Annotated in this window: 59 protein-coding genes and 4 tRNA genes (2 of these 63 running past the window's edge); 49 read left to right on the top strand and 14 right to left on the bottom strand. The window is 59.8% G+C overall.

Annotation, left to right across the window (positions count from 1 at the left end; translation table 11 throughout):
* The 3 genes from AC244_RS01575 to AC244_RS01585 form a co-directional block, all read left to right on the top strand.
* On the top strand, window positions 1-429 hold the 3' portion of the coding sequence (locus tag AC244_RS01575; RefSeq protein ID WP_053247086.1) for a GNAT family N-acetyltransferase. Its footprint begins 42 nt before the window's first position; 429 of the gene's 471 nt are visible here — the last part of the coding sequence; its start codon lies off the left edge, out of view; its stop codon occupies window positions 427-429.
* A 108-nt stretch (window positions 430-537) separates the two neighbouring features.
* Complete coding sequence (locus AC244_RS01580; RefSeq protein WP_053247087.1) at window positions 538-933, top strand: NADH:ubiquinone oxidoreductase subunit NDUFA12; 396 nt, start codon at window positions 538-540, stop codon at window positions 931-933.
* 127 nt (window positions 934-1,060) lie between these two features.
* A complete protein-coding gene (locus AC244_RS01585; protein ID WP_053247088.1) occupies window positions 1,061-1,513 on the top strand; it encodes a DUF2155 domain-containing protein in 453 nt (150 codons plus the stop codon).
* 45 nt (window positions 1,514-1,558) lie between these two features.
* Here AC244_RS01585 and AC244_RS01590 read toward each other — a convergent pair whose 3' ends face one another.
* From AC244_RS01590 to AC244_RS01615, 6 genes are all read right to left on the bottom strand, one after another.
* A complete protein-coding gene (locus AC244_RS01590; protein WP_152975810.1) occupies window positions 1,559-1,813 on the bottom strand; it encodes a hypothetical protein in 255 nt (84 codons plus the stop codon).
* A 93-nt stretch (window positions 1,814-1,906) separates the two neighbouring features.
* The gene (aat, locus tag AC244_RS01595) at window positions 1,907-2,521 is read right to left on the bottom strand and encodes a leucyl/phenylalanyl-tRNA--protein transferase (protein WP_053247090.1); all 615 of its coding nucleotides are present in this window, start codon (window positions 2,519-2,521) and stop codon (window positions 1,907-1,909) included.
* 9 nt (window positions 2,522-2,530) lie between these two features.
* The gene (gene accC, locus AC244_RS01600; protein ID WP_053247091.1) at window positions 2,531-3,874 is read right to left on the bottom strand and encodes an acetyl-CoA carboxylase biotin carboxylase subunit; all 1,344 of its coding nucleotides are present in this window, start codon (window positions 3,872-3,874) and stop codon (window positions 2,531-2,533) included.
* A gap of 12 nt (window positions 3,875-3,886) precedes the next feature.
* Window positions 3,887-4,351, bottom strand: coding sequence for an acetyl-CoA carboxylase biotin carboxyl carrier protein (gene accB / locus AC244_RS01605; RefSeq protein WP_053247092.1), 465 nt, complete (start codon window positions 4,349-4,351; stop codon window positions 3,887-3,889).
* 23 nt (window positions 4,352-4,374) lie between these two features.
* A complete protein-coding gene (gene aroQ / locus AC244_RS01610) occupies window positions 4,375-4,821 on the bottom strand; it encodes a type II 3-dehydroquinate dehydratase (RefSeq protein WP_053247093.1) in 447 nt (148 codons plus the stop codon).
* Between the two features lie 118 nt (window positions 4,822-4,939).
* Entirely contained in the window at window positions 4,940-5,707 is a 768-nt protein-coding gene (locus AC244_RS01615) for a DsbA family protein (RefSeq protein WP_053247094.1), read from the bottom strand.
* Between the two features lie 300 nt (window positions 5,708-6,007).
* On the opposite strand from AC244_RS01615, the gene AC244_RS01620 reads away from it, so the two are divergent.
* Window positions 6,008-7,120: a pyridoxal phosphate-dependent aminotransferase gene (locus tag AC244_RS01620; protein ID WP_053247636.1), complete on the top strand. Its 1,113-nt coding sequence runs from the start codon at window positions 6,008-6,010 to the stop codon at window positions 7,118-7,120.
* 163 nt (window positions 7,121-7,283) lie between these two features.
* On the opposite strand, the gene AC244_RS01625 is transcribed toward AC244_RS01620, so the two are convergent.
* Window positions 7,284-10,100 (bottom strand): Rne/Rng family ribonuclease, encoded by a 2,817-nt coding sequence (locus tag AC244_RS01625; protein ID WP_053247095.1) that lies wholly within the window; start codon window positions 10,098-10,100, stop codon window positions 7,284-7,286.
* Window positions 10,101-10,953: 853 nt separating this feature from the next.
* Here AC244_RS01625 and AC244_RS01630 point away from each other — a divergent pair.
* The 3 genes from AC244_RS01630 to prfB all read left to right on the top strand — a co-directional run bounded on the left by AC244_RS01630 (window position 10,954) and on the right by prfB (window position 16,141).
* Complete coding sequence (locus tag AC244_RS01630) at window positions 10,954-12,102, top strand: N-acetylmuramoyl-L-alanine amidase (protein ID WP_234716842.1); 1,149 nt, start codon at window positions 10,954-10,956, stop codon at window positions 12,100-12,102.
* Between the two features lie 356 nt (window positions 12,103-12,458).
* Window positions 12,459-14,912 (top strand): penicillin-binding protein 1A, encoded by a 2,454-nt coding sequence (locus AC244_RS01635; RefSeq protein ID WP_053247096.1) that lies wholly within the window; start codon window positions 12,459-12,461, stop codon window positions 14,910-14,912.
* A gap of 97 nt (window positions 14,913-15,009) precedes the next feature.
* A protein-coding gene (prfB, locus tag AC244_RS01640; RefSeq protein ID WP_152975814.1) for a peptide chain release factor 2 occupies window positions 15,010-16,141 on the top strand; the annotation gives its coding sequence in 2 pieces (ribosomal slippage) (window positions 15,010-15,078 and window positions 15,080-16,141; 1,131 coding nt in all).
* 95 nt (window positions 16,142-16,236) lie between these two features.
* On the opposite strand, the gene AC244_RS01645 is transcribed toward prfB, so the two are convergent.
* A complete protein-coding gene (locus AC244_RS01645) occupies window positions 16,237-16,746 on the bottom strand; it encodes a hypothetical protein (RefSeq protein ID WP_053247098.1) in 510 nt (169 codons plus the stop codon).
* A 113-nt stretch (window positions 16,747-16,859) separates the two neighbouring features.
* Window positions 16,860-17,633 carry an NAD kinase gene (locus tag AC244_RS01650; RefSeq protein WP_053247099.1) on the bottom strand — a complete coding sequence of 258 codons (774 nt, stop codon included), beginning with the start codon at window positions 17,631-17,633 and terminating at the stop codon, window positions 16,860-16,862.
* Window positions 17,634-17,792: 159 nt separating this feature from the next.
* Between AC244_RS01650 and AC244_RS01655 the strand changes: the two genes are divergently transcribed.
* A tRNA-Thr gene (locus AC244_RS01655) sits at window positions 17,793-17,868 on the top strand.
* Window positions 17,869-18,090: 222 nt separating this feature from the next.
* Here AC244_RS01655 and AC244_RS01660 read toward each other — a convergent pair.
* The 3 genes from AC244_RS01660 to AC244_RS01675 form a co-directional block, all read right to left on the bottom strand.
* On the bottom strand, window positions 18,091-18,825 hold the full coding sequence (locus AC244_RS01660; RefSeq protein ID WP_053247100.1) for a GcrA family cell cycle regulator: 735 nt from the start codon (window positions 18,823-18,825) through the stop codon (window positions 18,091-18,093).
* The gene (locus AC244_RS01665; RefSeq protein WP_053247101.1) at window positions 18,818-19,582 is read right to left on the bottom strand and encodes a hypothetical protein; all 765 of its coding nucleotides are present in this window, start codon (window positions 19,580-19,582) and stop codon (window positions 18,818-18,820) included. Before AC244_RS01665 ends, AC244_RS01660 begins: the two co-directional genes overlap by 8 nt.
* 710 nt (window positions 19,583-20,292) lie before the next feature.
* On the bottom strand, window positions 20,293-21,234 hold the full coding sequence (locus AC244_RS01675) for a LysR family transcriptional regulator (RefSeq protein ID WP_053247638.1): 942 nt from the start codon (window positions 21,232-21,234) through the stop codon (window positions 20,293-20,295).
* A 141-nt stretch (window positions 21,235-21,375) separates the two neighbouring features.
* On the opposite strand from AC244_RS01675, the gene AC244_RS01680 reads away from it, so the two are divergent.
* Together AC244_RS01680 and AC244_RS01685 are read left to right on the top strand one after the other, a co-directional pair.
* Window positions 21,376-21,996 carry an FMN-dependent NADH-azoreductase gene (locus AC244_RS01680; protein ID WP_053247639.1) on the top strand — a complete coding sequence of 207 codons (621 nt, stop codon included), beginning with the start codon at window positions 21,376-21,378 and terminating at the stop codon, window positions 21,994-21,996.
* A gap of 130 nt (window positions 21,997-22,126) precedes the next feature.
* A complete protein-coding gene (locus AC244_RS01685) occupies window positions 22,127-22,423 on the top strand; it encodes a hypothetical protein (protein WP_053247103.1) in 297 nt (98 codons plus the stop codon).
* 170 nt (window positions 22,424-22,593) lie between these two features.
* On the opposite strand, the gene AC244_RS01690 is transcribed toward AC244_RS01685, so the two are convergent.
* Entirely contained in the window at window positions 22,594-23,469 is an 876-nt protein-coding gene (locus tag AC244_RS01690; RefSeq protein ID WP_053247640.1) for a TrmH family RNA methyltransferase, read from the bottom strand.
* A gap of 218 nt (window positions 23,470-23,687) precedes the next feature.
* Between AC244_RS01690 and AC244_RS01695 the strand changes: the two genes are divergently transcribed.
* From AC244_RS01695 to rpoC, 12 genes are all read left to right on the top strand, one after another.
* Window positions 23,688-23,772 (top strand) — tRNA-Tyr (locus tag AC244_RS01695).
* A 23-nt stretch (window positions 23,773-23,795) separates the two neighbouring features.
* Window positions 23,796-23,869 (top strand) — tRNA-Gly (locus AC244_RS01700).
* Between the two features lie 272 nt (window positions 23,870-24,141).
* On the top strand, window positions 24,142-25,317 hold the full coding sequence (gene tuf / locus AC244_RS01705) for an elongation factor Tu (RefSeq protein WP_053247104.1): 1,176 nt from the start codon (window positions 24,142-24,144) through the stop codon (window positions 25,315-25,317).
* Window positions 25,318-25,800: 483 nt separating this feature from the next.
* Window positions 25,801-25,876, top strand: a tRNA-Trp gene (locus tag AC244_RS01710).
* 196 nt (window positions 25,877-26,072) lie between these two features.
* The gene (secE, locus tag AC244_RS01715; RefSeq protein WP_053247105.1) at window positions 26,073-26,273 is read left to right on the top strand and encodes a preprotein translocase subunit SecE; all 201 of its coding nucleotides are present in this window, start codon (window positions 26,073-26,075) and stop codon (window positions 26,271-26,273) included.
* 16 nt (window positions 26,274-26,289) lie between these two features.
* On the top strand, window positions 26,290-26,820 hold the full coding sequence (nusG, locus tag AC244_RS01720; protein ID WP_053247106.1) for a transcription termination/antitermination protein NusG: 531 nt from the start codon (window positions 26,290-26,292) through the stop codon (window positions 26,818-26,820).
* Between the two features lie 208 nt (window positions 26,821-27,028).
* Complete coding sequence (gene rplK / locus AC244_RS01725) at window positions 27,029-27,457, top strand: 50S ribosomal protein L11 (protein ID WP_053247107.1); 429 nt, start codon at window positions 27,029-27,031, stop codon at window positions 27,455-27,457.
* 4 nt (window positions 27,458-27,461) lie between these two features.
* A complete protein-coding gene (gene rplA / locus AC244_RS01730; protein WP_053247108.1) occupies window positions 27,462-28,160 on the top strand; it encodes a 50S ribosomal protein L1 in 699 nt (232 codons plus the stop codon).
* Between the two features lie 333 nt (window positions 28,161-28,493).
* Window positions 28,494-29,012: a 50S ribosomal protein L10 gene (rplJ, locus tag AC244_RS01735; protein WP_053247109.1), complete on the top strand. Its 519-nt coding sequence runs from the start codon at window positions 28,494-28,496 to the stop codon at window positions 29,010-29,012.
* A gap of 58 nt (window positions 29,013-29,070) precedes the next feature.
* The gene (gene rplL, locus AC244_RS01740; RefSeq protein ID WP_053247110.1) at window positions 29,071-29,448 is read left to right on the top strand and encodes a 50S ribosomal protein L7/L12; all 378 of its coding nucleotides are present in this window, start codon (window positions 29,071-29,073) and stop codon (window positions 29,446-29,448) included.
* Window positions 29,449-29,714: 266 nt separating this feature from the next.
* Complete coding sequence (gene rpoB, locus AC244_RS01745; RefSeq protein ID WP_053247111.1) at window positions 29,715-33,854, top strand: DNA-directed RNA polymerase subunit beta; 4,140 nt, start codon at window positions 29,715-29,717, stop codon at window positions 33,852-33,854.
* Between the two features lie 184 nt (window positions 33,855-34,038).
* The gene (gene rpoC / locus AC244_RS01750; RefSeq protein ID WP_053247112.1) at window positions 34,039-38,244 is read left to right on the top strand and encodes a DNA-directed RNA polymerase subunit beta'; all 4,206 of its coding nucleotides are present in this window, start codon (window positions 34,039-34,041) and stop codon (window positions 38,242-38,244) included.
* A 119-nt stretch (window positions 38,245-38,363) separates the two neighbouring features.
* Here the strand turns inward: rpoC and AC244_RS01755 are convergent, their stop codons facing one another.
* Window positions 38,364-38,660: a hypothetical protein gene (locus AC244_RS01755; RefSeq protein WP_053247113.1), complete on the bottom strand. Its 297-nt coding sequence runs from the start codon at window positions 38,658-38,660 to the stop codon at window positions 38,364-38,366.
* 560 nt (window positions 38,661-39,220) lie between these two features.
* Here AC244_RS01755 and rpsL point away from each other — a divergent pair.
* The 27 genes from rpsL to AC244_RS01890 all read left to right on the top strand — a co-directional run.
* A complete protein-coding gene (gene rpsL, locus AC244_RS01760) occupies window positions 39,221-39,592 on the top strand; it encodes a 30S ribosomal protein S12 (protein ID WP_003507760.1) in 372 nt (123 codons plus the stop codon).
* Window positions 39,593-39,671: 79 nt separating this feature from the next.
* Window positions 39,672-40,142: a 30S ribosomal protein S7 gene (gene rpsG / locus AC244_RS01765; protein ID WP_025426662.1), complete on the top strand. Its 471-nt coding sequence runs from the start codon at window positions 39,672-39,674 to the stop codon at window positions 40,140-40,142.
* Window positions 40,143-40,171: 29 nt separating this feature from the next.
* A complete protein-coding gene (gene fusA, locus AC244_RS01770; RefSeq protein ID WP_053247114.1) occupies window positions 40,172-42,271 on the top strand; it encodes an elongation factor G in 2,100 nt (699 codons plus the stop codon).
* 72 nt (window positions 42,272-42,343) lie between these two features.
* Entirely contained in the window at window positions 42,344-43,519 is a 1,176-nt protein-coding gene (gene tuf, locus AC244_RS01775; RefSeq protein ID WP_053247104.1) for an elongation factor Tu, read from the top strand.
* A 316-nt stretch (window positions 43,520-43,835) separates the two neighbouring features.
* Entirely contained in the window at window positions 43,836-44,144 is a 309-nt protein-coding gene (rpsJ, locus tag AC244_RS01780; RefSeq protein WP_003507767.1) for a 30S ribosomal protein S10, read from the top strand.
* 140 nt (window positions 44,145-44,284) lie between these two features.
* The gene (gene rplC, locus AC244_RS01785; protein WP_025426664.1) at window positions 44,285-44,971 is read left to right on the top strand and encodes a 50S ribosomal protein L3; all 687 of its coding nucleotides are present in this window, start codon (window positions 44,285-44,287) and stop codon (window positions 44,969-44,971) included.
* 12 nt (window positions 44,972-44,983) lie between these two features.
* Window positions 44,984-45,604: a 50S ribosomal protein L4 gene (gene rplD / locus AC244_RS01790; RefSeq protein WP_025426665.1), complete on the top strand. Its 621-nt coding sequence runs from the start codon at window positions 44,984-44,986 to the stop codon at window positions 45,602-45,604.
* Window positions 45,601-45,894, top strand: a complete 294-nt coding sequence (locus AC244_RS01795; RefSeq protein WP_025426666.1) for a 50S ribosomal protein L23 — start codon at window positions 45,601-45,603, stop codon at window positions 45,892-45,894. Before rplD ends, AC244_RS01795 begins: the two co-directional genes overlap by 4 nt.
* 43 nt (window positions 45,895-45,937) lie before the next feature.
* The gene (rplB, locus tag AC244_RS01800; protein WP_025426667.1) at window positions 45,938-46,777 is read left to right on the top strand and encodes a 50S ribosomal protein L2; all 840 of its coding nucleotides are present in this window, start codon (window positions 45,938-45,940) and stop codon (window positions 46,775-46,777) included.
* A 15-nt stretch (window positions 46,778-46,792) separates the two neighbouring features.
* Window positions 46,793-47,071, top strand: coding sequence for a 30S ribosomal protein S19 (gene rpsS / locus AC244_RS01805; protein WP_025426668.1), 279 nt, complete (start codon window positions 46,793-46,795; stop codon window positions 47,069-47,071).
* Window positions 47,072-47,073: 2 nt separating this feature from the next.
* A complete protein-coding gene (rplV, locus tag AC244_RS01810) occupies window positions 47,074-47,463 on the top strand; it encodes a 50S ribosomal protein L22 (RefSeq protein ID WP_025426669.1) in 390 nt (129 codons plus the stop codon).
* Window positions 47,463-48,176: a 30S ribosomal protein S3 gene (gene rpsC / locus AC244_RS01815; protein ID WP_053247115.1), complete on the top strand. Its 714-nt coding sequence runs from the start codon at window positions 47,463-47,465 to the stop codon at window positions 48,174-48,176. The genes rplV and rpsC overlap by 1 nt, the downstream gene beginning before the upstream one ends.
* Window positions 48,177-48,214: 38 nt before the next feature.
* The gene (gene rplP / locus AC244_RS01820) at window positions 48,215-48,628 is read left to right on the top strand and encodes a 50S ribosomal protein L16 (RefSeq protein ID WP_011975175.1); all 414 of its coding nucleotides are present in this window, start codon (window positions 48,215-48,217) and stop codon (window positions 48,626-48,628) included.
* Between the two features lie 12 nt (window positions 48,629-48,640).
* Entirely contained in the window at window positions 48,641-48,841 is a 201-nt protein-coding gene (gene rpmC, locus AC244_RS01825) for a 50S ribosomal protein L29 (RefSeq protein ID WP_025426672.1), read from the top strand.
* Between the two features lie 12 nt (window positions 48,842-48,853).
* On the top strand, window positions 48,854-49,090 hold the full coding sequence (gene rpsQ, locus AC244_RS01830) for a 30S ribosomal protein S17 (protein ID WP_025426673.1): 237 nt from the start codon (window positions 48,854-48,856) through the stop codon (window positions 49,088-49,090).
* Window positions 49,091-49,268: 178 nt separating this feature from the next.
* Window positions 49,269-49,637, top strand: a complete 369-nt coding sequence (rplN, locus tag AC244_RS01835) for a 50S ribosomal protein L14 (RefSeq protein ID WP_003536525.1) — start codon at window positions 49,269-49,271, stop codon at window positions 49,635-49,637.
* Between the two features lie 14 nt (window positions 49,638-49,651).
* Window positions 49,652-49,963 (top strand): 50S ribosomal protein L24, encoded by a 312-nt coding sequence (rplX, locus tag AC244_RS01840; protein ID WP_025426674.1) that lies wholly within the window; start codon window positions 49,652-49,654, stop codon window positions 49,961-49,963.
* Window positions 49,956-50,513, top strand: a complete 558-nt coding sequence (gene rplE, locus AC244_RS01845; RefSeq protein ID WP_025426675.1) for a 50S ribosomal protein L5 — start codon at window positions 49,956-49,958, stop codon at window positions 50,511-50,513. Before rplX ends, rplE begins: the two co-directional genes overlap by 8 nt.
* Window positions 50,514-50,547: 34 nt before the next feature.
* Entirely contained in the window at window positions 50,548-50,853 is a 306-nt protein-coding gene (gene rpsN / locus AC244_RS01850; protein WP_025426676.1) for a 30S ribosomal protein S14, read from the top strand.
* 12 nt (window positions 50,854-50,865) lie between these two features.
* Window positions 50,866-51,264 (top strand): 30S ribosomal protein S8, encoded by a 399-nt coding sequence (rpsH, locus tag AC244_RS01855; RefSeq protein ID WP_025426677.1) that lies wholly within the window; start codon window positions 50,866-50,868, stop codon window positions 51,262-51,264.
* Window positions 51,265-51,304: 40 nt separating this feature from the next.
* A complete protein-coding gene (gene rplF / locus AC244_RS01860) occupies window positions 51,305-51,838 on the top strand; it encodes a 50S ribosomal protein L6 (RefSeq protein WP_053247116.1) in 534 nt (177 codons plus the stop codon).
* Window positions 51,839-51,850: 12 nt separating this feature from the next.
* Complete coding sequence (rplR, locus tag AC244_RS01865; RefSeq protein WP_025426679.1) at window positions 51,851-52,213, top strand: 50S ribosomal protein L18; 363 nt, start codon at window positions 51,851-51,853, stop codon at window positions 52,211-52,213.
* A 128-nt stretch (window positions 52,214-52,341) separates the two neighbouring features.
* Window positions 52,342-52,911 carry a 30S ribosomal protein S5 gene (gene rpsE, locus AC244_RS01870; RefSeq protein WP_025426680.1) on the top strand — a complete coding sequence of 190 codons (570 nt, stop codon included), beginning with the start codon at window positions 52,342-52,344 and terminating at the stop codon, window positions 52,909-52,911.
* 12 nt (window positions 52,912-52,923) lie between these two features.
* Entirely contained in the window at window positions 52,924-53,127 is a 204-nt protein-coding gene (gene rpmD, locus AC244_RS01875; RefSeq protein ID WP_053247117.1) for a 50S ribosomal protein L30, read from the top strand.
* A 13-nt stretch (window positions 53,128-53,140) separates the two neighbouring features.
* On the top strand, window positions 53,141-53,611 hold the full coding sequence (gene rplO, locus AC244_RS01880; RefSeq protein ID WP_025426682.1) for a 50S ribosomal protein L15: 471 nt from the start codon (window positions 53,141-53,143) through the stop codon (window positions 53,609-53,611).
* Between the two features lie 233 nt (window positions 53,612-53,844).
* Window positions 53,845-55,185, top strand: a complete 1,341-nt coding sequence (gene secY, locus AC244_RS01885; RefSeq protein ID WP_053247118.1) for a preprotein translocase subunit SecY — start codon at window positions 53,845-53,847, stop codon at window positions 55,183-55,185.
* A protein-coding gene (locus AC244_RS01890; RefSeq protein WP_053247119.1) for an adenylate kinase crosses the window boundary here: on the top strand, window positions 55,182-55,747 show its 5' portion. Its footprint extends 13 nt past the window's final position; 566 of the gene's 579 nt are visible here — the first part of the coding sequence; its start codon is at window positions 55,182-55,184; its stop codon lies beyond the right edge, outside the window. The genes secY and AC244_RS01890 overlap by 4 nt, the downstream gene beginning before the upstream one ends.

The following is a 55,747-nucleotide window of genomic DNA, read 5'->3' on the forward strand; positions in this document are numbered from 1 at the left end:
GCGGATCTTCCTGCCATCATCTCGCTCTTTGCCGCTGACGAGGTTGGCGGACACGGAGATACGACCGAGCCTGAGGCTTTCGCTGACTATCTCGCCGCTTTCGCGCGGATCGAAGCATCGCCACTTCAGATGCTTTATGTTGCCCGCCTCGGTGAAGAAGTGGTCGGGACTTTCCAGACGGCATTATTGACGTCTCTTCCTGGGCGCGGCCAGCCGAGACTGGTGATCGAGGCGGTGCAAACCCGAGAAGACATGCGCGGCCGCGGCATTGGCGCGTGCATGATGCGCCACGCGATCGAGCGTGCGCGCGAGGAGGGGGCAGGAAAGGTGCAACTCTCCTCGAATGCGACGCGAACGGCTGCGCATCGCTTCTACGCGCGTCTCGGTTTTGTGCGCAGCCATTTCGGCTTTCACATGCGGTTGAAATGACCGTGCTCGCCTCGGAATCACTGGACAAGCCGGGAGTAGCGGGGCATAAGCGGGGACATAGTTTTGGTATCCGGCCGCCTTCCCAACGGTCGGTTGAGGACGGCATCCATGAAGCTCCTGCTGCAGATTTTCACCTGGTGGAACCAACAGACGATCGGAACGCGGTTTCATACCTGGCGTAACGGTCAACGTGTCGGCGAAGACGAGCTCGGCAACGTCTATTATCAGGGCGGCAAGGACTCCGAAGGCCGTACGCGCCGCTGGGTGATTTACAACGGTTATGCGGAAGCCTCTGCCATTCCGGCCGGCTGGCACGGCTGGATGCATCATCGCACCGACGTTTCGCCTGCAGACGAAAAATACGTCGCACGCGAGTGGCAGAAGCCGCATCGCCCGAACCCGACCGGTACGGCCAACGCCTACCGTCCGCAGGGTTCGATCGCAGGTGCTGGAGCACGTCCGCGTGTGACGGGCGACTACGACGCCTGGACGCCGGGTTCCTGAGACGCTTGTCGTCGGACAAGGCGCGCCGCCCGTGAAATGGTCCAGTGACCACGGGGCGGCCACATTTCATGTTTAGCGCCTGATATCCATCAACGGTGAATGCGAAGCGCGCGGGAGACAGGCGGGAATGGCGGGTTCTTATCTGCGGAAAACAATCGGCCAGATGTCGAGCCGGCTCTGTGTCGCCGCGCTTGCCGCGCTGCCGATGGTTTCCTCGACCGGTACGGCCGAGGCCGCGCGGATAAACAACGCCGTCGCCGTGTTTTCCGGCATCGACAAGATCACCGGCCGCATCACGACGTTTGACGTCTATATCGGCGAGACCGTCCAGTTCGGCGCCCTGCAGGTAACGCCGCGCGTCTGCTATAACAGGGACGACACCGAAGCTCAGAAGATCACGACCTTCGTCGAAGTCGACGAGATCACGCTCGACCGCAAGATCAGGCGGATCTTCACCGGCTGGATGTTCGCCGACAGTCCTGGTCTGAATGCCGTCGAACACCCCGTCTATGACGTCTGGCTGCAGTCCTGCAAGGCAACCTCCGAGTTGCCACCGCCAGACACCGCCTCCAAGAAATAGCGTTGTCTTGGCTGTCGCGCTCGAAAGCGGCAGCGATACCCTCAATCAAATTTTCCTGTCCTCGGCCTGTCTTTGAAACGCCCGCGACTCTCGCGCCCGTGCAGCGAGCGGCGAGTCATAACGGGGTGCGCCCGCTTCGTCTTGCTGGATGTCTGCACCGACCTTGCCGCGATCAAAACGGACCACCGAAAGCTTTTCCAACGAACGTGCGAAGCGGCTTCCCGTCAGGAAATGCATAAAAACAAAGAGATAGAGCGCTTGCGTGACTCTGTTTGCGAACGGAAGCGCTTTATTTGGCACGCGGCGCTGCACGCCGCCCGAAAGGTCTGAACCTGGATGAAAGGGTCCGCGAAATACAGGTCCCGGTGGGGATGGCCCATATCGGCCATGCGCTCAAAACGATAGATCGGGCGAGTTCATCGCGTTGGCGAGCATGATCTCGTACTCGGCTTTCGGCACATCGATCGCGCCGAAGGATTTGAGATGCTCGGTAGTGAACTGGGTGTCCAGCAGTTCAAAGCCTCTGGCACGGAGGCGCTCCACCAGATGCACGAGGCAGATCTTTGAAGCGTTCGTGCGTCGGGAAAACATGCTTTCGCCGAAGAATGCCGAGCCCAGAGAGACGCCGTAAAGGCCGCCGACCAGCACGTCGTCCTCCCAGGCTTCGACACTGTGTGCGTAGCCCATGGAGTGAAGGGTGGCGTAGAGGCTGCGGATCTTGGTGTTGATCCAGGTGGTCGGGCGATCAGGCGCCGGCGCGGCGCAGCCTTCCATGACGGCCCCAAAGGCAGTGTTGAAGCGGATGTCGAAGTGGCTCTTGCGGATTGTCTTTGCGAGACTGCGCGAGATGTGAAAGCCATCAAGCGGGATGACGCCGCGAATTTCCGGCTCGACCCAGAAAAGCTCCGGGTCATCTGCCGAATCGGCCATTGGAAACAGGCCTATGGAATAGGCGCGCAGCAGCATGTCCGGTGTTACGTCGGGTTGCTTGCTGCGCGTCCCTTTCAATGCACGGTCCTATTCGGACGTAGTGGCCAGATGGTGCTCCAGCCAATGGATGTCGTATTCGCCGTTCGCGATATCCTGATTGTTGATCAGGTCCTGGAATAGCGGCAGCGTCGTCTTGATGCCGTCGATGACGAACTCGTCAAGCACGCGACGAAGGCGCATCATGCATTCGACACGTGTGCGGCCATGCACGATAAGCTTGCCGATCAAGCTGTCGTAGTAAGGCGGGATCCGGTAGCCCTGATAGGCGCCCGAATCGACACGAACGCCGAGACCGCCTGGTGCGTGGAAATGCGTGATCGTGCCCGGCGAGGGGACGAAGGTACGCGGATCTTCGGCATTGATGCGGCACTCGATCGCGTGGCCGGAAAACACGATGTCTTCCTGCTTGACCGAAAGCCCGCCGCCCGATGCGACACGGATCTGTTCGTGCACAAGGTCAATGCCGGTGATTGCTTCGGTGATCGGATGCTCCACCTGAAGGCGGGTGTTCATTTCGATGAAATAGAACTCGCCGTTCTCGTAGAGGAACTCGATCGTGCCTGCGCCGCGGTACTTCAGCTTCTTCATGGCATCGGCGCAAACCTGGCCGATCTTCATGCGCTGTTCGACGTTAAGGGCAGGGGAATTTGCCTCTTCCCAGACCTTCTGGTGGCGTCGCTGCAAGGAGCAGTCGCGCTCGCCGAGATGGATGGCATTGCCTTCGCCGTCGCCGACGATCTGGATTTCGATGTGGCGCGGCCTGCCGAGAAACTTCTCCATATAGACCGCGTCATTACCGAAGGCCGCGAGCGCCTCGGAACGAGCGGTTGACACAGCCTCGTCGAGGTCAGCCTCGGTCCTTGCGACCTTCATGCCGCGACCGCCGCCGCCAGCAGTCGCCTTGATCAGAACCGGGAAACCAATCTGGCGCGCGACTTCGAGCGCATTTTCCGGCCTCACTTCGCCGTCCGAGCCCGGAACCACGGGGATGCCAAGCTCCTGCGCCGTCTTCTTGGCGGTGATCTTGTCGCCCATGATGCGGATATGTTCCGCCGTCGGGCCGATGAAGGTGATGTCGTGCGCATCGAGAATTTCGGCGAACTTGGCGTTTTCCGACAGGAAGCCGTAGCCCGGATGCACGGCATCAGCGCCAGTGATTTCGCAGGCGGCGACGATCTGGTGAATGTTCAGATAGCTATCGCGCGACGGCGGAGGACCGATGCAGACGCTTTCGTCGGCGAGGCGCACGTGCATGGCGTCGCTGTCGGCCGTGGAATGGACGGCCACCGTCGCAATGCCGAGCTCTTTACAGGCGCGCAGCACGCGAAGGGCGATTTCGCCGCGATTGGCAATGAGAATTTTCGAGATCATCGCAGCGCCGCCTTATTCGATTACGATCAGCGGCTCGCCATACTCGACGGGGGCTGCGTCCTGGACGAAGATTTCGGTCACCTTGCCCGAACGCGGGGCAGGGATCTGGTTCATGGTCTTCATCGCTTCGATGATCAGGACGGTCTGGCCTTCCTTGACCACGGTACCGACCTCGATGAACGGGCGGGCGCCTGGAGCCGGCGCAAGGTAGGCCGTGCCGACCATCGGGGCCGTGAGGGCGTTCTTGGAGTTGCGGCTGGTCTCGGCCGGAGCGGCAGCCGCAACGGGCTGCGCAGCGTGAACTGCCGGCTGGGCCTGGTAGGTCGGCATCGAGACGGCGACAGGCGTGCCGGCGCGCGATACGCGGATGCGAAGGTCTTCCTGCTCCACTTCGATCTCGGTGAGATCGGTGTCGTTCAGGATATTGGCGAGATCGCGGATCAGCGCTTGGTCGATACCGGGTTTCTTGTCAGCCATGGGATATGAGCCTCGTGTTCTTTTTATTTCGACGTTTCTGTCAGGTTCTTTAGCGCATGCAGCGCCAGAATGTAACTCTGCGCGCCGAAACCGCAGATGACGCCTTTGACCGCCGGGGCAATCATCGACTTGTGGCGGAATTCTTCACGCGCGTGGATGTTGGAAAGATGCAGTTCGACCACCGGGATGCCGATCGCGCGGATGGCATCGTGCAGCGCGATCGACGTATGGCCGTAGGCCGCTGGATTGATCGCGACACCTGCCGCCTTTTCACCGGCCTCATGCAGCCAGTCCACGAGCGTGCCTTCATGGTTGGATTGCCGGAAATCGACTTCCAGTCCCAATGCCTTGCCTTCCGTGGTGCACATCGCCTCGATGTCGGCGAGTGTCTGGCCGCCATAGATCCCCGGTTCGCGCTTGCCGAGCGCATTCAGGTTGGGGCCGTTCAGCACGAAAATTTTGGTGGGCATGCGGGATTCCGGTCCAGTGATAGAGGGTTACCTATAGACTGATGGTCCCGCGAGGAAAAGCCCTTTGGGTCCTCGCGGGATTTGTCCACAGTTGGGACAGATCGTCCAATGCGGGCGGTCAGCAGGCGGTCTTGCCGCAGCTGCGCATATTGGCCACCTTGGCGCTGATTTCCTCGGCGCCGACTGCGCCGAACACGGCCTCGTTGCCGATCACGTAGGACGGCGTGCCGGTGATGCCGAGGTCGTTGGCAAGGGTGTAGGCCTCGCGCACGGCCGCGTCATGCGGCTCTTTCTCCATCTTCTCACGCAGCTGCTTTTCGGTGACGCCGAGCTTGCCGGCAACGGCAATCGCCGTTTCCTCAGTTGCGCGGTCCTCGCCGCCGAGCAGGGCCCGGTGGAACTCGCCGTACTTCTCGGGCGCGACCAGCCGGAAGGCAGCACTGACCTTGTGGGCTGCCAGCGAATCCGGGCCGAGGATCGGCAGTTCCTTCAGCACGAAGCGGATGTTCTTGTCCTTCGACAGGATCTCGTCCATGTCCGTCAGCGCACGTTTGCAGTAACCACAGTTGTAGTCGTAGAACTCGACGACCGTGACGTCGCCGTCCGGATTGCCCAGCACCATGTCGTAGTCGGAGTTGAAGATCGCCTTCTTGTTTTCGGTGATCGCACCTTCCGCCGCTTCCTGCTGCTTGGCGCGCTGCTTGGTTGCAAGCGCCTCCTGGACGTCGAGCATGATTTCCGGATTTGCGAGCAGATATTCCTTGATGAAGGCGCCAAACTCTTCCTTCTGTTTCTGGTCGAGTGCGAGTGCGCTTTGCGGCAAGCTGACGCCTGCCATGAACGCGGCAATCGTTCCGGCGGCAATCATTTTCGTGCTGAAATTCATTTCTACCTCGTTGTCTCTGCCTGCCCTGTCTGTCGTCTATGTCGCGATACGGCGTCAATGCGCGCTTGTAAAAGACAACAGGAATCTCCAACACCGCAACACGCGGGCAGCATAGGGTGGGCCCCGGCGAAACGAAACGGCAAAATCGGCGGAAATACGGCGCTCGCGCACTTGTGAAGCTTTAAGCGATCGGGCAAAGGGGCGGCATGTCGTATCAACGCGGGTTGGTATAGGCCGCTTCTTGAGGATATTGCCTTGGTAGAATTGTCGAACCGCAGCGCCGTCGAACCGTTTCATGCCATGGATGTACTGGCAGAGGCGACGCGCCGACGTGACGCCGGCCACCCGGTGATTTCAATGGCGGTCGGGCAACCAGCGCACCCTGCGCCGAAAGCCGCCTTGGATGCGGCGCGCAAGGCGCTCGAGCATGGTCGGCTCGGCTACACCGATGCGCTTGGCACGTTGTCGCTGCGAACCGCGATCGCCCACCACTATCAGAAGCGGCATGGTATCGCGCTCGACCCACAACGCATTGCGGTAACCACCGGATCGTCAGCCGGCTTCAATCTTGCCTTCCTCGCGCTCTTCGATCCCGGCGATTGCGTGGCGATCGCCCGGCCCGGCTATCCCGCCTACCGTAACATTCTCGCAGCGCTCGGCCTGACGGTCGTCGAGGTGGAAGCCAATGCCGAGAGCGGCTTCACGCTGACGCCGGAAAATCTGGCGCGCGCAGCCGCGAAGGTAGGGCGGCCGCTGAAGGGGGTTCTTCTGGCAAGCCCGGCCAACCCGACGGGAACGGTCACGGGCAGGGCGGGTCTCAAGGCGCTGGCCGACTATTGTCGCGCCGAAAACATCGCCTTCATCTCCGACGAAATCTATCACGGGCTGACCTTCGCCGGCGAAGAGGCAAGCGCTCTGGAGCTGACCGACGACGTCGTCGTCATCAACTCCTTCTCCAAATATTATTGCATGACGGGTTGGCGGATCGGCTGGATGGTGCTGCCGGAAGCGCAGGTTCGCGGTTTTGAGCGCATCGCCCAGAGCCTCTACATCTCGCCGCCGGAATTGTCGCAGATTGCGGCGGAGGCGGCACTCGGTGCACAGATAGAACTCGACGGCTACAAGGCGGCCTACGCGGCCAATCGCGACATGCTGCTGAGGCGCCTGCCGGAGATCGGCTTGTCGATCGCGTCACCGATGGATGGTGCCTTCTACGCCTATGCGGATGTTAGCCGCTTTACCAACGACAGCATGGCGTTTGCCCGCCGGATGCTGGCCGAAATCAACGTGGCAGCAACGCCCGGCTTCGATTTCGATCCGCTTGAAGGGCATCGTACGATGCGGTTCTCCTATGCCGGATCGACAGCCGACATGAACGAAGCGATGGACCGGATCGCCCGTTGGATTGCCTGATCCTCAGTTGTTTCAGCGGCTTGCCGCCGTTGCCGGACTCTCTTTGAGAGGCCCCTGATTCAAACTTGCAGCCAAATAGGCGGTTGCAGTTGTCGCCAAACGGAAACGAAAAAGCCCGGACCAAGGTCCGGGCTTTTCTGTTCTTCCGAGGTTCAGATGTGGCTTAGAAGAAGCCGCGGCGCTGCCACCATCCGCCCTTCTTGGGCTTGGACTGGTCTTCTTCGGTGCCTTCGTTCTTGTTCGTGACCGTCGAGGTCAGCACCGGTTCTGACGCGATCGTCGAAAGGTCGCGGTTTGCCCGTGCAGGCTTGCCTTCTTCGAGATCAGCGGCCGCTTCTTCGGCAACCGCGGGAACGGGCTCAGCCGCCTCCGGCTGGGCTTCGACCGCAGTCTGCGCTGCCTCGTCGGCACTGACGACAGGCTCCTCGGCCTTAACGGCTTTCTTGCGTGTGCGCTTCGGCTTGGCGGCCTTTTCGACGACCGGTTCCACCTCTTCCGCGACGATCTCGGCTTCGGCAACCACGGCTACCGCTTCAACCTCGGCTTCCGCCGGTGCTTCGACGTCGCCTTGCTCGCCCGCTTCGTCGTCGCCGGATGCAGCAGCCTGCTCCTCGCCTTCGACTTCACCTTCGCCCAGTTCCGGGCGATTGCGGCGACCGCCACGCTTGCCGCGACGGCGACGCTTGCGCTTTTGTTCGCCGTCGGCGGTCAGCGCATCCGTATCGTTTTCGTCCTCGTCACCATCGGTTTCGGCGGCGTCGTCAGCATCGTCTGCAGAATCGCCTTCCTGTGCGGCAGCGCCTTCGGCCTGCTGGCTGCCCTTGCCGCGACGACGGCGGCGGCGCTTGCGCTTGCGGCCGTTCTGGTCATCGGCCTGGGCGGCGGCCTTCGGCTGCTCCTGGCGCTGTTCGACGACAACTTCTTCTGCCTCTTCCTCATCGAGATCCTCTTCGATCACGATGTCGTCGTCCTCTGGCTCCGGCTCGAAGTGCAGGATCTGTTCGATCTTGACGGGGTTTTCAACCGGCTCGCCGCGGTCGATCGCAAAGTGCTGTGCGCCGACATGGCCGTCAGCCTCGATGATGATCGAGACGCCGAAGCGCTGTTCGTAATCCATGATCGTGCCGCGCTTCTGGTTGAGCAGATAGAGCGCGATATCGGGGATCGTGCGAACGGTGATGTTGTGGGTGGTGTTCTTGAGCAGATGCTCTTCGATGCCGCGCAGCACATGCAACGCGACCGAAGACTGCGAGCGGACGTGACCCGTGCCGTTGCAATGAGGGCAGGTCTGCATCGTGCTTTCGAGAACCGAAGCGCGAATGCGCTGGCGCGACATTTCGAGCAGACCGAAATGCGAGATGCGGCCGACCTGGATGCGGGCGCGATCGTTCTTCAGGCAATCCTTCAGCCGCTTCTCGACCGAGCGGTTGTTCCGCTTTTCTTCCATGTCGATGAAGTCGATGACGACCAGGCCGGCAAGGTCGCGAAGGCGCAACTGGCGGGCGACTTCTTCTGCGGCTTCGAGGTTCGTCTGAAGTGCCGTGTCCTCGATCGAATGCTCGCGCGTCGAACGACCGGAATTGACGTCGATCGAAACCAGGGCTTCCGTCTGGTTGATGATGATGTAGCCGCCCGACTTCAGCGTTACCTGCGGCTGCAGCATGCGATCAAGCTGCGCTTCGATGCCGGAGCGCGAGAATATCGGGTGCACGTCGCGGTAAGGCTGAACCACCTTGGCGTGGCTCGGCATCAGCATCTTCATGAAGCCCTTGGCTTCCTTGTAGCCTTCCTCGCCGGAAACGACGATCTCGCTGATGTCCTTGTTGTAGAGGTCGCGGATCGAGCGCTTGATCAGGCTGCCTTCCTCGTAAACGAGGCAGGGGGCAGTCGAGTTGAGCGTCAGCGTGCGGACGTTCTCCCAAAGGCGCATCAGATACTCGAAGTCGCGCTTGATCTCGACCTTGGTGCGGTTGGCACCGGCCGTGCGCAGAATGACTCCCATGCCCTGCGGCACTTCGAGGCCACGCGCAATTTCCTTCAGACGCTTGCGGTCCTGCAGGTTGGTGATCTTGCGGGAAATGCCGCCGCCACGTGCCGTGTTCGGCATCAATACCGAGTAGCGACCGGCAAGCGACAGGTAGGTCGTCAGCGCTGCGCCCTTGTTGCCACGTTCTTCCTTGGCGACCTGAACGAGCAGGATCTGGCGGCGCTTGATGACTTCCTGGATGCGGTACTGCTTGCGCGGCTTGCGCACCTGGCGATCCGGAACCTCTTCCATAGCGTCTTCAGCGCCGACGGATTCGATGATTTCCTTCTCGCCGTCATGGCTGTCGTCATCGTCGTCGTCGTCATCGCGGCGACGACGGCTGTCGACATCCTCGGAGATCGAATCGGTGTCGACCATGGCGGCCATCTCGCCGCCATTGCCTTCTTCGCCTGCATCCGCCGCTTCGGTTGCTGCAGTTGCAGCGGCCTCTTCGGCGATTTTCGCCTTCGTGCGGCGCGGGCGCTTCGGCTTTGCCTTGGGCTTCTCGGCGGGCACGTCGGCCTCGACGGCTGCTTCGGCTACCGTCTCGGTGGTTTCCGCGACGGCTTCCGTTTCAGCGGCAATCTCCAGATCGACAGGCACGCTGAGCGCGCTCTGCGTCGGCGTTGCCGTTTCGACGTGTTCGACATCGTCGTCGCGGCGCGCTTCTTCGGCTTCCGCCTTCAACAGCGCCTGACGATCGGCGAGGGGGATCTGGTAATAGTCGGGGTGGATTTCGGCGAAGGCCAGGAACCCGTGGCGATTGCCGCCGTAGTCGACGAAGGCCGCCTGGAGCGAAGGCTCCACTCGCGTTACCTTTGCCAGGTAGATGTTGCCGCGGATCTGTTTCTTGTGTTCCGATTCGAAGTCGAACTCTTCTATGCGGTTCCCGCGAACGACAACGACGCGCGTCTCTTCAGAGTGAGACGCATCGATAAGCATTTTCTCTGCCATCTAAGTTGTGCTCCTCGGCGCGACAACGGAACGGGCGGCAGACGTTCTTCCATGGGAAGACTGCCACTCGCGTCAGAGGTTGCGCCGGATGTGAAAGGTCCTGTCTGGTGCAGGTGATGGTGCAGCAGCCAGATGGCAGCCGGAACGGTTACGTCCCGGGGCCTCTCTACTTCTGACCGATACCGCTGAGTCAACATCAATGACCAAACAAGAATGCCAATGTCAAAGGTCTCATAAAGACCCGATGAATGCGCCCGCTTGCGGGCTTGCCGGTGAAAAATCACCGCTAAGAACTCCGGCCACCGCCGGAAATTTACGATCCAGTGTACGGGGAGGAAATGCAGCGACGGCGGATGAACACCTTGCGGCCGCGGAAAGATGATACGGTTGCAACCGGCAATTCCGGCTCGATCACTCCCTGGCGCCAAGCTCTGGAAAGCTCCGGCTGCCCGGCCGACGATTCTATCCCGTCAACACTTTCTCCTTGTGATGCTTTTATGTTTTCTATGTCACATTGGCAAGGGAAAAGCCTGTGCCGCCACAATAATGATCGATTCGCTTGCCCCGGTAGAGTAGGTCGGGAGACGGCGAATCGGATGTCTTGGTCGCGTTGCTCAAGGAGCGCTGTCAAGCTTTGGTTAACCATAAGGGTTCATTGATCAAGGGATGTCGCGGTGTGCGCGGGCGGACGCCCGACGCATCTGCCGCTCGGATTTCGTGGATTGACGGAGAGACCGGCGTGAAGCCTTGGGCTATTCATATGCACGCTTCACTGTTGCCGGCACTGCTGCGCGGCGGCGCGCGTGTCGTGGCTTCAGTGTTCGTGGCAGGCGCTTTGCTTGGGACTGTGCCGATGGCATACGCGGCCGAGCCCGTGCCGTTGCTGGCGTTCGGCGCACGGGTTGCCGGTGACGATGCGCGCACTCGGGTGGTCGTCGAGTTCGACCGGAAGCCCGACTTCTCCATTCATTATGTGGCAAACCCGGTACGTGTCGTCGTCGATCTGCCGGAAACCGCCTTCGGCCTGAAGGCAGAGAGCCTCGAGCCGCGGGGATTGTTCGAGGCCATCCGTTATGGCGGTATGGGCGCCGGCAATTCTCGCCTCGTGTTGTCAGCAAAGGGGCCGATCGCCGTCACCCACGCTGAAGTTATCGAGGTGGAGGGTGGCAAGAGTTATCGTCTGGTCATCGATGCTGAGAAGGTCGACCAGACCCGCTTCGACGCACTTTTGGGCGACCAGCAGTGGACCGGCTCGGTCGTCGCCGCCAAGACGGATCGGCCGACAATCGTGCCTGCGGAAAAGAGCGGCGCCTTCGTGATCGCCATCGATGCGGGCCACGGCGGCATCGACACCGGCGCGATCGGCAGCGGCACGAAGACTGAGGAAAAACATGTCACGCTCGCCTTCGCGCAGGAGCTTGTGGCCACGCTCAACCGTGAAAGTGGCATCGAAGCCTTTCTGACGCGCGACAAAGATGTCTTCCTGTCGCTGCCGCAGCGGGTGCAGATCGCCCGCAACAAGGGCGCCAATCTGTTCATTTCGATTCATGCCGACACGCTCAGGCAGAAGGACATTCGCGGTGCGACGGTCTATACGATCTCCGACAAGGCGTCCGACCATCTGGCCGCCGACCTGGCGCAGCGTGAAAACCTCTCCGACGAGATCGCCGGCGTACCGCTCCAGAGCGAGCCGGCAGAAGTCGCCGATATCCTGATCGACCTGACGCGCCGCGAGACCCAGGCTTTCTCGGTCAACATGGCGCGCACCGTAGTGTCGTCCTTCGAGGGGCAGATCAATCTCATCAACAATCCGCACCGTCACGCGGGCTTCCGCGTACTGCAGGCGCCGGATGTTCCGTCGATCCTGCTCGAGCTCGGATTCATGTCGAATATGGACGACGAGAAGCTGTTGCTCGATCCGGAATGGCGCAAGAAAGTGTCCGGTCTGCTTGCTGTTGCCATCAAGCGCTACCGCGAACAGGCGGTCGCAAACGGCGGCTGAGGTCTGATCGCGACGATCTGTTTGACGGCGCAGCGAAGGAAGTGATTTGTGTCGCCCCGGTAACAGCGATATGCTTTTCAACAGGATGCGCACTCGATAATCGGAAACAAGCCCTATTTTACGCACAATCCGGGACCTAACCCGAATTGCGCCCGGATTTGTTGGGAAACAGTGTTGATGCCCGGTGCCCCTCGCCATATGAGGAACTGGGTGGGCGCGTGTAGCCGCGATGCCAGACGATTTCTGATGGAAGCGTTTGGCCGGGCCGACGGAATGCGGGCCGATGGGACGGGAAGCGTCTCGATCGGTCTTTGTGGCCTGGCGATTGACGATAATAAGGTACCGGTATCTGACTGATGATCAGACTGATTGGATATTTCTTCGGCATTGGTGCGTTCTTGCTGCTCGGTGTCGCCGCGGCCGTTGCCATCTATCTCGGCAGCGTCACCAAAGATTTGCCGGATTACGAGGTGTTGGCGAAGTATTCACCGCCGGTCACCACGCGCTTTCACGCCGGCAACGGCGCGTTGATGGCGGAATACGCCCGCGAGCGGCGCCTCTATCTGCCGATCCAGGCGATCCCGGACCGCGTCAAGGCGGCGTTCATTTCGGCTGAAGACAAGAACTTCTATCAGCACCCCGGCGTCGATATCACCGGGCTTGCTCGCGCCATCGCCGTCAACCTTCAGAATTTCGGATCAGGTCGCCGCCCCGTCGGCGCGTCGACGATCACCCAGCAGGTCGCCAAGAACTTCCTGCTCTCGTCGGACCAGACGATCGACCGTAAGGTCAAGGAAGCGATCCTCTCCTTCCGCATCGAGCAGGCCTATAGCAAGGATCGTATTCTCGAGCTCTATCTCAACGAGATCTTCTTCGGCCTCAATTCCTACGGCATTGCCGGCGCAGCGCTCACCTATTTCGACAAATCGGTGACGGAACTGACCGTTGCCGAGACCGCCTACCTGGCGGCTCTGCCAAAGGGCCCGGCCAACTATCATCCCTACCGCAAGGCCGATGCTGCGATCGAGCGGCGCAACTGGGTCATCGACCGCATGGTTGAGAACGGCTACGTCACCAAGGCGGATGGCGAAGACGCGAAGAAGCAGCCGCTCGGCGTCAATCCGCGCCGCGGTGGCGCGCATCTCTTCGCCTCCGATTTCTTCGCCGAGGAAGTGCGTCGGCAGATCATCCAGAAATACGGCGACAACGCCCTTTATGAGGGCGGCCTTTCGGTCCGCACCTCGCTCGATCCGCGCATGCAGATCGCGGCGCGCAAGGCACTGCAGGAAGGGTTGCTCAGCTATGACGAGCGCCGTGGTTTCCACGGTCCAGTCAAGTCGATCGAGATCGGCGGCGACTGGGGCGAGCCGCTCGGCAAGGTCGTTGCCTTGGCCGACGTGCCGGAATGGAAACTGGCCGTCGTGCTCTCGGCCGATGGCCAGGGTGTCGAGATCGGCATTCAGCCGGACAAGGAAGCGTCCGGCAAGATCATCGCGGAGCGCGTGACCGGCCATATCTCCGCAAAGAACATGCAGTGGGCCTATCGCTCGGCCGGCGGCGAGCGCAAGTCAGCCAAGTCGCCCGAGGGCGTCCTGGGCCCGGGCGACGTCGTCTATGTCGAGCCGCTGGCGGACAAGGGTGAATACCGCCTGCGTCAGCCGCCGAAGGTTCAGGGCGGCCTCGTCGCGATGGACCCGCAGACCGGCCGCGTGCTGGCCATGGTCGGCGGCTTCTCCTACGGTCAGTCGGAGTTCAACCGCGCGACCCAGGCAATGCGCCAGCCGGGTTCGTCGTTCAAGCCATTCGTCTACGCTGCCGCGCTCGACAACGGCTATACGCCCGCATCCGTTATCCTCGATGCGCCGATCGAAATTGTCGCCGGTGGCCAGGTCTGGCGCCCGGAAAACTATGGTGGCGGCTCGGCCGGCCCGTCGACGTTGCGCCTCGGCATCGAAAAATCGCGTAACCTGATGACGGTTCGCCTCGCAAACGACATGGGCATGAACATCGTTGCCGAATATGCCGAACGCTTCGGCATATACGACAAGATGCCGCCGCTGCTGGCGATGTCGCTGGGTTCGGGCGAAACGACGGTTCTGCGCATGGTTTCGGCCTATTCGGTTCTTGCCAATGGCGGCAAGCAGATCAAACCTTCGCTGATCGACCGGATTCAGGATCGCTACGGCAAGACGATCTTCCGTCACGAGGACCGCACTTGCGACAACTGCAACGCAGCTGACTGGGGTAACCAGGAAGAGCCTGTCCTGACCGACAATCGCGAGCAGGTTCTCGATCCGATGACCTCCTACCAGATCACCTCGATGATGGAGGGGGTAGTTCTCAGGGGCACGGCGGCCGGCAAGATCACGCTCGATCGCCCGGTTGCCGGCAAGACCGGTACTACCAATGATGAGAAGGACGCCTGGTTCGTGGGTTACACGCCTGATCTCGTTGCCGGCCTCTACCTCGGCTTCGACAACCCGGCCCCGCTCGGCCGCGGCGCGACCGGCGGCAGCCTTGCTGTGCCGATCTTCAACAATTTTATGCAGGAAGCCATCAAGGGCACACGCCCAGGCAAGTTCGTGGTGCCGGAAGGCATGAACATGATCGCGGTCAACCGCAAGACCGGCATGGCCGCCTATGAAGGCGAGCCGGACACGATCATCGAAGCCTTCAAGCCCGGCACTGGCCCGGCCGACACCTTCTCGGTCATCGGTGGCCTCGACCAGTACGTGCCGCCGGAGGAAATCTTGAAGAATTCTCCGCAGGCTAACCAGGCCGTCACCTCCGGTTCCAACGGTCTGTTCTAGACCTATCCTCCGTCTCGCAATGCCCGCCGCCTTTACATCAGCGGCGGGCATCGCTATTTGACGCTCACGTTAAATCGGGTTCACAAGAAGCAGGATCATGCGCAGCGAAATCGAGAACATTGTCGACGAAATCAAGCAGGCCATAAGCCTGCTGAGGAGGCATCTTTGACTGGGATCAGGCGGTAAGACGACTGGACTGGTTAAACAACAAGGCGGAAGATCCGTCGCTGTGGAATGATGCTGCAGAGGCACAGAAGCTGATGCGCGAGCGCCAGCAGCTCGACGATGGCATCAACGGCCTGCGCCGTTTCGAGCAGCAGCTCAGCGACAACATCGAACTGATCGAGCTCGGCGAAGAAGAGGGCGACGCGGCCATCGTTGCCGACGCCGAACAGGCGCTGCGCGAACTGCGCAACGAAGCGGCCAAGAAGCAGGTCGAGGCGATGCTGTCCGGCGAAGCCGATCAGAACGACACCTATCTCGAAGTGCATTCCGGTGCCGGCGGCACCGAGAGCCAGGACTGGGCGAACATGCTGTTGCGCATGTATACCCGCTGGTCCGAGCGCCAGGGATACAAGGTCGAACTGATGGAAATTCAGGACGGCGAAGAGGCGGGCATCAAATCGGCCACGTTGCTGGTCAAGGGCCACAATGCCTATGGCTGGCTGAAGACGGAATCCGGCGTTCACCGCCTGGTGCGCATCTCGCCCTATGACAGCAACGCGCGTCGCCACACCTCGTTCTCTTCGATCTGGGTCTATCCTGTTGTCGATGACTCGATCCAGATCGACATCAACGAGAGCGACTGCCGCATCGACACCTATCGCTCGTCGGGCGCCGGCGGCCAGCACGTCAACACCACCGACTCCGCCGTGCGCATCACGCACATGCCGTCGGGGATCGTCGTCCAGTGCCAGCAGGAACGCTCGCAGCACAAGAACCGGGCCAAGGCCTGGGACATGCTGCGCGCCCGTCTCTACGAGTCAGAGTTGAAGAAGCGCGAAGACGCGGCTAACGCCGAGGCGGCCTCCAAGACCGATATCGGCTGGGGCCACCAGATCCGTTCCTACGTGCTGCAGCCCTACCAGTTGGTCAAGGACCTGCGCACCGGTGTCGAAAGCACGGCACCGGGCGACGTACTGGACGGCGAGCTGAACGAGTTCATGGAGGCAGCCCTTGCTCACCGCGTCAGCGGCGGCGCGGATGCCGCCGTGGATGACTTGAACTAGCCCCGCATTGCTGGCGGCGCCTTGCCCGCCGGCATCAGATTGCGAGTACGAAATGAAATGGCCGGATGTCTTCATCCGGCCTTTCTTTTTGAGGCTTAGTTCGATGCCCGCTCGACCTTGATGTCGCCGAGGTCGTCGATGAGCACGGTCCACGACTCCGGCTCGCGGGCGGCAGGATCGGTCTTCAGATAGACGGTTGCAAACATGCCGGGCTGTGCGGTCACACCTGTAGACGTTTCCGGCCGTATATCCGTGACATAGGCCCGCAGCGACGAGAACTCCTCGAGTTCCGCGGAAGAGACGACCTCCGGCCCGGCGGGTGTCGCCTCGATCTGCTGCAGATGGATCTGCGCGGTGCCGTCCGGTTGCCGTAGCGCGATCAGCTTGTAGTAGCCGCGTCGGGCGCCTTCGGCACTCCTCGGTTCGGCGGGTGTTTCTCCCTGCGTCTGATTAGGGTCCAGTGCCGAAAGCGGATCGCCGCTTTCTTCCCAGTAGCCCGTGCTGGTGACGAAGGTCACTTCCGGCGAAACCACAGTCGCGTCCTCGGCATGGGCGTTCGCGCCGGCCATGGCGAGAAGAAGCGCAAGGAGGAGAGGCTTGTGCATCGCTTTTGATTTCCTGTTCGAACCGCGACGCGGTGCTTGCTGCAAAATTGATCCTTCGCCGGGCGTCCGGCGGTCGCGGAAATCATACCATATCGCGCGGTGAGACCGTCGGCTCAATTGGAAAATTGCTCGGCCAGGATGCGGTCGGACCAGGAATGATCGGGATCCGAGAGAATGCGGGCGGTCATGTTTTCCGATTCGGCGATGCGCACCTTCGCTACCGACTTGACCTCCTGATGGTCGGCCACGGCGTTGACCGGGCGCTTGTCGGCCTCGAGGATCTCGATCTCGACGGTGACATGGTTCGGCAGTAGGGCGCCGCGCCACCGCCGCGGACGGAACGGGCTGACGGGCGTCAGCGCCAGTAGAGGGGCCTCCAGCGGCAGGATCGGCCCATGGGCTGAGAGATTATAGGCGGTGGAGCCTGCGGGCGTGGCCAGCAGCAGCCCGTCGCAGGTCAACTCCTCGAGCCGGGTCTTGCCGTCGATGACGACACGCAGCTTGGCCGCCTGGTAGGATTGACGGAACAGATAGACCTCGTTGATGGCGAGCGCCGTGAATGTCGCACCTTCACTGTCGGTGGTCTGCATCTCCAGGGGGTGAAAGGCGTTCTCGACGGCATTGCAGATGCGCGTTGTGAGGTTTTCGGTGCTGTAGCGGTTCATCAGGAACCCCACCGATCCCCGGTTCATGCCGTAGACGAGCTTGCCCGAGTTCATCGTCTGGTGCAGCGTCTGCAACATGAAGCCGTCGCCGCCGAGCGCGACGATGACGTCGGCCTTGTCGGCATCATGATCGCCGTAGATCGCCTGCAGATCAGCTGCCGCCTTTTGCGCCTCTTCGGCGGGCGAAGCCAGGAACGCGAGAGAAGTGAACGTGCGGGCCATGAATTTTCAGTCCGTTCAACATGTTGAGCACCGCCGCGGTGGCCGAGCCTAGGCTTCGTTTCTGGCACGGCGTGGCCCTAAACGCATCTGAAAAATTGGGAGAATTCGCAATTTTGCTTTACACGCTGTGAGATTATGATAACTCCCACCGCTGAAAGTGCCCTTATAGCTCAGTTGGTAGAGCATCTGATTTGTAATCAGAGGGTCGGGAGTTCGAGTCTCTCTGGGGGCACCATTAAGTTTCGCTGAAAAGCATTGAAAAGCCTCAGTTTTCTGGAAAGCCCAGACTGAGGCTTTTAAGCCATCAGGTTGTGGCTTGGGGGCACCCTGGGGGCACCTACGCTTTTTCCCGAGATTCGCAAAATATCCACAGATTCCAAGACTCGGGGTCTAAAGCGCAGACCTCACGATCTGTCCCCGGCGGAACGACGTCGACATCTGCTCGTGGAGTCAAGCTTTAGCCAAAATGGATTTTTCCAACCGTTAACGTCCCGTTGAGATTGAAGCTGCCGGATTGAAAACCTCCCTCATCAAAACCATAGTCTTCGAAGCTCTCGAAAAGATCGCCTTGTTTTAAGGGGTTTTCGCGCAGAGGAAGTTTTATACGCTTTGCCTTGCTGAGCACAGCATTGCGGGAAAATCCAAGAATGCGGCCGATCTCAGTGCCGGAATAGTAGAACTCCCACAGCATGCCCAGAACACGAACGGCTTCCTCAGTCCATCTGCCGTGGGTCTTCTTATTGTGGGGCCAGACGACGGGAATGCGACGCTTTTCGATTGCGTCACGGATAGGCTGCATCCCGAAGGCGTCGAACACTGCGTGTTGGTTCCGAGACATTATCGCGAGCTGATAAAACATGAACGGATACGGCACGAATTGCGCGGCGTTCTCTCGAAAATACTCGAGCACTCGCCGGTGATCGCTGATCATCGTCCCGCCGCCCGGGAGCAGCATTCCAACTTGGACCGGGTCGCCGACGCCGAAAACGGAGTTCGAAAGAACATCGATGAAATGGCCGCCAACCGACCCACCGATGAACTCGAAGCCATCGATCTGGTTATAATATTTGAAGTCCTGAATGAAGTATCGCTGGCCGTCTTCGTGCCTGAAGACAGGAGTGCACAGACCAGGCGCGTCATCTGTAGCACACACGACGCCAACAACTGCGTATCTACCTTCCTCTTCAGACATTGTATCCCTCGTTTCGGAGGAAGTCTTTGGCCGCTGAGGCGACCACGCCAAACGATTGCTTGGGGTTCCACACGTTGATCTCGTATGCCCTCACTCTAATTCCCTGCTTGTCTATGAAGTCTCTGAAGAAAGGGGACTCGAGATATTGGATTGGAACGATCATCGCCTTGAGCAGTCCATTCGCGAATGGCACCGTCTTACCCGCTTGGACCTCGATCGTCACGCGACGTTCGTCAGCTCCGCTGCCCACATGCGAGCGCGTCATCTCCATGAAGGCTGTGCTTTCAAAGTCCAGCGTATCGATTTCCCGTTCATTCGGTCGAGAGTTGAGGTAGTTCGCATTGTTGTCGAAAAACTTCAGAACGATATCCGCGATCCTGCGCGTATCCGGCTCGATCTCGAAATCCGCTAGCGCCATTTTGTCGTCCATGAAAGCCTTGAGGAAATCATGGTGCATGGCTCCACTGTCGAACGGATAGATACGTTTGATGTCCTCGATGAGTTCGAGATCGAAGATGAAACAAACCGGGTATAGGCTCAGCTGGGTCGTCGCCAGATCAGTGAGTCCGTACTTGTAGGCGGCCCGGCCATAGAAGAGATAAGTGACTTGCTCATTGAACACCTCGCAGACGTCGTCAGTAACGAGTTCGCCCCGGCGCATGTGCTTGCGAGCAAAGAATCCATCGCACGTGTGGAAAAGTGGCAGAAACTGGAAGGTCTCGTTGGCGCGGGGCACCTGCTCAGAAAAGGTACTCATCGACTTTCCTTGGTTGTTCTCCGCTTGAACTTCTACCTGCAGCGTTTCGTTAGTCAATTGCGGCGACGCACTGACTGGAGGCCTATGTCACCGGCTTCGTCGAAAGGAGCGATTACTCGACGAACGTCCGCAATGCCGCCACTCCGATGCCCCAACGCGGGCGTCAACAAAGGGTATAGCCGTCATGCAGTTGCAAAGGACGGCACCGACCAGGCTCTCTTGATCTCGGCGTGTATCCACCACAGCATTGAAGGAACGATGGCGAACACAGGCGACGACAGGCTTGAGCGATAACCAGGAAGAATTTGACGCACTCCGCAAAGGAGCAGCGTATCCTTTCGTGAATGAACACGGCAAGGATGCCGAAGGCCTGCGTCGTGTTTGCGAAGACTTCATGCGCCGTTGGCGCGAGACCCGCGGCCCGCATGGAAAAGATGATCGCGGTCTTATCAACGACGTCGTGCGCTGGACGATGAACCGGTACAATCGGCCGCGCTATAGGCCGAAGCGAAGCCGTGAGGAACGCGCAGCGACCTTCTTGATCGCCCCGGAGGCGTTGGGTTTCGCGTGCAAGCCGGCCCGGCTTTGAGGTAGGTCGAATTTGCGGTCGAAACCGGCCGAACGGTTGCCGTATCCGGGCCGCGGTTTGGACTGATCGGCCTTACTCGGCTGCGCGACGCAGCGCCTGTCCACGGCGGCCCTGTGCGCGCTCAGATCTCGAACGACCCTGCCGCCTTCGGGACAATCTCGCGGCATTTCTGCAGGGCGTTCAGGAGATTGTCGGCGAGATAATCGATCAGGGCGCGCGTCGCCGGCAGCATGCCGTGGCGCGAGGGGAAGACGAGATGGACGACGACGTCGCCGGAAGTCCATTCCGGCAGCACAGGCGCAAGCACGCCGGCGCGGAAGGCGCGTTCGCAGATGTGGTCGGGCAGCAACGCCACGCCCATGCCCTCAATGGCCGCACGCTCGAGGATGAGGAAATCGCTGCAGCCGATGATCGGCCGGTGCGAAATTTCCGTGGTATTTCCTTCGCCATCGACCAGGCGCCAGACATCGGTGGCGTGCTGCTCGTTCATCGACAGCGTCGGCATCTCGCTCAGATTGTCGATCGTGATGTCGTCGAAGCGCGCGAGCAGGGTGGGGCTTGCCGCCAGCCTCTGACGCACCTCTCCGAATCTGCGGATAATCAGCTGATTGTCAGTGTCGAGTTGATCGCGGGCGCGCAACGCCACGTCGATCCGCTCCTCGATCAGATCGATCCGCCGGTTGGTGGTGGTAATCAGCAGACGGACGCCGGGGTAGCGACGATGGAAGGCGGGCAGGATGTCGGCGAGCATCGGCGTAAAGCCGAGCGGGCAGGCGAGCCTGACCGTGCCCGTCGGCTCGGCCTTGACGGCGGCGATCTCGGCTTCCGCCATGGCGACGCCATCGAGCAAGCTCTGGCAATGTTCGTAGAACACCTGCCCGATCTCGGTGACGCGCAGTTTGCGGGTCGAGCGCTCCAGCAGCCGGACGCCGAGCTGCTCTTCGAGGCGCGCCACGTGTTTGCTGAGCTTGGATTTAGGGATGTTCAGATCGCGCGCGGCGGCGCTAAAGCCGTTGTTACGCACCACGGCCGCGAAGAGGGCGAGGTCGTTCAGGTCCTGCATCTGTCTTTCGTCTCCCATCGCCGGATCGCCGGTCTCACTGTTTCCATTTGGAAACAGTATGTCAAATAACCGCTGACTTATCGTGCGATTGTTTTCCAATCATATGTGATGCACCGCAACGCCAACACAAAGGTGCTTCACATGAACGTCCTTCACATCGACTCCGGTATTCTGGGTGATCACTCCGTTTCCCGTCGCCTGACGGCGGCGATCACCGCCCAGATCAAGGCTGACCGCCTGGATGCCAACGTCACCTATCGCGATCTCGCCACCAGCCAGATCCCGCATCTGACCGGCGCCCAGATCATGGCACCCGCCGATCTCGCAGGTGTTGATGCCAAGCTGGCTGCCGAAGTCAAGATCGGCCGCGAGATGCTCGAAGAATTCTTGGCTGCCGACACGGTCGTCGTCGGCGCGCCGATGTACAACTTCTCCATCCCGAGCCAGCTCAAGGCCTGGATCGATCGCTTGGCTGTCGCCGGCAAGACCTTCCGTTATACCGAATCCGGCCCGGAAGGCCTCGCCAAGGGCAAGAAGGTCATCGTCGCCTCGACCCGCGGCGGCCACTATTCCGCCGGCCCGGCCTCGGCGATGGATCACCAGGAAGCTTACCTGAAGACGGTCTTCGGCTTCTTCGGCATCACCGATGTTGAATTCGTCCGCGCCGAAGGCCTGAACCTCAGCGCCGACTCCAAGCAGTTCGCGATCGCCGAAGCCGAAAAGACCATTGCTGAAGGCACCGTCCTTCGCCTGGCAAGCTAAAACAAGAGTTCAGCGGATCACGTCAGTGGTCCGGTGAAGGGGCGTTGGCCCCCATTGCGGACGGTGCCGGTTGCACATGCAGCCGGCATTGTCCGTTTTCGTGTGAGCGGATCTGTATTATGATGTGCTCATGAGAGACCGGCGGAGAAGGCCCTTGGCTGTCATCGCTGCGGTGGTCGCATTGGTGGCCGCCGATGTCGGGTATGCGTCGCCCCCTGACCCGCGCTGCACCTGCCGCAACCGGGACGGCTCCAAATACGAGCTCGGCCAGATCGCCTGCCTTCGCGTCGGCGGCATCTCTTATCTCGCCCGCTGCGAGATGAACCTCAACGTCACCACATGGAAGAAACTTCGCGACGGCTGCCCGACAGCGAACAACCAGACCCTATGGCTTCGCGTGGATAAAGATATAGCGATGCGTTTCTGACGACAGCGGCGGCTTGCACGACAATCGGCTGCGAGGCGAGGATCGCGTCGTGCAGCATCGGTGCAGAGACCCGTAAATCGGTCGAACACACCCAATCAACCGTTACGACAGATGCCCCAATCTCTCCGGTTGCAAGCAGCCGGAGAGATGGCGGGCTTAACGACCGGGACTTACTTGTTCAGGAACTGGCGCGCCGCATACATGGCGATCGCGGCCGCATTCGAAACATTGAGCGATTTGATCGCGCCGGGCATGTCGAGGCGGGCGAGGGCCTTGACGGTCGATCGTGTCTTCTGCCGGAGGCCCTTGCCCTCGGATCCGAGCACCAGGGCGACCTTGTCGCCCGCGAAGGTGCCTTCAAGCGGGGCCGGGCCTTCCGAATCGAGCCCGATGGTGTGGAAACCAAGCCGATGCAGCTCCTCGATCGTGTCGGCGAGGTTGGTGATCTGGATATAGGGGATCATTTCCAGAGCGCCGGAGGCCGATTTCGCAAGAACGCCCGATTCGGTCGGACTATGGCGGATCGTGGTGATCAACGCACCCGCATCAAATGCCACGGCCGACCGCATGATCGCGCCGACATTATGCGGGTCAGTGACCTGATCGAGCACGAGAATCAGCCGGCATTCGCTGAGTGCTTCAAGCTTGCGCAGTGGCAGCGGCTTTGTTTCGAGCATCACGCCCTGGTGGATCGCGTCTGGACCGAGAATCTTGTCGAGATCCTGCGGCGCCACGGTCTCGACCGGAAAGGGGAGTTCCGAGAGTTCGCCGAGCTCGAGCCGGGCGGCGGCATTCTGGGTCACGCACAGGCGAACGATCTGGCGCGTCGGGTTGTCGAGGGCGGCCCGAACGGTGTGCAGGCCGTAGAGGAGCACCTGCTCGGGTGCGAGCGCCGGCGGCTTCCAGTCGCCTGGCTGCTTGCGCCAACGCTCCTGCTTTGGCGTCGGGATTTCCCCGCGTTCGCGCTTGGCGTCGCGATGCGCGCGTCTGAGAGTGGCGTAGTGGGTGTTCTTGGCGCTCTTGTCGCCCGCGTTATCTTTGCTCATGCCCGCCTTATAGAGCGCTTCGCTTGGCCTGGGAACGGAATTCGATGGCAGTGGACAAAGCGGGCCTGTGGAGAATTTCACAAATTTTCCGTTTTGGCGTGTTGACAGGAGCAAGGCGGGCGGTCATATACCCGGCGCAGATCGAGAGGCGGCAACGACAAATCGCTGGATGTCTCACGATCTCAAATGCTTGGTCGACTTGATCCCGACAGAATAATGGAGGGATGCCCGAGTGGTTAAAGGGGACGGACTGTAAATCCGTTGGCTTCGCCTACGTTGGTTCAAATCCAACTCCCTCCACCATTCTGCTTCTGGATCGAAGGCCCGCGGGTATAGCTCAATGGTAGAGCAGCAGCCTTCCAAGCTGAATACGCGGGTTCGATTCCCGCTACCCGCTCCAGCAGCGCTGACCTTCTTTTCCTATTTAATGTTAAGCTTCAATTGCTCTTCGTAAGCCGTTGTTTGTTCTTTCGTCGCTCGACGAAATGATTCGGGAATCCGCCCAACTTGCATCTCCGATGCGCCGTTCTTATATGACGGTAGGAAAAGGCGGCCGTGGCTGGTCCGGGCGCACGCAATTAAGTCTTGCGCAAATCCCTTGAAACCCTTAAACGGCTCCACAAACCGGCCCCGCCGGCTGATCAATCATACTTGACCACAGGAAACGTACCCATGGCAAAGAGCAAATTTGAGCGCAACAAGCCGCACGTTAACATTGGCACGATTGGCCACGTTGACCATGGCAAGACGTCGCTGACGGCAGCGATCACGAAGTACTTCGGCGAGTACAAGGCGTACGACCAGATCGACGCTGCTCCGGAAGAAAAGGCCCGTGGCATCACGATTTCGACGGCTCACGTTGAGTATGAGACGCCGGCCCGTCACTACGCCCACGTTGACTGCCCCGGCCACGCCGACTACGTCAAGAACATGATCACCGGTGCAGCGCAGATGGACGGCGCGATCCTGGTTTGCTCGGCTGCTGACGGCCCGATGCCGCAGACCCGCGAGCACATCCTGCTTGCTCGCCAGGTTGGCGTTCCGGCGATCGTCGTGTTCCTCAACAAGGTCGACCAGGTTGACGACGCCGAGCTTCTCGAGCTCGTCGAGCTTGAAGTTCGCGAACTGCTGTCGTCCTACGAATTCCCGGGCGACGACATTCCGATCATCAAGGGTTCGGCACTTGCTGCTCTTGAAGATTCGGACAAGAAGATCGGCGAAGACGCGATCCGCGAGCTGATGGCTGCCGTTGACGCCTACATCCCGACGCCTGAGCGTCCGATCGACCAGCCGTTCCTGATGCCGATCGAAGACGTGTTCTCGATCTCGGGCCGTGGTACGGTTGTGACCGGTCGCGTTGAGCGCGGCATCGTCAAGGTTGGCGAAGAAGTCGAAATCGTCGGCATCCGCGACACGTCGAAGACGACGGTTACCGGCGTTGAAATGTTCCGCAAGCTGCTCGACCAGGGCCAGGCCGGCGACAACATCGGCGCGCTGATCCGTGGTGTCAACCGTGACGGCGTTGAGCGTGGCCAGATCCTGTGCAAGCCGGGTTCGGTCAAGCCGCACAAGAAGTTCATGGCAGAAGCCTACATCCTGACGAAGGAAGAAGGCGGCCGTCATACGCCGTTCTTCACGAACTACCGTCCGCAGTTCTACTTCCGCACGACGGACGTGACGGGCATCGTGACGCTTCCGGAAGGCACGGAAATGGTTATGCCTGGCGACAACGTCACCGTTGCCGTTGAGCTGATCGTTCCGATCGCGATGGAAGAAAAGCTGCGCTTCGCGATCCGCGAAGGCGGCCGTACCGTCGGCGCCGGCATCGTCGCTTCGATCGTCGAGTAATCCCGGGGTTACTTTAATCCCAGGATTGCATCGGTTCAAAAGGCCCCGCTGGAAACAGCGGGGTTTTTTCGTTGAGGGTGAACCTGTTGCCAGGTTTGGGGCAGCAGGGAGGCCCGACCCCGGTGCCGTTGCGAGTCCAGTATGACGCAAGGCATGACGCGGCCCGCCGCGGGGGCGTGGTGGCGGGCGCCTGCCGCCCAGCTTGGCGAGGCAAAGCCAAGCCGGCGGCTCGACGCGTGTGGCCCTTTGCGTGCATCTCCGTGCGGTCGCAACACTGCCGAGACCATGCAAGAGCCTGGTGCGCATCGCGCGCGACGGACCATGCGACGCAGAGTGAAAAGGCGCGTCGCGCGCTGTCGCATCTTTTGCCACAAGAATTTGAATCTTTTCCGTCAAAGACGCTTGTCATCGCCCGGCAAACTGAATAATAAGCCGCTGACTTGATGCACTGACCGGTTCGAGAATGACCGGCCGGCGCGATCTAGGGGTATAGCTCAGTTGGTAGAGCGGCGGTCTCCAAAACCGCAGGTCGGGGGTTCGAGCCCCTCTGCCCCTGCCATTGCTTCCGACCTTTGCAAGCGGCTCAAAGCCGAGTAGGGTAGGGGGAGGTCGGATAAGCCGGCCGTCGAAATTCACAGAAAAGACCGATTACCTCTTGTGATTTGTAGAATCGGTCTTTATGTAGGGTCCAAACAGACACGCGGTGCGTGGGGCTGAATCATCGGCTTTACGCGCCGTAATGGCGTGAGCATTACATGGCATCCAAAACGAATCCGTTTACGTTTCTGCAGCAGGTTCGCTCAGAGGCGTCGAAAGTAACTTGGCCGTCCAGGCGCGAGACGATGATCTCGACGCTGATGGTTTTTGTCATGGTCTTTTTTGCCGCTGCCTTCTTCTTCGCTGCGGACCAGTTGATGGGTTGGCTGATCGGCCTAGTCCTCAACGCTGGCGTTTGATTGGGTGGAGGGTAGCATGGCTGCACGCTGGTATATTGTTCACGCCTATTCGAATTTCGAAAAGAAGGTGGCTGAATCGATCGAGGAGAAGGCCAAGCAAAAAGGCCTTGAGCACCTGTTCGAAAAGATCCTCGTTCCGACCGAAAAGGTCGTCGAAGTTCGTCGTGGCCGCAAGGTTGATGCTGAACGCAAGTTCTTCCCGGGTTATGTCCTGGTGCGCGCCAACCTGACGGATGAGGCCTATCACCTCATCAAGAATACGCCGAAGGTCACCGGTTTCCTCGGGACCGACAGCAAGCCGGTTCCGATTCCGGACCATGAGGCCGATCGTATCCTCGGTCAGGTCCAGGATGGCGTCGAGCGTCCGAAGCCGTCCGTCTCCTTTGAGATCGGCGAGCAGGTTCGCGTCTCGGATGGTCCGTTCGCCTCGTTCAACGGCATCGTTCAGGATGTCGACGAGGAGCGGTCGCGCCTGAAGGTCGAAGTTTCAATCTTCGGCCGTGCGACCCCGGTCGAACTGGAATACGGCCAGGTCGAGAAGGTCTGAGAAGATCAACAAAGATTGGGCAAGTCGTTTAGGCCTGCCCGGGCGGAGAAATCCGCATGCGCGTGGAAGGACGTCGGCCTTAGCCGGGTCGAAGGGTCCGCACCACGCAACCGCAGCCGCCGATCCCTGATCGGCAGAATGCCGGGAAACCGGCGCAACAGTTCCTCCTTTCGATCCGTCGAAATGAGGCAATGAGAGGCAGAGAGAAATGGCTAAGAAAGTTGCAGGCCAGCTCAAGCTGCAGGTGAAGGCAGGGTCGGCCAATCCGTCCCCGCCGATCGGTCCTGCACTCGGTCAGCGTGGCATTAACATCATGGAATTCTGCAAGGCGTTCAATGCCGCCACGCAGGAAATGGAAAAGGGTATGCCGATCCCGGTCGTCATCACCTATTACCAGGACAAGTCGTTCACCTTCGTCATGAAGCAGCCGCCGGTCAGCTACTTCCTGAAGAAGGAATCGAAGATCACGTCCGGTTCGAAGACCCCAGGTAAGGCCAAGGCTGGCTCGATCACCAAGGCTCAGATCCGCACGATCGCAGAGGCCAAGATGAAGGACCTCAACGCGGCCGATATCGAAGGCGCAATGGCAATGGTCGAGGGCTCTGCCCGCTCCATGGGCCTGGAAGTGGCGGGCTAAGACCATGGCGAAGATTGCAAAGCGTGTACAGAAGTCCCGCGAGGGCATCGACCCGACGAAGATCTACGGCCTCACCGAAGCCGTTTCGCTGGTCAAGGAACGTGCAACTGCCAAGTTCGACGAGACTGTTGAAGTCGCGATGAACCTCGGCGTTGACCCGCGCCACGCCGACCAGATGGTTCGCGGCGTCGTCAACCTGCCGAACGGCACGGGCCGCTCGGTTCGCGTTGCCGTGTTCGCACGTGGCGCCAAGGCCGATGAAGCCAAGGCCGCCGGCGCAGACATCGTCGGCGCTGAAGAACTGGTCGAAATCGTTCAGGGCGGCAAGATCGACTTCGATCGTTGCATCGCGACCCCGGACATGATGCCGCTCGTCGGCCGCCTCGGTAAGGTTCTCGGCCCGCGCGGCATGATGCCGAACCCGAAGGTCGGAACGGTCACCATGGACGTTGCCGGTGCCGTCAAGGCATCCAAGGGCGGCGCAGTCGAGTTCCGCGTCGAGAAGGCTGGTATCATCCACGCCGGCATCGGCAAGGCTTCGTTCGACGCCAAGGCTCTGGAAGAAAACATCCGCGCCTTCGCTGACGCGGTCGTCAAGGCCAAGCCGGCCGGCGCCAAGGGCAACTACGTCAAGCGCGTAGCGATTTCGTCGACCATGGGCCCGGGCCTGAAGATCGACCCGGCAACGCTCAGCGTCGCCTAACGAATTTCGGGCTTCGGCCCGAGAAAGAATTTCCGGCCCTTCGGGGCCGGAAATCCGGATCTCGATCCGGAACTCCTGTCCGAGATTGCGGGTGGTTTTACCTTAATCACTTCGGCCTGCATGAGACGGGTAAGATCTGAATTTCGCAATGACGCCGGAGGCGTCGAAATTCGGTTCGAGCCTCGCTTGCCTTGTGTCAGACCCGGCTTTCCGGGAACGCCAAGGGACAGGATCCTCAAGCGTTACTTGGGATCTTCTTCGATGATCCCTGGTGACAAAGGCAAACCCGGCAGGGGCTGCAGTTCATGCAACCCTGTCAACTGGAGACAGACAGTGGAAAGAGCGGAAAAACGCGAATTCGTCACGGAGCTGAACGAAGTCTTCAAGGCTTCCGGTTCGGTTGTCGTGGCCCACTATGCTGGTGTCACAGTTGCGCAGATGAACGACTTCCGTTCGAAGATGCGCGCTGCTGGCGGCACCGTCAAAGTCGCGAAAAACCGCCTGGCCAAGATCGCTCTTCAGGGCACCGAGTCGGAAGGGATGACAGATCTCTTCAAGGGTCAGACGCTGATCGCATTCAGCCAAGACCCGATCACGGCTCCTAAGGTCGTCATGGATTTCGCCAAGACCAACGACAAGCTCGTTGTTCTCGGTGGTTCCATGGGAACAACCACGCTCACCGCCGATGCAGTCAAGTCGCTTGCGACCCTGCCTTCGCTGGACGAGCTGCGCGCAAAGCTGCTGGGCCTTCTCAATGCCCCGGCAACTCGCGTCGCTACGGTTGTTGCAGCACCGGCAAGCCAGCTTGCCCGCGTGTTCGCCGCCTATGCCAAGAAGGACGAAGCCGCCTAAGGCGGATTTTCGCTGTTGTATTTAAAACCAGTTCGAACCGAACAAAAGGAAAAGTAAAATGGCTGATCTCGCAAAGATCGTTGAAGACCTCTCCTCGCTGACCGTCCTGGAAGCTGCTGAGCTTTCCAAGCTGCTCGAAGAGAAGTGGGGCGTTTCTGCAGCTGCTCCGGTAGCTGTTGCTGCTGCTGGCGGCGCCGGCGCTGCTGCTCCGGTCGAAGAAGAAAAGACCGAGTTTGACGTTATCCTCGTTGACGCTGGCGCCAACAAGATCAACGTCATCAAGGAAGTCCGCGCTATCACCGGTCTCGGCCTCAAGGAAGCCAAGGACCTGGTCGAAGGCGCTCCGAAGGCGGTCAAGGAAGCAGTTTCCAAGGCTGAAGCTGCTGACCTCAAGAAGAAGCTCGAAGAAGCTGGCGCCAAGGTTGACGTCAAGTAATTCGGCATTTTGCAAGGGGAGGTGGCCATTTCGGCCGCCTCTCTTTGACCGTTTTTAGAACATATTACCCAAAAGCCTGTCGCAAAACGGCTTTTGGGTAATGGGTTCTTCAAGAGGATGGTCTCGACCGGAATTCAGCACAGCAATCCGCGCTGGGCGTTTTCCGCAAGTTAGACGAGATTGAACTACTCATTGATTGACGGGGTCGACTGGCCATCGGTTCCCGTCCGTTGCAGGCCCGGATGCAAGATTGACAAGGAGCGACGATGGCTCAGACCCTTTCGTTTAACGGTCGCAGGCGCGTACGCAAGTTTTTTGGTAAAATTCCAGAAGTCGCGGAGATGCCGAACCTCATCGAGGTTCAGAAGGCATCCTACGACCAGTTTCTTATGGTTGAAGAGCCCAAGGGCGGACGCCCTGATGAGGGCCTTCAAGCCGTTTTCAAGTCGGTTTTCCCGATCAAGGATTTCTCCGGCGCTTCGATGCTCGAGTTCGTATCCTACGAATTCGAACAGCCGAAGTTCGACGTCGAAGAATGCCGTCAGCGCGATCTGACCTACGCGGCGCCTCTCAAGGTGACGCTCCGCCTGATCGTGTTCGATATTGACGAGGATACCGGCGCGAAGTCGATCAAGGACATCAAGGAACAGAACGTCTACATGGGCGACATGCCGCTCATGACCGACAACGGTACCTTCATCGTCAACGGCACCGAGCGCGTTATCGTTTCGCAGATGCACCGCTCTCCGGGCGTGTTCTTCGACCATGACAAGGGCAAGAGCCATTCTTCCGGCAAGCTGCTCTTCGCTGCCCGCGTGATCCCGTATCGCGGTTCCTGGCTCGACATCGAGTTCGACGCCAAGGACATCGTGCACGCCCGTATCGACCGCCGCCGCAAGATCCCCGTGTCTTCGCTGCTGATGGCGCTCGGCATGGACGGCGAGGAAATCCTCGACACCTTCTACACGAAGTCGCTTTACCAGCGCGACGGCGAAGGCTGGCGCGTGCCGTTCCAGCCGGATGCGTTGAAGGGCCAGAAGGCGATCACCGAGATGGTCGACGCCGACACCGGCGAAGTGGTTGTCGAAGCTGGCAAGAAGCTGACGCCGCGCCTGCTCCGCCAGTTGCAGGACAAGGGCCTGAAGGCCCTCAAGGCGACCGACGACGATCTCTATGGCAACTACCTTGCCGAAGACATCGTCAACTTCGCAACCGGTGAAATCTACCTGGAAGCAGGCGACGAGATCGACGAGAAGACGCTTCCCGTCATTCTGTCGGCCGGCTTCGACGAAATCCCGGTTCTCGACATCGACCATATCAATGTCGGCGCCTACATCCGCAACACGCTGACCGTAGACAAGAACGAGAACCGTCAGGACGCTCTGTTCGATATCTACCGCGTGATGCGTCCAGGCGAACCGCCGACCATGGATTCTGCGGAAGCCATGTTCAACACGCTGTTCTTCGATGCCGAGCGTTACGACCTCTCGGCCGTTGGCCGCGTGAAGATGAACATGCGCCTCGACCTTGAAGTGGCGGATACCGTCCGTATCCTGCGCAAGGAAGACATCCTGGCTGTCGTCAAGATGCTGGTCGAGCTGCGTGACGGCAAGGGCGAAATCGACGACATCGACAACCTCGGCAACCGCCGTGTTCGTTCGGTCGGCGAGCTGATGGAAAATCAGTACCGCCTCGGCCTGCTGCGCATGGAGCGCGCGATCAAGGAACGCATGTCGTCGATCGAAATCGACACCGTCATGCCGCAGGACCTGATCAACGCCAAGCCGGCTGCCGCAGCCGTCCGCGAATTCTTCGGCTCCTCGCAGCTGTCGCAGTTCATGGACCAGGTGAACCCGCTTTCGGAAATCACCCACAAGCGTCGTCTTTCGGCACTTGGCCCGGGTGGTCTGACCCGCGAGCGCGCAGGCTTCGAAGTCCGCGACGTTCACCCGACGCACTACGGCCGTATCTGCCCGATTGAAACGCCGGAAGGCCCGAACATCGGTCTGATCAACTCGCTTGCGACCTTCGCCCGCGTCAACAAGTACGGCTTCATCGAAAGCCCGTACCGCAAGATCGTTGACGGCAAGGTGACGAACGACGTCGTCTATCTCTCCGCGATGGAAGAAGCGAAGTACCACGTCGCCCAGGCAAACTCGGTTCTCGAGAGCGATGGTTCGTTCTCGGAAGAATTCGTCGTTTGCCGCCATGCCGGCGAAGTTATGCTGGCACCGCGCGACAACATCAACCTGATGGACGTTTCGCCGAAGCAGCTCGTTTCGGTCGCCGCGGCGCTCATCCCGTTCCTTGAGAACGATGACGCCAACCGCGCACTGATGGGCTCGAACATGCAGCGTCAGGCCGTGCCTCTGCTGCGCGCCGAAGCTCCGTTCGTCGGTACCGGCATGGAACCGGTCGTTGCCCGCGACTCCGGTGCTGCTATTGCAGCCCGCCGTGGCGGTGTCGTCGACCAGGTCGATGCGACCCGTATCGTTATCCGCGCCACCGAAGACCTCGATCCGTCGAAGTCGGGCGTCGATATCTACCGTCTGCAGAAGTTCCAGCGTTCGAACCAGAACACCTGCGTCAACCAGCGCCCGCTGGTCACCGTCGGTGACGTCCTGAACAAGGGTGACATCATCGCTGACGGTCCGTCGACCGATCTCGGCGATCTGGCGCTCGGCCGCAACGCGCTCGTCGCGTTCATGCCGTGGAACGGCTACAACTACGAAGACTCGATCCTCTTGTCCGAGCGCATCGTGCGCGACGACGTGTTCACCTCCATCCACATCGAAGAATTCGAAGTGATGGCGCGTGACACTAAGCTCGGCCCGGAAGAAATTACCCGCGACATTCCGAACGTTTCGGAAGAAGCGCTGCGTAATCTCGACGAAGCCGGCATCGTCTACATCGGTGCTGAGGTTCAGCCGGGCGATATCCTGGTCGGCAAGATCACGCCGAAGGGCGAAAGCCCGATGACGCCGGAAGAAAAGCTTCTGCGCGCCATCTTCGGTGAAAAGGCTTCCGACGTCCGCGACACGTCGATGCGCATGCCTCCGGGCACGTTCGGCACCGTCGTCGAAGTTCGCGTCTTCAATCGCCACGGCGTTGAGAAGGACGAGCGCGCGATGGCGATCGAGCGCGAGGAAATCGAACGCCTGGCCAAGGACCGCGACGACGAACAGGCGATCCTCGATCGCAACGTCTACGCACGTCTCGTCGACATGCTGCGCGGCCACACCGCGGTTGCAGGTCCGAAGGGCTTCAAGAAGGGCACTGAGCTGTCCAACCTCGTCGTCAGCGAATATCCCCGCTCGCAGTGGTGGATGTTTGCCATCGAAGACGAAAAGGCTCAGGGCGAGATCGAAGCACTTCGCGCCCAGTACGACGAATCCAAGTCGCGCCTTGAGCAGCGCTTCATGGACAAGGTCGAAAAGGTCCAGCGCGGCGATGAAATGCCTCCGGGCGTCATGAAGATGGTCAAGGTCTTCGTCGCTGTTAAGCGCAAGATCCAGCCGGGCGACAAGATGGCCGGCCGTCACGGCAACAAGGGTGTCGTATCGCGCATCGTGCCGATCGAAGACATGCCGTTCCTGGAAGATGGTACGCACGTCGACGTCGTTCTGAACCCGCTCGGCGTGCCTTCGCGCATGAACGTCGGCCAGATCCTCGAAACCCATCTTGGCTGGGCTTGCGCCGGCATGGGCAAGAAGATCGGCGCGATGCTCGATGCCTACAAGGCAGGTGCCGATATCCAGCCGCTGCGCGACACCATCGACAGCGTCATCGGGTCGGGCCCGAAGGGTGAGCCGATCAAGCAGTACGACGATGCGTCGATCGTACGGCTTGCCGAGCAGACCCGTCGCGGCGTTTCGATCGCAACGCCGGTCTTCGACGGTGCTGTCGAAGCCGACGTCAACGAGATGCTGGAGCAGGCGGGCCTGAAGGTAACCGGTCAGTCGACGCTTTATGATGGCCGTACCGGCGATCAGTTCGACCGCCAGGTGACCGTCGGCTACATCTACATGCTGAAGCTGAACCACCTTGTCGACGACAAGATCCACGCCCGTTCGATCGGTCCTTACTCGCTCGTTACCCAGCAGCCGCTGGGCGGCAAGGCGCAGTTCGGCGGTCAGCGCTTCGGGGAAATGGAAGTCTGGGCTCTCGAAGCCTACGGCGCCGCCTACACCCTGCAGGAAATGCTGACGGTGAAGTCGGACGACGTGGCCGGTCGTACGAAGGTCTACGAAGCGATCGTCCGTGGCGACGACACCTTCGAAGCGGGTATTCCGGAGAGCTTCAACGTTCTCGTCAAGGAAATGCGCTCGCTGGGCCTCTCGGTCGAACTCGAGAACACCAAGGTCGACGAACTCGGTGCAGCACAGCTGCCTGACGCAGCCGAATAAGAAACATCAAGGTGCGTGCCGCATCGCGGCGCGCACCGCTTCCTCCGCAAGGCTTCATTGGCAAGCGAGAGGAACGGGGCCGCATCAAATGCGGTTTTAGCTGTTTATGGGGCAGGGGCCGGCGCCCGGGATTTGTCGGCACCCTCGCCAAGCTCAGGGCGTTAAGCCCGTAAAGGAGACAGGCATGAACCAAGAGGTCATGAATCTTTTCAATCCGCAGGTGCCTGCACAGACTTTCGATTCCATCCGGATTTCGATCGCCTCGCCGGAGAAGATTCTTTCCTGGTCTTACGGTGAGATCAAGAAGCCGGAGACGATCAACTACCGCACGTTCAAGCCGGAACGCGATGGTCTTTTCTGCGCCCGTATCTTCGGTCCGATCAAGGATTACGAATGCCTGTGCGGCAAGTACAAGCGCATGAAGTACAAGGGCATCATCTGCGAAAAGTGCGGCGTCGAAGTGACGCTGTCGCGCGTTCGCCGTGAGCGCATGGGCCACATCGAGCTCGCTGCTCCCGTTGCCCATATCTGGTTCCTGAAGTCGCTGCCGAGCCGCATTTCGACGCTGCTCGACATGACGCTGAAGGATGTCGAACGCGTTCTGTACTTCGAAAACTACATCGTCACCGAGCCTGGCCTGACGTCGCTGAAGGAAAATCAGCTCCTCAGCGAAGAAGACTACATGCTCGCCGTCGATGAGTTCGGCGAAGATCAGTTCACCGCGATGATCGGTGCTGAAGCGATCTATGAAATGCTCGCTTCGATGAACCTCGAAAAGATCGCCGGCGATCTGCGTTCGGAACTGGCCGAGACCACCTCGGATCTGAAGCAGAAGAAGCTGATGAAGCGGCTGAAGATCGTCGAGAACTTCATGGACTCCGGCAACCGTCCGGAATGGATGATCATGAAGGTTGTTCCGGTGATCCCGCCGGACCTGCGCCCGCTCGTGCCGCTCGACGGTGGCCGTTTCGCGACGTCGGATCTGAACGATCTCTATCGCCGCGTGATCAACCGTAACAACCGTCTGAAGCGTCTGATCGAGCTGCGTGCACCGGGCATCATCATCCGCAACGAAAAGCGCATGCTGCAGGAGTCTGTAGACGCGCTGTTCGATAACGGCCGTCGCGGCCGCGTCATCACCGGCGCCAACAAGCGTCCGCTGAAGTCGCTGTCCGACATGCTCAAGGGCAAGCAGGGTCGCTTCCGCCAGAACCTGCTCGGCAAGCGCGTCGACTATTCCGGCCGCTCGGTCATCGTGACCGGTCCAGAACTGAAGCTGCACCAGTGCGGTCTTCCGAAGAAGATGGCGCTCGAGTTGTTCAAGCCGTTCATCTACGCCCGCCTCGACGCCAAGGGTTACTCCTCGACTGTCAAGCAGGCCAAGAAGCTCGTCGAAAAGGAAAAGCCGGAAGTATGGGATATCCTCGACGAGGTTATCCGCGAGCATCCGGTTCTCTTGAACCGCGCACCGACGCTGCACCGCCTGGGCATCCAGGCCTTCGAACCGACCCTGGTCGAAGGCAAGGCAATCCAGCTGCACCCGCTCGTCTGCACGGCCTTCAACGCCGACTTCGACGGTGACCAGATGGCCGTTCACGTGCCGCTGTCGCTCGAAGCACAGCTCGAAGCACGCGTGCTGATGATGTCGACGAACAACATCCTGCACCCGGCCAACGGCGCGCCGATCATCGTTCCGTCGCAGGACATGGTTCTGGGTCTCTACTATCTGTCGATCCTGAACCAGAACGAGCCGGGCGAAGGCATGGCGTTCTCGGACATGGGCGAGCTGCATCACGCGCTCGAAACCAAGGCCGTTACGCTGCACGCCAAGATCCGCGGCCGCTTCAAAACCGTCGACGCCGAGGGCAACCCGGTTTCGAAGATCTACGAAACCACGCCTGGCCGCATGATCATCGGCGAACTGCTGCCGCGCAACGTCAACGTGCCGTTCGAAACCTGCAACCAGGAAATGACCAAGAAGAACATCTCCAAGATGATCGACACGGTCTACCGTCATTGCGGTCAGAAAGACACGGTCATCTTCTGCGACCGCATCATGCAGCTCGGCTTTGCCCATGCCTGCCGCGCCGGCATTTCGTTCGGCAAGGACGACATGGTCATTCCGGACACCAAGGTGAAGATTGTCGGCGACACTGAAGCGCTCGTGAAGGAATACGAGCAGCAGTACAACGACGGCCTCATCACCCAGGGCGAAAAGTACAACAAGGTTGTCGACGCCTGGGGTAAGGCTACCGAAAAGGTCGCCGACGAAATGATGGCCCGCATTAAGGCGGTTGAGTTCGACGACAACGGCCGTCAGAAGCCGATGAACTCGATCTACATGATGTCGCACTCCGGCGCCCGTGGTTCACCGAACCAGATGCGTCAGCTGGGCGGCATGCGCGGCCTGATGGCCAAGCCGTCGGGTGAAATCATCGAGACGCCGATCATCTCGAACTTCAAGGAAGGTCTGACCGTTAACGAGTACTTCAACTCGACCCACGGTGCCCGCAAGGGTCTGGCCGACACCGCCTTGAAGACCGCGAACTCGGGTTACCTCACCCGTCGTCTCGTCGACGTGGCGCAGGATTGCATCGTCAACTCCGTCGATTGCGGCACCGAAAACGGCCTCACCATGACGGCGATCGTCGATGCCGGTCAGGTTGTGGCTTCGCTTGGCGCTCGTATTCTTGGCCGTACGGCTCTGGACGACATCGATCACCCGGTCACGGGCGTTCGTATCGTCGATGCCGGCCGGATGATCCTTGAACCCGACGTCATCGAAATCGAGAAGGCTGGTATCCAGTCGATCCGCATCCGTTCGGCGCTGACCTGCGAAATCCAGACGGGCGTTTGTGGCGTCTGCTACGGCCGCGACCTGGCACGTGGTACGCCGGTCAACATGGGCGAAGCGGTTGGCGTTATCGCTGCACAGTCGATCGGTGAACCGGGCACCCAGCTCACCATGCGTACCTTCCACTTGGGCGGTACGGCGACCGTGGTCGACCAGTCGTTCCTGGAAGCGTCCTACGAAGGCACGGTTCAGATCAAGAACCGCAACATGCTGCGCAACTCTGACGGCATTCTTGTCGCCATGGGTCGTAACATGGCCGTCCAGATCCTCGACGAACGTGGTGTCGAGCGCTCCTCGCAGCGTGTCGCTTACGGCTCGAAGATCTTCGTCGACGATGGTGACAAGGTGAAGCGCGGTCAGCGTCTCGCCGAGTGGGACCCCTACACCCGTCCGATGATGACGGAAGTGGAAGGTACCGTTCACTTCGAAGACGTCGTCGACGGCATCTCCGTGCTCGAAGCGACCGACGAGTCCACCGGCATCACCAAGCGTCAGGTTATCGATTGGCGTTCGACGCCACGCGGTACGGACCTGAAGCCGGCGATCGTCATCAAGGACAAGAACGGCGCCGTCATGAAGCTGTCGCGTGGTGGTGACGCCCGCTTCATGCTTTCGGTTGACGCCATTCTTTCGGTCGAACCGGGCACGAAGGTTTCCCAGGGTGACGTGCTTGCACGTTCGCCGCTGGAAAGCGCCAAGACCAAGGACATCACCGGTGGTCTGCCGCGCGTTGCCGAACTGTTCGAAGCACGTCGTCCGAAGGATCACGCCATCATCGCTGAGATCGATGGTACGATCCGCTTCGGTCGCGACTACAAGAACAAGCGTCGCGTTCTGATCGAGCCTGCTGAAGACGGTGTCGAGCCGGTCGAATACCTGATCCCGAAGGGCAAGCCCTTCCATCTTCAGGATGGCGACTACATCGAAAAGGGCGACTACATCCTCGACGGCAACCCGGCGCCGCACGACATCCTGGCGATCAAGGGCGTGGAAGCACTCGCTTCCTACCTGGTCAACGAAATCCAGGAAGTCTACCGACTGCAGGGCGTTGTGATCAACGACAAGCACATCGAAGTCATCGTTCGTCAGATGCTGCAGAAGGTGGAAATCACCGATGCCGGCGACTCGACCTACATCGTCGGTGACAATGTCGATCGCATCGAACTCGAAGACGTCAACGACGGCCTGATCGAACAGGGCAAGAAGCCGGCATACGGCGATCCGGTCCTGCTCGGCATCACCAAGGCCTCGCTGCAGACACCGTCATTCATCTCGGCGGCGTCGTTCCAGGAAACCACCAAGGTCCTGACCGAAGCGGCGATCGCCGGCAAGGTCGACGGCCTGCAGGGTCTGAAGGAAAACGTCATCGTCGGCCGTCTGATCCCGGCTGGTACCGGCGGAACGATGACGCAGATCCGCCGCATCGCGACGGCGCGCGACGAGATGATTCTCGAAGAGCGTCGCAAGGGTACGGGCGCAGATGTTGCAACCCCGATGCTCGCCGATCTCGCGAAGGAAAACGCAGCGGCCGAATAATGGGAGGAGGGCGGTTCTCGCCCTCGTTTCCTCAAATCAAAAAAGCCGCCCGGAGCGATCCGGGCGGCTTTTTTCATTATGGGAGGCTGCAAGGGTCTGACGTTGGGGCGTCGACGGCCTCAGTTGAAACGAATGATCGCAACTTCGCCCTCAAGGGCGCCCTGGTAGGCCGAGGCATGCGGCTCCTCGTTCGGCACGTCGGTCAGTGTGCCGATCTGATCGAGGTCGGCCTCGAGGAAGCCTTCCTCGGCGAGCGCGTTCAGCGCCTCGCGCACGGCGGTATCGTCGTCGGGTGCGCGCAACATCACGTGAATGTCGACGCCTTCGTCGTCTCCGTCGGTCTCATAGGCCTTGCCGATGATGATGAAGACCATCGGTTCGTCCGGTGCATTGTCGTTGTCAGGCGTGACGCTCATTGAATATCCTTTCGAGTGCGTGACTGACTTTAGCGCCCTTTTCGGTGCAGGGCGAAAGAAATAGCTCAGAGGCCACAGGCTTGGTTGGCGGGTAGAATCGCTACGGTGGAAAACCGTCACAAAGTGGTTGCTGATTCCTTAACCCTGTTGGAAGCTGCTTGTGTTCAGGCGCAATCCCGGTCGCCATGACCCGCCGCGATACGCGCAACCCCTTGTTTTCCGGGCATGGCGAGCCGGCCGACCGGAGATTATTTGTTAATTGCCCTTGACTGTCGGCCTTGAAATCAGTACACCCCGCCGCATCGGAGCCCATGTGAGGCTGGCTGGTTCGGAACGTCGCGTTCTGGAGTTCGCCTCAAACAAGGTTCAAAACGCACGCTGACTACAAAAAATGCTGCACGCATGACGCGCGAAATTGTGTGTCCTCTGCTTTTTGTGGGGCCATCTGCGATAAAGCGGATCGGTCCTCGTTTGCGCATTTTACAGGCGTTCGTATCGCCGGCGACGGCAACGATCCGCCCGCAAGGGTAACGAGACAAGATTTTGCAAGGGATGGTTACATGCCTACCGTAAACCAGCTGATCCGTAAGCCGCGTCAGGCACAGGTAAAGCGCAACAAGGTTCCTGCCCTGCAGGAAAACCCGCAGAAGCGTGGCGTTTGCACCCGCGTCTACACGACGACCCCGAAGAAGCCGAACTCGGCTCTGCGTAAGGTTGCCAAGATTCGCCTGACCAACGGCTTCGAAGTCATCGGCTATATCCCGGGTGAAGGCCACAACCTTCAGGAACACTCGGTTGTCATGATCCGCGGCGGCCGCGTAAAGGACCTTCCGGGTGTCCGCTACCACATCATCCGCGGCGTTCTCGATACGCAGGGTGTCAAGAACCGCAAGCAGCGCCGCTCCAAGTATGGTGCGAAGCGTCCGAAGTAATTTCGGGTTTCACGAATTCGGCGCTGCGCGAGGTTCTCCGCGTGTTAAGGCGCCAGTCAACAGTTGAGAGACAAAACGTATGTCACGTCGTCACAGTGCAGAAAAGCGCGAGATCAATCCGGACCCGAAGTTCGGAGATCTGGTTGTCACCAAGTTCATGAACGCCATCATGCTTCATGGCAAGAAGTCGGTTGCTGAAAGCATCGTTTACGGTGCCTTCGATGCCGTTCAGGGCAAGCTGAAGCAGGAGCCGATTGCCGTGTTCCATTCGGCCCTCGACAACATCGCTCCGCACGTCGAAGTCCGTTCGCGTCGCGTTGGTGGTGCAACCTACCAGGTTCCCGTCGACGTTCGTCCGGAACGCCGTCAGGCGCTCGCCATCCGCTGGCTGATTGCTGCTGCCCGCAAGCGCAACGAAACGACCATGGTTGATCGCCTCTGCGGCGAACTCATGGACGCTGCGAACAACCGTGGCAGCGCCGTCAAGAAGCGCGAAGACACGCACAAGATGGCCGACGCCAACCGTGCATTCTCGCACTACCGCTGGTAATCGACGACTAATTTCGAAAGGGAGTCCCTATGGCTCGCGAATACAAAATCGAAGACTACCGCAATTTCGGTATCATGGCGCACATCGACGCCGGCAAGACGACGACGACCGAACGTATTCTCTACTACACCGGTAAGTCCCATAAGATCGGCGAAGTCCACGACGGCGCCGCTACCATGGACTGGATGGAGCAGGAGCAGGAACGCGGTATCACCATTACGTCTGCTGCGACCACGACCTTCTGGAAGGGCCGTGACGGCAAGACCCGCCGCTTCAACATCATCGACACTCCCGGCCACGTTGACTTCACCATCGAAGTCGAGCGCTCGCTGCGCGTTCTCGACGGCGCTATCGCGCTGCTCGACGCCAACGCCGGTGTTGAGCCGCAGACGGAAACCGTCTGGCGCCAGGCTGAGAAGTACAATGTTCCGCGCATGATCTTCTGCAACAAGATGGACAAGACCGGCGCTGACTTCTACCGCTCTGTCTCGATGATCAAGTCGCGCCTCGGTGCGATCCCGGTTGTCATGCAGCTGCCGATCGGCGCTGAGACCGAGTTCAAGGGTGTCATCGACCTGATCGAGATGAACGCTCTCATCTGGCGCGACGAATCGCTCGGCGCTCAGTGGGACGTCGTCGAAATTCCTGATGACATGAAGGCAGAAGCGCAGAAGTACCGCGAACTTCTGATCGAGACCGTTGTCGAGATCGACGAAGCCGCGACCGAAGCGTACCTCGAAGGCAACCTGCCTGACAACGAACAGATCCGTGCGCTCGTTCGCCGTGGCACCATCGACGTGAAGTTCCACCCGATGTTCTGTGGTACCGCGTTCAAGAACAAGGGCGTTCAGCCGCTTCTCGACGCCGTTGTCGATTACCTGCCGTCGCCGCTGGATATCCCGGCGATCAAGGGCATCGACGTTAAGACCGAAGCCGAGACCGAGCGCCACGCTGACGACAGCGAGCCGCTTTCGATGCTCGCATTCAAGATCATGAACGACCCCTTCGTCGGTTCGCTCACCTTCGCCCGCATCTACTCCGGCAAGCTCGAAAAGGGCACGTCGGTCATGAACACGGTCAAGGAAAAGCGCGAGCGCGTCGGCCGTATGCTTCAGATGCATTCCAACAGCCGTGAAGACATCGAAGAAGCCTTTGCAGGCGACATCGTTGCTCTGGCTGGCCTCAAGGAAACCACCACTGGCGATACGCTCTGCGACCCGCTGAAGCCGGTTATCCTTGAGCGCATGGAATTCCCGGAGCCGGTTATCCAGATCGCGATCGAGCCGAAGACCAAGGGCGACCAGGAAAAGATGGGCCTCGCGCTCAACCGCCTGGCTGCAGAAGATCCGTCGTTCCGCGTCAAGACCGACGAAGAGTCCGGCCAGACGATCATCGCAGGCATGGGTGAACTTCACCTCGACATCCTGGTTGACCGTATGCGTCGCGAATTCAAGGTCGAAGCAACCGTCGGCGCGCCGCAGGTTGCCTACCGCGAAACCATCACGCGTCAGCACGAAGAAGACTACACGCACAAGAAGCAGTCCGGTGGTACCGGCCAGTTCGCGCGCGTCAAGATCGTCTTCGAACCGAACCCGGATGGCGAAGACTTCAAGTTCGAGTCCAAGATCGTTGGTGGTGCTGTTCCCAAGGAATACATCCCGGGCGTTCAGAAGGGCATCGAAAGCGTTCTGTCTTCGGGTCCGCTGGCTGGCTTCCCGATGCTGGGCGTCAAGGCGACGCTCATCGACGGTGCCTTCCACGACGTCGACTCGTCGGTTCTGGCGTTCGAAATCGCTTCGCGTGCCTGCTTCCGTGAAGCAGCCAAGAAGGCCGGCGCTCAGCTCCTCGAGCCGATGATGAAGGTGGAAGTGGTAACGCCGGAAGATTACGTCGGTGACGTTATCGGTGACCTCAACTCGCGTCGTGGCCAGATCCAGGGCCAGGAATCGCGCGGTGTTGCCGTCGTCATCAACGCGAACGTCCCGCTGGCGAACATGTTCAAGTACGTGGACAACCTGCGCTCGATGTCTCAGGGCCGCGCCCAGTACACGATGACCTTCGATCACTACTCGCCGGTCCCGTCGAACGTCGCACAGGAAATCCAGGCAAAGTATTCCGGTCAGAAGTGACCGGAATACCCTTTCGCTGAAAACAGTTAGATAAGATTTCCCCGATAGGGGACAGGAAACGGAGAGCCGAAAATGGCAAAGAGCAAATTTGAGCGCAACAAGCCGCACGTTAACATTGGCACGATTGGCCACGTTGACCATGGCAAGACGTCGCTGACGGCAGCGATCACGAAGTACTTCGGCGAGTACAAGGCGTATGACCAGATCGACGCTGCTCCGGAAGAAAAGGCCCGTGGTATCACGATTTCGACGGCTCACGTTGAGTATGAGACGCCGGCCCGTCACTACGCCCACGTTGACTGCCCCGGCCACGCCGACTACGTCAAGAACATGATCACCGGTGCGGCGCAGATGGACGGCGCGATCCTGGTTTGCTCGGCTGCTGACGGCCCGATGCCGCAGACCCGCGAGCACATCCTGCTTGCTCGCCAGGTTGGCGTTCCGGCGATCGTCGTGTTCCTCAACAAGGTCGACCAGGTTGACGACGCCGAGCTTCTCGAGCTCGTCGAGCTTGAAGTTCGCGAACTGCTGTCGTCCTACGAATTCCCGGGCGACGACATTCCGATCATCAAGGGCTCGGCACTTGCTGCTCTTGAAGATTCGGACAAGAAGATCGGCGAAGACGCGATCCGCGAGCTGATGGCTGCCGTTGACGCCTACATCCCGACGCCTGAGCGTCCGATCGACCAGCCGTTCCTGATGCCGATCGAAGACGTGTTCTCGATCTCGGGCCGTGGTACGGTTGTGACCGGTCGCGTTGAGCGCGGCATCGTCAAGGTTGGCGAAGAAGTCGAAATCGTCGGCATCCGCGACACGTCGAAGACGACGGTTACCGGCGTTGAAATGTTCCGCAAGCTGCTCGACCAGGGCCAGGCCGGCGACAACATCGGCGCGCTGATCCGTGGTGTCAACCGTGACGGCGTTGAGCGTGGCCAGATCCTGTGCAAGCCGGGTTCGGTCAAGCCGCACAAGAAGTTCATGGCAGAAGCCTACATCCTGACGAAGGAAGAAGGCGGCCGTCATACGCCGTTCTTCACGAACTACCGTCCGCAGTTCTACTTCCGCACGACGGACGTGACGGGCATCGTGACGCTTCCGGAAGGCACGGAAATGGTTATGCCTGGCGACAACGTCACCGTTGCCGTTGAGCTGATCGTTCCGATCGCGATGGAAGAAAAGCTGCGCTTCGCGATCCGCGAAGGCGGCCGTACCGTCGGCGCCGGCATCGTCGCTTCGATCGTCGAGTAATCGGCGAACGGGCGGAAAGAAACGGGGCGCATTGTTATGCGCCCCGGGCATAGCCGCCCAGCATGATTTAGTTGGTCGCACGGCTTGCCGACGACGCCGAAATAGTGCAAATGGCGCGCAAGCGTGATTTGCACGGTGCGTCGGCATAGTGCGATCGCGAAAGTACAGGCCGGCCACGGCCGCTCAAATAGGAAGGGGCAGGGGAAACCTTGTCCCTCCGATCTTTGAAAAATTAGCGGACTGGCCGAACATCAAACGAAGTTCAATGCGTGTTTCTCCACGGAAACCGCAACTAACATGAACAAGGATAAGTCGTATGAACGGCCAGAACATCCGCATCCGCCTCAAGGCGTTTGATCACCGGATCCTCGATGCCTCGACGCGCGAAATCGTCTCGACGGCCAAGCGCACCGGTGCCAGCGTGCGCGGTCCAGTACCGCTGCCGACGCGCATTGAAAAATTTACGGTCAACCGTTCGCCGCACGTCGACAAGAAGAGCCGCGAACAGTTCGAAATGCGTACCCACAAGCGCCTTCTCGATATCGTAGATCCGACCCCGCAGACCGTTGACGCGCTGATGAAGCTCGACCTCGCTGCCGGCGTCGACGTGGAAATTAAGCTTTAATAACAAGGAAGGTACGTGGGCTTCGGTCCAACGGCTTCCAGAAACGGGCGACCCGACGTTCCGCAAGGAGCAGAGGGAGACCTTAAACAAGAGATGCGAAGGGGCTCGCCCCGACGTTAACTCTCAAGAGGAATGAACCGATGCGTTCAGGTGTGATTGCACAGAAAGTGGGAATGACGCGCGTCTACAACGACGCCGGCGAGCATATCCCGGTAACAGTATTGCGGCTGGAAAACTGCCAGGTGGTAGCCCAGCGCACGGACGACAAGAACGGCTATACCGCTGTCCAGTTGGGCGCCGGCACTGCCAAGGTCAAGAACACGCCGAAGGCGATGCGCGGCCACTTTGCTGCCGCCAACGTCGAACCGAAGGCGAAGCTCGTCGAATTCCGCGTTTCCGCGGACAATCTGATCGACATCGGCTCCGAACTGACCGCCAACCATTTCGTTGCGGGCCAGCTCGTCGACGTCACCGGTACCACGATCGGTAAGGGCTTTGCCGGCGCTATCAAGCGCCACAACTTCGGCGGTCTGCGTGCAACGCACGGCGTTTCCGTATCGCACCGTTCGCATGGTTCGACCGGCTCCAACCAGGATCCGGGTCGCGTCTGGAAGGGCAAGCGCATGGCTGGTCACATGGGCCAGACGCGCGTCACCACGCAGAACCTCGAAGTCGTATCGACCGACGAAGACCGCGGTCTGATCCTGGTCAAGGGCGCTGTCCCCGGCTCCAAGGGTGCCTGGATCGTCGTTCGTGACGCCATCAAGTCGGGCACCCCGGAAGGCGCACCGCGCCCCGCGGCCGTGCGCGCCGAAGCATCGAAGTAAGGGAGCCGAATAATGGATCTCACCGTCAAAACCCTCGAGGGCAAGGACGCGGGAAAGGTTTCCCTTTCGGACGCCATTTTCGGTCTCGAACCCCGTGAAGACATCATTGCCCGCGTCGTTCGCTGGCAGCTCGCTAAGAAGCAGCAGGGCACACACAAGGCCAAGGGCCGCGCGGAAGTTTCGCGCACCGGCGCCAAGATGTACAAGCAGAAGGGTACGGGCCGCGCCCGCCACCACTCCGCTCGCGCTCCGCAGTTCCGTGGCGGTGGTAAGGCTCATGGCCCGGTTGTTCGCAGCCACGCCCATGACCTGCCGAAGAAGGTTCGTGCACTCGGCCTTCGCCACGCTCTGTCTGCCAAGCTGAAGGCTGAAAACATCATCGTTCTCGATGATCTTGTTGCCGCAGAAGCAAAGACGAAGACCCTCGCAGGCGTATTCGCCTCGCTCGGTCTGACCAATGCTCTGATCATCGGCGGCGCCGAAATCGAGAACAACTTCAAGCTCGCAGCCCAGAACATCCCGAATGTGGACGTTCTGCCGGTTCAGGGCATCAACGTTTACGACATTCTGCGCCGTGGCAAGCTCGTGCTTTCCAAGGCTGCCGTGGAAGCTCTGGAGGAGCGGTTCAAATGACGGATCTTCGCCACTACGACGTGATCGTGTCCCCCTCGATCACTGAAAAGTCGACGCTGGTTTCCGAACAGAACCAGATCGTCTTCAACGTCGCCAAGGGCGCTTCGAAGCCTGAAATCAAGGCTGCTGTCGAAGCTCTGTTCGGCGTCAAGGTTACGGCCGTGAACACGCTCGTCCGCAAGGGCAAGACCAAGCGCTTCCGCGGCTTTACCGGGAAGCAGAAGGACGTGAAGAAGGCGATCATCACGCTCGCCGACGGTCAGTCCATCGACGTCTCCACCGGTCTCTAACGGATAGGCCCATTAGGGTAAAAACCCAAAAGGGAACAATAAAATGGCATTGAAAAGTTTCAATCCGACGACCCCGAGCCAGCGCCAGCTGGTCATCGTTGACCGGTCCGGCCTCTACAAGGGCAAGCCGGTAAAGGCGCTGACCGAAGGTCTGCACTCCAAGGGCGGTCGCAACAACCTCGGCCGCATCACCGTTCGCTTCCAGGGCGGCGGTCACAAGCGGACCTACCGTCTGGTCGACTTCAAGCGTCGCAAGTTCGACGTAGAGGGCACCGTAGAGCGTCTGGAATATGACCCGAACCGCACCGCGTTCATCGCGCTGGTAACCTACGCCGATGGCGAACAGGCCTACATCCTCGCTCCGCAGCGCCTTGCTGCCGGCGACAAGGTCATCGCTTCGGAGAAGGCAGCCGTCGACGTCAAGCCCGGCAACACCATGCCGCTGCAGTTCATCCCGGTCGGCTCCATCATCCACAACGTGGAAATGAAGCCGGGCAAGGGTGGTCAGCTCGCTCGCTCTGCCGGTACCTACGCCCAGCTCGTTGGTCGTGACCAGGGCATGGCAATCCTTCGCCTGAACTCGGGTGAACAGCGCCTCGTGCACGGCTCTTGCCTTGCATCCATCGGAGCTGTATCGAACCCCGATCACGGCAACATCAATGACGGTAAGGCTGGTCGTTCGCGCTGGCGCGGTAAGAAGCCGCACGTTCGCGGCGTCGTCATGAACCCGGTTGACCACCCGCACGGCGGTGGTGAAGGCCGTACGTCCGGTGGTCGCCACCCGGTTACCCCTTGGGGCAAGCCGACGAAGGGCAAGCGGACGCGCTCCAACAAGTCGACCGACAAGTTCATCATGCGGTCGCGTCACCAGCGCAAGAAGTAAGAGAGGAAGTCTCAAGTGGCTCGTTCAGTATGGAAAGGTCCGTTTGTTGACGGCTATCTTCTCAAGAAGGCTGAGAAGGTTCGTGACGGCGGTCGTAACGAAGTGATCAAAATGTGGAGCCGTCGCTCCACGATCCTTCCGCAGTTCGTGGGTCTCACCTTCGGCGTCTACAACGGCAACAAGCATGTTCCCGTTTCGGTGTCAGAAGAAATGGTCGGACACAAGTTCGGTGAATTCTCTCCGACCCGGACCTATTACGGTCATGGTGCGGACAAGAAGGCAAAGAGGAAGTAACAATGGGCAAGGCAAAAGCCGAACGCCGGCTGAAGGATAATGAAGCGCAGGCAATTGCGCGCACGATCCGCGTCAGCCCCCAGAAGCTCAACCTGGTTGCCGCGATGATCCGCGGCAAGAAGGTCGAGCGCGCTCTGGCCGAACTCGAGTTCTCGCGCAAGCGGATCTCCGAGACGGTCAAGAAGACGCTTGAATCCGCGATCGCAAACGCTGAGAACAACCACGACCTCGACGTTGATTCGCTCATCGTTGCCGAGGCGTATGTTGGCAAGTCGATTGTGATGAAGCGCTTCCACGCTCGTGGTCGCGGCCGTGCATCGCGTGTTGAAAAGCCGTTCTCTCACTTGACGATCGTCGTTCGTGAAGTGGAAGCCAAAGGGGAGGCTGCATAATGGGCCAGAAGATTAATCCGATCGGTTTCCGTCTCGGCATCAACCGGACCTGGGATAGCCGTTGGTTCGCTGATAACGCGGAATACGGTCAGCTTCTTCACGAAGACCTGAAGATCCGCGCTTACCTGATGGAAGAGCTCAAGGCCGCTGGCATTGCCAAGGTCGTGATCGAGCGTCCGCACAAGAAGTGCCGTGTAACGATCCACTCGGCTCGTCCGGGCCTGATCATCGGCAAGAAGGGCGCAGACATCGAAAAGCTCCGCAAGAAGCTTTCCGAGATGACCAACTCCGAAACCCACCTCAACATCGTTGAAGTGCGCAAGCCGGAAGTTGACGCAACGCTCGTTGCCCAGTCGATCGCCCAGCAGCTCGAGCGCCGCGTGGCTTTCCGCCGTGCAATGAAGCGCGCCGTTCAGTCGGCCATGCGTCTTGGCGCCGAAGGCATCAAGATCACCTGCGCCGGTCGTCTCGGTGGTGCCGAAATCGCTCGTACCGAATGGTACCGCGAAGGTCGCGTTCCGCTGCACACCCTGCGTGCGGACATCGACTACGGTACGTCTGAAGCTGAAACCGCTTTCGGCATCTGCGGCATCAAGGTCTGGATTTTCAAGGGCGAAATCCTTGAGCACGATCCGATGGCTTCCGAGCGTCGCGCGATCGAGAGTGACAACCAGGGCGGCAGCAGCAGAGACCGTCGTCGCGAAAACGCGTAACATGCGCGCGTGGCAGCCAATATCGGAGAATTAAAAAAATGTTGCAGCCAAAGCGTACGAAGTATCGCAAGCAATTCAAGGGCCGCATCAAGGGCGTAGCCAAGGGCGGATCTGATCTCGCCTTTGGTGAATTCGGCCTGAAGGCTCAAGAACCAAACCGCGTCAATGCGCGTGAGATCGAAGCGGCCCGCCGCGCGATCACCCGCCATATGAAGCGTGCCGGCCGCGTCTGGATCCGTGTGTTCCCTGACGTTCCGGTTACCGCCAAGCCTACCGAAGTCCGCATGGGTAAGGGTAAGGGCTCGGTTGAATACTGGGCATGCAAGGTCAAGCCTGGTCGTATGATGTTCGAGATCGATGGTGTCAGCGAAGAACTCGCCCGTGAGGCACTTCGTCTTGGTGCTGCCAAGCTCTCTGTCAAGACGCGCTTCGTGCAGCGTATCGCAGAGTAAGGAGTGAATCTCATGAAAGCCGCAGATGTTCGCGCTCTGAGCGCCGATCAACTCAACGAAGAGCTTGCCAAGCTGAAGAAAGAGCAGTTCAATCTGCGTTTCCAGAAGGCAACCGGCCAGCTCGAAAAGTCGTCGCGTATCGACGAAGTCCGCAAGGACATCGCACGCGTCAAAACAATTGCCCGCCAGAAGGCGGCAGAAGCCAAGGCCTAAGGACCACAAAATATGCCGAAACGCATTCTGCAGGGCACAGTCGTCAGCGACAAGAACGACAAGACCGTCGTCGTCAGAGTCGAGCGCCGCTTTGCGCACCCGATTCTCCAGAAGACCGTTCGCCGTTCGAAGAAGTACAAGGCGCACGACGAAAACAACCAGTACAAGGTTGGTGACGTTGTTTCCATCGAGGAATGCGCGCCGATCTCCAAGGATAAGCGCTGGACGGTGGTTGCCGCCCAGGCTTGATTTCTACGGGATTTGACCGCGAGACCCTTGCGTCTTGGGCAAATATCTGTATGAAGCACGCAATTGAAGTAGAGGAACGCTCGAGTCCGGGCGTTCTTTTGCTTTGAGATAGGCACAATAAGCCGGGCGAGGGGGTCTAGACCCAACCGGCCCGGTAACAACAAGAAGGCGACCTGACATGATTCAGATGCAAACAAACCTCGACGTGGCGGATAATTCCGGCGCACGTCGTGTCATGTGCATCAAGGTGCTGGGCGGCTCCAAGCGTAAGTACGCGTCGATCGGCGACATCATCGTCGTTTCGATCAAGGAAGCCATTCCGCGCGGCCGCGTGAAGAAGGGTGATGTCATGAAGGCTGTTGTCGTTCGCACCGCGAAAGACATCCGCCGTGCGGATGGCAGCGTCATTCGTTTTGACACAAACGCAGCCGTTCTTATCGATAACAAGAAAGAGCCGATCGGCACCCGTATCTTCGGACCGGTTCCGCGCGAACTTCGCGCCAAGAACCACATGAAGATCATCTCGCTGGCTCCGGAAGTACTCTAAGGGAGCGTTGAGAGATGCAAAAGATTCGTAAAGGCGACAAGGTCGTCGTTCTCACCGGTAAGGACAAGGGTCGTACCGGCGAAGTCGTACAGGTTATGCCGAAGGAAGATCGGGCTGTAGTGCGTGGCGTGAACATGGTGAAGCGTCACCAGCGCCAGACCCAGAGCCAGGAAGCCGGCATCATCAACAAGGAAGCCTCGATCCATCTTTCGAACATCGCGATTGCCGATCCGAAGGACGGCAAGCCGACCCGCGTCGGCTTCAAGATCGACGGTGACAAGAAGGTCCGCGTGGCCAAGCGTTCGGGAGTAGTGATCGATGGCTAAGTCCGCTTATGAGCCGCGGCTCAAGAAGGAATATGTCGAGCGTATTCGTGCGGCTATGCAGGAGAAGTTCTCCTACGCCAACGAAATGCAGATCCCGCGCCTCGACAAGATCGTCATCAACATGGGCGTTGGCGAATCGACCGGCGACTCCAAGAAGCCGACCGTCGCAGCTGCCGACCTCGCTGCGATTGCTGGTCAGAAGCCGGTAATCACCCGCGCTCGCAACTCGATCGCCGGCTTCAAGCTGCGCGAAGGCATGCCGATTGGTGCCAAGGTTACCCTGCGCGGCGTTCGGATGTATGAGTTCCTGGATCGTCTCGTGAACATCGCTCTTCCGCGCGTTCGCGACTTCCGTGGCCTCAACCCGAAGTCCTTCGATGGCCGTGGCAACTTCGCCATGGGCGTCAAGGAGCACATTGTGTTCCCTGAGATCAACTACGACAAGGTTGATCAGATGTGGGGCATGGACATCATCGTTTGCACGACGGCTACTAACGACGACGAAGCACGCGCTCTGCTTACAGAGTTCAACTTCCCGTTCCGTCAGTAATCCGTAACGACAAGCGTAAAGAAGGATAACTGTTATGGCGAAAACGAGCGCAGTTGAAAAGAACAAGCGCCGCCGCAAACTGGTTGCCGGGCAAGCCTCTAAGCGCGCCGCTCTGAAGGCAATCATCATGAACCAGTCTCTGCCGATCGAAGAGCGGTTCAAGGCAACCATCAAGCTGGCTGAACTGCCGCGTGATGGATCCAAGACCCGCATCCGCAACCGTTGTGAAGTTACGGGCCGTCCGCGCGCCTACTATCGTAAACTTCGCATGTCGCGTATTGCGCTTCGCGAACTGGGCAATTCCGGCCGCGTGCCGGGTATCGTCAAGTCGAGCTGGTAAGGAGACGGGCACATGGCAATGACTGATCCGCTGGGCGATATGCTCACCCGTATCCGTAACGGCGCGGCTCGCCGCAAGTCGAGCGTTTCCACGCCGGCTTCGAAGCTCCGCGCACGTGTTCTGGATGTCCTTCAGGCTGAAGGCTACATCCGTGGATACTCTGAAGTCGTATTCGGCAACGGCAAGGCCGAGCTGAACATCGAACTGAAGTACTACGAAGGCGCTTCCGTAATCCGTGAGATCGGACGCGTTTCCAAGCCGGGCCGCCGAGTTTATGTCTCGGTTAAGTCCATTCCGCAGGTCGCGAACGGCCTCGGCATCACCATCCTTTCGACTCCGAAGGGCGTGATGGCCGATCATCAGGCACGCGAACAGAATGTTGGTGGCGAGATTCTTTGCTCCGTCTTCTAAGACGTAACATGATCTCCATAGCGAACAGACAGGTATAAAAATGTCTCGTATCGGTAAGAAGCCCGTTCAAGTTCCTGCAGGCGTCACGGCAAGCGTGGATGGCCAGAAGGTAACGGCGAAGGGCCCTAAGGGCGAACTGTTCTTTGTTGCAAACGACGAAGTATCGGTAGCGCTCGAAGACAATGCGGTTGTTGTACAGCCGCTCAACCAGAGCAAGGATGCTCGTTCGAAGTGGGGCATGTCCCGCACGATGATCGAGAACATCCTGAAGGGTGTTAAGGACGGTTACGAGCGCAAGCTCGAAATCAACGGCGTTGGTTACCGTGCTTCGCTGCAGGGCAAGAACCTGCAGCTGGCGCTCGGTTTCAGCCACGACGTGGTCTACCAGACGCCTGAAGGCATCACGATCGCTGTGCCGAAGCCGACGGAAATCATCGTCTCCGGCATCAACAAGCAGCAGGTCGGCCAGGTTGCAGCGGAAATCCGCGAATACCGCGGCCCTGAGCCCTACAAGGGCAAGGGCGTCAAGTATGCCGAAGAGCGGATTGTCCGCAAAGAAGGCAAGAAGAAGTAAGGATCACGCGAAATGGCTAGCAGGAAAGATACTCTTGTGCGTCGCGCCAACCGCGTGCGCCGTCAAATCAAGGCGGTCGCGAATGGCCGTCCGCGCCTGTCGGTTCATCGCTCGTCGAAGAACATCTACGTACAGGTTATCGACGACGTGGCCGGCAAGACGCTTGCGTCTGCCTCCACGCTCGACACCGATCTGCGTTCGTCTTTGAAGACGGGCGCTGACGCGGCAGCTGCTGCTGCCGTCGGCAAGCTCATCGCTGAGCGTGCCGTAAAGGCTGGCGTCAAGGACGTTGTCTTTGATCGTGGCGCCTTCATCTATCACGGCCGCATCAAGGCTTTGGCCGAAGCTGCACGTGAAGGTGGTCTGAACTTCTGATCGGTTGCTAGGCGGGCCCTGCGCCCGCCTGGAACCTTCATAAGTTTCCGGTCGCTTCCGATCCATGGGACGGGGGCGACTTTTGTCAATCTGCCGATTGCACCCGGAAAAGAAAAAGGAAAAGGACAATGGCACAGGAAAGAAGGGGTTCTCGCGAAGATCGCCAGAACCGCGAAGAGCGCGACAGCGAATTTGTCGACAAGCTCGTAGCAATTAACCGCGTCGCCAAGGTGGTGAAGGGCGGTCGTCGTTTCGGTTTCGCAGCTCTCGTCGTCGTTGGCGACCAGAAGGGCCGCGTTGGCTTCGGTCATGGCAAGGCGCGCGAAGTGCCGGAAGCCATCCGCAAGGCAACGGAAGCCGCCAAGCGCGATCTGATCTTCGTCCCGCTGCGTGGTGGTCGTACCCTGCATCACGACGTTCACGGCCGCCACGGCGCCGGCAAGGTGCTGCTGCGTTCGGCTAAGGCCGGTACCGGTATCATCGCTGGTGGCCCGATGCGCGCCGTCTTCGAAACGCTCGGCGTTCATGACGTCGTCGCTAAGTCGACCGGTTCGTCGAACCCGTATAACATGGTTCGCGCAACGTTCGACGCCCTCAAGAACCAGATGCACCCGAAGGACATCGCAGCTCAGCGCGGCATGAAGTACGCCACGCTCCAGGCTCGTCGTGTTTCCTCCGGCGCTGCTTCCGAAGAATAAGGGAGCTGACAGATGGTTAAGAAAGAAAACGCTGCGAAGACGGTTACCGTCGAGCAGATCGGTAGCCCCATTCGCCGTCCGGCCGTACAGCGTCAGACGCTCATCGGCCTGGGCCTCAACAAGATGCACCGGGTTCGCACGCTGGAAGACACCCCAGCTGTTCGCGGCATGATCCGGTCGGTCCAGCACCTCGTTCGCGTCGTCGACGAGAAGTGAGGGGGATAAGCTCATGAAACTGAATGAAATCAAGGACAACGAAGGCTCGACCAAGAACCGTAAGCGTCTTGGCCGCGGCATCGGTTCCGGCTCCGGCAAGACTGCCGGTCGCGGTGTGAAGGGTCAGAAGGCTCGTTCGGGCGTTGCCATCAACGGCTTCGAAGGCGGCCAGATGCCAATCTACCGTCGTCTGCCGAAGCGCGGCTTCAACAACATCTTCGCTTCGGAGTTTGTTGTCGTGTCGCTCGGCCGCATCCAGACGGCGATCGACGCCAAGAAGCTTGACGCTTCGAAGACCGTCGATGCAGCAGCTCTCAAGGCTGCCGGCGTCATCCGTCGCGAAAAGGACGGCGTTCGCGTCCTGGCCGACGGCGAACTGAAGGCGAAGATCTCGCTCGAAGTTGCAGGCGCTTCCAAGCCGGCGATCGAAAAGATCGAAAAGGCTGGCGGCTCCATCAAGCTGCTTTCGGCTGCCGCAGAATAATATTACTGATCAACCGCCCGGGGTGCTTCACTCCGGGCGGTTTTGCTCCCATATGTGAGCCTCACGTCCGCGATGGCGAATCGCTCGCCTCGGCGGACATAGCGGAAACCACGGTGAGGCATCCGATTGCAGACACAATCGCCTCGCGTCCGGTTTTCAAGACGAAAAGTTAGTCCTTCCGGAACGGACAGGGTACTCCCGCTGATTCCGAGATTTGGTACGCGGAGAATTGCATGGCTTCTGCAGCGGAACAGCTCGCCTCGAACCTGAATTTCTCGACTTTCGCCAAGGCGGAAGATCTGAAGAAACGACTGTGGTTCACGCTTGGTGCGCTTTTGGTCTACCGTCTTGGCACCTATATCCCGCTGCCCGGCCTCAACCCGGACGCGTTTGCGCAGGCCTTCCAGGGCCAGAGCGGCGGCATCCTCGGCCTCTTCAACATGTTTTCGGGCGGTGCAGTGGAGCGCATGGCGATCTTCGCGCTCGGCATCATGCCCTATATCTCTGCTTCGATCATCGTTCAGCTGATGACCTCCGTCGTTCCGGCGCTGGAACAGCTGAAGAAGGAAGGCGAGCAGGGTCGCAAGATCATCAACCAGTACACCCGCTATGGCACGGTGCTTCTCGGCGTCATGCAGGCCTACGGCATTGCGGTCGGCCTTGAGAGCGGCAACGGCCTCGTGAACGATCCGGGCTGGTTCTTCCGCATTTCCACGGTCATCTCGCTGCTCGGCGGCACGATGTTCCTGATGTGGCTCGGCGAGCAGATCACCTCGCGCGGTATCGGCAACGGTATTTCGCTGATCATTTTCGCCGGCATCGTCGCCCATCTGCCGACGGCTCTTGCCGGAACACTCGAACTTGGCCGCACCGGTGCGCTTTCGACCCCGCTGATCCTGGCGATCATCGTCATGATCGTTGCCGTCATCGCGCTCATCGTCTTCGTCGAACGTGCGCAGCGCCGTCTTCTGATCCAGTATCCGAAGCGCCAGGTCGGCAACCGCATGTTCCAGGGTGATACGTCGCACCTGCCGCTGAAGCTCAACACCGCAGGCGTCATCCCGGCGATCTTCGCATCGTCGCTCCTGCTGCTGCCGGCCACGCTCGCTGGCTTTGCCAACACCGCAGCGCTCCCGGGCTGGGCGACATCGATCGTCAGTGCGCTCGGTCACGGCCAGCCACTCTACATGGTGCTCTACGGTGGCATGATCGCGTTCTTTGCCTTCTTCTACACGGCCATCGTCTTCAATCCGAAGGACACGGCCGACAATCTGAAGAAGCACGGCGGCTTCATTCCGGGCATCCGTCCGGGCGAGCGTACAGCGGAATACATCGATTACGTTCTGACGCGCATCACCGTGCTCGGCGCGATCTATCTGATTTTCGTCTGCATCCTGCCTGAAATCCTCATCGCGCAGACCGGCGTGCCGTTCTACCTTGGTGGTACGTCGCTTTTGATTGTTGTCAGCGTTACCCTTGATACGGTAGCACAGATCCAGGGTCACCTCATTGCTCAGCAGTATGAGGGGCTGATCAAGAAGTCGAAGCTGCGCGGAGGAAAGAGGGGACGATGAGACTGATTTTTTTGGGACCGCCCGGAGCTGGCAAGGGGACGCAAGCCAAGCTTCTGACGGAGAGGTACGGTATTCCGCAGCTTTCCACAGGTGACATGTTGCGGGCAGCCGTCGCGCAGGCGACCGACGTCGGCAAGCGCGCCAAGGCGGTCATGGACGCCGGCCAGTTGGTCTCCGATGCGATCGTCAACGAGATCGTGTCGGACCGGATCGACGCCCCGGATTGTGCCAACGGCTTTATTCTCGACGGATACCCGCGCACGGTTCCTCAGGCGGTCGCTCTCGGCCAGATGCTCGAAGGCAAGGGCTTGAAGCTCGATGCCGTAATCGAGCTGAAGGTCGACGAGACTGCGCTTGTAAAGCGCATGGAGAATCGCGTAGCGGAGACCATCGCTGCGGGCGGCTCGGTCAGATCGGACGACAATCCGGAGGCCTTCAAGCGCCGGCTCACGGAATATCGGGAAAAGACCGCGCCGTTGTCCGAGCACTATGCGGGCACGGGAGAACTGAAGACGGTCGACGGCATGGCCGATGTAGACGCCGTGACTGCACAGATCGAGAA

Origin of the sequence: Ensifer adhaerens (assembly GCF_001270265.1) — a bacterium.
In the GTDB taxonomy this organism is placed as follows: Bacteria; Pseudomonadota; Alphaproteobacteria; order Rhizobiales; family Rhizobiaceae; genus Ensifer; species Ensifer adhaerens_B.

Excerpts from the sequence above, each read along its gene's own strand:
- aroQ (WP_053247093.1), bottom strand. The coding sequence starts at position 4,821 with ATGCCCACCAAAATTTTCGTGCTGAACGGCCCCAACCTGAATGCGCTC.
- AC244_RS01625 (WP_053247095.1), bottom strand. The coding sequence starts at position 10,100 with ATGGCAGAGAAAATGCTTATCGATGCGTCTCACTCTGAAGAGACGCGC.
- rplP (WP_011975175.1), top strand. The coding sequence starts at position 48,215 with ATGTTGCAGCCAAAGCGTACGAAGTATCGCAAGCAATTCAAGGGCCGC.
- rpmD (WP_053247117.1), top strand. The coding sequence starts at position 52,924 with ATGGTTAAGAAAGAAAACGCTGCGAAGACGGTTACCGTCGAGCAGATC.
- accB (WP_053247092.1), bottom strand. The coding sequence starts at position 4,351 with ATGGCTGACAAGAAACCCGGTATCGACCAAGCGCTGATCCGCGATCTC.
- rplK (WP_053247107.1), top strand. The coding sequence starts at position 27,029 with ATGGCTAAGAAAGTTGCAGGCCAGCTCAAGCTGCAGGTGAAGGCAGGG.
- AC244_RS01675 (WP_053247638.1), bottom strand. The coding sequence starts at position 21,234 with ATGCAGGACCTGAACGACCTCGCCCTCTTCGCGGCCGTGGTGCGTAAC.
- rpoC (WP_053247112.1), top strand. The coding sequence starts at position 34,039 with ATGAACCAAGAGGTCATGAATCTTTTCAATCCGCAGGTGCCTGCACAG.
- rplF (WP_053247116.1), top strand. The coding sequence starts at position 51,305 with ATGTCTCGTATCGGTAAGAAGCCCGTTCAAGTTCCTGCAGGCGTCACG.
- AC244_RS01585 (WP_053247088.1), top strand. The coding sequence starts at position 1,061 with ATGGCGGGTTCTTATCTGCGGAAAACAATCGGCCAGATGTCGAGCCGG.
- tuf (WP_053247104.1), top strand. The coding sequence starts at position 24,142 with ATGGCAAAGAGCAAATTTGAGCGCAACAAGCCGCACGTTAACATTGGC.
- AC244_RS01650 (WP_053247099.1), bottom strand. The coding sequence starts at position 17,633 with ATGGCCCGCACGTTCACTTCTCTCGCGTTCCTGGCTTCGCCCGCCGAA.
- rplO (WP_025426682.1), top strand. The coding sequence starts at position 53,141 with ATGAAACTGAATGAAATCAAGGACAACGAAGGCTCGACCAAGAACCGT.
- AC244_RS01680 (WP_053247639.1), top strand. The coding sequence starts at position 21,376 with ATGAACGTCCTTCACATCGACTCCGGTATTCTGGGTGATCACTCCGTT.
- AC244_RS01620 (WP_053247636.1), top strand. The coding sequence starts at position 6,008 with ATGGATGTACTGGCAGAGGCGACGCGCCGACGTGACGCCGGCCACCCG.
- AC244_RS01690 (WP_053247640.1), bottom strand. The coding sequence starts at position 23,469 with ATGAGCAAAGATAACGCGGGCGACAAGAGCGCCAAGAACACCCACTAC.
- rpsQ (WP_025426673.1), top strand. The coding sequence starts at position 48,854 with ATGCCGAAACGCATTCTGCAGGGCACAGTCGTCAGCGACAAGAACGAC.
- rpsH (WP_025426677.1), top strand. The coding sequence starts at position 50,866 with ATGGCAATGACTGATCCGCTGGGCGATATGCTCACCCGTATCCGTAAC.
- rplD (WP_025426665.1), top strand. The coding sequence starts at position 44,984 with ATGGATCTCACCGTCAAAACCCTCGAGGGCAAGGACGCGGGAAAGGTT.
- rplV (WP_025426669.1), top strand. The coding sequence starts at position 47,074 with ATGGGCAAGGCAAAAGCCGAACGCCGGCTGAAGGATAATGAAGCGCAG.
- AC244_RS01615 (WP_053247094.1), bottom strand. The coding sequence starts at position 5,707 with ATGAATTTCAGCACGAAAATGATTGCCGCCGGAACGATTGCCGCGTTC.
- secE (WP_053247105.1), top strand. The coding sequence starts at position 26,073 with ATGGCATCCAAAACGAATCCGTTTACGTTTCTGCAGCAGGTTCGCTCA.
- tuf (WP_053247104.1), top strand. The coding sequence starts at position 42,344 with ATGGCAAAGAGCAAATTTGAGCGCAACAAGCCGCACGTTAACATTGGC.
- AC244_RS01660 (WP_053247100.1), bottom strand. The coding sequence starts at position 18,825 with ATGTCTGAAGAGGAAGGTAGATACGCAGTTGTTGGCGTCGTGTGTGCT.
- AC244_RS01665 (WP_053247101.1), bottom strand. The coding sequence starts at position 19,582 with ATGAGTACCTTTTCTGAGCAGGTGCCCCGCGCCAACGAGACCTTCCAG.
- AC244_RS01685 (WP_053247103.1), top strand. The coding sequence starts at position 22,127 with ATGAGAGACCGGCGGAGAAGGCCCTTGGCTGTCATCGCTGCGGTGGTC.
- rplC (WP_025426664.1), top strand. The coding sequence starts at position 44,285 with ATGCGTTCAGGTGTGATTGCACAGAAAGTGGGAATGACGCGCGTCTAC.
- rpsC (WP_053247115.1), top strand. The coding sequence starts at position 47,463 with ATGGGCCAGAAGATTAATCCGATCGGTTTCCGTCTCGGCATCAACCGG.
- fusA (WP_053247114.1), top strand. The coding sequence starts at position 40,172 with ATGGCTCGCGAATACAAAATCGAAGACTACCGCAATTTCGGTATCATG.
- rplN (WP_003536525.1), top strand. The coding sequence starts at position 49,269 with ATGATTCAGATGCAAACAAACCTCGACGTGGCGGATAATTCCGGCGCA.
- AC244_RS01795 (WP_025426666.1), top strand. The coding sequence starts at position 45,601 with ATGACGGATCTTCGCCACTACGACGTGATCGTGTCCCCCTCGATCACT.
- AC244_RS01635 (WP_053247096.1), top strand. The coding sequence starts at position 12,459 with ATGATCAGACTGATTGGATATTTCTTCGGCATTGGTGCGTTCTTGCTG.
- AC244_RS01755 (WP_053247113.1), bottom strand. The coding sequence starts at position 38,660 with ATGAGCGTCACGCCTGACAACGACAATGCACCGGACGAACCGATGGTC.
- rpsN (WP_025426676.1), top strand. The coding sequence starts at position 50,548 with ATGGCGAAAACGAGCGCAGTTGAAAAGAACAAGCGCCGCCGCAAACTG.
- rplR (WP_025426679.1), top strand. The coding sequence starts at position 51,851 with ATGGCTAGCAGGAAAGATACTCTTGTGCGTCGCGCCAACCGCGTGCGC.
- AC244_RS01630 (WP_234716842.1), top strand. The coding sequence starts at position 10,954 with ATGGCATACGCGGCCGAGCCCGTGCCGTTGCTGGCGTTCGGCGCACGG.
- AC244_RS01645 (WP_053247098.1), bottom strand. The coding sequence starts at position 16,746 with ATGCACAAGCCTCTCCTCCTTGCGCTTCTTCTCGCCATGGCCGGCGCG.
- rplB (WP_025426667.1), top strand. The coding sequence starts at position 45,938 with ATGGCATTGAAAAGTTTCAATCCGACGACCCCGAGCCAGCGCCAGCTG.
- rplX (WP_025426674.1), top strand. The coding sequence starts at position 49,652 with ATGCAAAAGATTCGTAAAGGCGACAAGGTCGTCGTTCTCACCGGTAAG.
- rplE (WP_025426675.1), top strand. The coding sequence starts at position 49,956 with ATGGCTAAGTCCGCTTATGAGCCGCGGCTCAAGAAGGAATATGTCGAG.
- accC (WP_053247091.1), bottom strand. The coding sequence starts at position 3,874 with ATGATCTCGAAAATTCTCATTGCCAATCGCGGCGAAATCGCCCTTCGC.
- rpsL (WP_003507760.1), top strand. The coding sequence starts at position 39,221 with ATGCCTACCGTAAACCAGCTGATCCGTAAGCCGCGTCAGGCACAGGTA.
- AC244_RS01580 (WP_053247087.1), top strand. The coding sequence starts at position 538 with ATGAAGCTCCTGCTGCAGATTTTCACCTGGTGGAACCAACAGACGATC.
- rplA (WP_053247108.1), top strand. The coding sequence starts at position 27,462 with ATGGCGAAGATTGCAAAGCGTGTACAGAAGTCCCGCGAGGGCATCGAC.
- rpsG (WP_025426662.1), top strand. The coding sequence starts at position 39,672 with ATGTCACGTCGTCACAGTGCAGAAAAGCGCGAGATCAATCCGGACCCG.
- rpsJ (WP_003507767.1), top strand. The coding sequence starts at position 43,836 with ATGAACGGCCAGAACATCCGCATCCGCCTCAAGGCGTTTGATCACCGG.
- rplL (WP_053247110.1), top strand. The coding sequence starts at position 29,071 with ATGGCTGATCTCGCAAAGATCGTTGAAGACCTCTCCTCGCTGACCGTC.
- rpsE (WP_025426680.1), top strand. The coding sequence starts at position 52,342 with ATGGCACAGGAAAGAAGGGGTTCTCGCGAAGATCGCCAGAACCGCGAA.
- nusG (WP_053247106.1), top strand. The coding sequence starts at position 26,290 with ATGGCTGCACGCTGGTATATTGTTCACGCCTATTCGAATTTCGAAAAG.
- secY (WP_053247118.1), top strand. The coding sequence starts at position 53,845 with ATGGCTTCTGCAGCGGAACAGCTCGCCTCGAACCTGAATTTCTCGACT.
- rpoB (WP_053247111.1), top strand. The coding sequence starts at position 29,715 with ATGGCTCAGACCCTTTCGTTTAACGGTCGCAGGCGCGTACGCAAGTTT.
- rpmC (WP_025426672.1), top strand. The coding sequence starts at position 48,641 with ATGAAAGCCGCAGATGTTCGCGCTCTGAGCGCCGATCAACTCAACGAA.